The sequence below is a fragment of the Pontibacter arcticus genome, assembly GCF_003284895.1.
Lineage (GTDB): Bacteria > Bacteroidota > Bacteroidia > Cytophagales > Hymenobacteraceae > Pontibacter > Pontibacter arcticus.
This window is the reverse complement of record NZ_QMDV01000004.1, coordinates 290,858-348,528: the sequence shown is the minus strand read 5'-3', so window position 1 is coordinate 348,528 and position 57,671 is coordinate 290,858. Positions and strand designations below refer to the sequence as shown.

At 46.2% G+C, this 57,671-nt stretch carries 45 protein-coding genes (2 of these 45 running past the window's edge); 14 read left to right on the top strand and 31 right to left on the bottom strand.

The window, feature by feature from the left end; genetic code table 11:
• The 4 genes from DP923_RS14275 to DP923_RS14260 form a co-directional block, all read right to left on the bottom strand.
• Positions 1-1,109: the 5' portion of a xanthine dehydrogenase family protein molybdopterin-binding subunit gene (locus DP923_RS14275; protein ID WP_112306534.1), read on the bottom strand. It extends 1,135 nt beyond the left edge of the window; 1,109 of the gene's 2,244 nt are visible here — the first part of the coding sequence; its start codon is at positions 1,107-1,109; its stop codon lies beyond the left edge, outside the window.
• Between the two features lie 12 nt (positions 1,110-1,121).
• The gene (locus tag DP923_RS14270) at positions 1,122-2,105 is read right to left on the bottom strand and encodes an FAD binding domain-containing protein (protein WP_112306533.1); all 984 of its coding nucleotides are present in this window, start codon (positions 2,103-2,105) and stop codon (positions 1,122-1,124) included.
• Positions 2,102-2,755 carry a (2Fe-2S)-binding protein gene (locus tag DP923_RS14265; RefSeq protein WP_112306532.1) on the bottom strand — a complete coding sequence of 218 codons (654 nt, stop codon included), beginning with the start codon at positions 2,753-2,755 and terminating at the stop codon, positions 2,102-2,104. The genes DP923_RS14270 and DP923_RS14265 overlap by 4 nt, the downstream gene beginning before the upstream one ends.
• 495 nt (positions 2,756-3,250) lie before the next feature.
• On the bottom strand, positions 3,251-4,360 hold the full coding sequence (locus DP923_RS14260) for an MBL fold metallo-hydrolase (protein WP_112306724.1): 1,110 nt from the start codon (positions 4,358-4,360) through the stop codon (positions 3,251-3,253).
• Positions 4,361-4,530: 170 nt separating this feature from the next.
• Between DP923_RS14260 and DP923_RS14255 the strand changes: the two genes are divergently transcribed.
• Together DP923_RS14255 and DP923_RS14250 are read left to right on the top strand one after the other, a co-directional pair.
• The gene (locus DP923_RS14255) at positions 4,531-5,658 is read left to right on the top strand and encodes an OmpA family protein (protein ID WP_112306531.1); all 1,128 of its coding nucleotides are present in this window, start codon (positions 4,531-4,533) and stop codon (positions 5,656-5,658) included.
• 245 nt (positions 5,659-5,903) lie between these two features.
• On the top strand, positions 5,904-6,914 hold the full coding sequence (locus tag DP923_RS14250) for an LLM class flavin-dependent oxidoreductase (protein ID WP_112306530.1): 1,011 nt from the start codon (positions 5,904-5,906) through the stop codon (positions 6,912-6,914).
• A gap of 75 nt (positions 6,915-6,989) precedes the next feature.
• Here DP923_RS14250 and DP923_RS14245 read toward each other — a convergent pair whose 3' ends face one another.
• On the bottom strand, positions 6,990-10,163 hold the full coding sequence (locus tag DP923_RS14245; protein WP_112306529.1) for a TonB-dependent receptor: 3,174 nt from the start codon (positions 10,161-10,163) through the stop codon (positions 6,990-6,992).
• A 184-nt stretch (positions 10,164-10,347) separates the two neighbouring features.
• Complete coding sequence (locus DP923_RS14240; protein WP_112306528.1) at positions 10,348-11,355, bottom strand: alkaline phosphatase D family protein; 1,008 nt, start codon at positions 11,353-11,355, stop codon at positions 10,348-10,350.
• Between the two features lie 184 nt (positions 11,356-11,539).
• Between DP923_RS14240 and DP923_RS16735 the strand changes: the two genes are divergently transcribed.
• Positions 11,540-11,680, top strand: a complete 141-nt coding sequence (locus DP923_RS16735) for a hypothetical protein (RefSeq protein WP_165838202.1) — start codon at positions 11,540-11,542, stop codon at positions 11,678-11,680.
• 217 nt (positions 11,681-11,897) lie between these two features.
• Here DP923_RS16735 and DP923_RS14235 read toward each other — a convergent pair whose 3' ends face one another.
• The 8 genes from DP923_RS14235 to DP923_RS14200 form a co-directional block, all read right to left on the bottom strand.
• Positions 11,898-12,089 carry a CsbD family protein gene (locus DP923_RS14235; protein ID WP_112306527.1) on the bottom strand — a complete coding sequence of 64 codons (192 nt, stop codon included), beginning with the start codon at positions 12,087-12,089 and terminating at the stop codon, positions 11,898-11,900.
• Between the two features lie 138 nt (positions 12,090-12,227).
• A complete protein-coding gene (locus DP923_RS14230; protein WP_112306526.1) occupies positions 12,228-12,500 on the bottom strand; it encodes a hypothetical protein in 273 nt (90 codons plus the stop codon).
• A gap of 19 nt (positions 12,501-12,519) precedes the next feature.
• Positions 12,520-13,764: a hypothetical protein gene (locus DP923_RS14225; protein ID WP_112306525.1), complete on the bottom strand. Its 1,245-nt coding sequence runs from the start codon at positions 13,762-13,764 to the stop codon at positions 12,520-12,522.
• A gap of 57 nt (positions 13,765-13,821) precedes the next feature.
• Complete coding sequence (locus DP923_RS14220) at positions 13,822-14,112, bottom strand: hypothetical protein (protein WP_112306524.1); 291 nt, start codon at positions 14,110-14,112, stop codon at positions 13,822-13,824.
• A 65-nt stretch (positions 14,113-14,177) separates the two neighbouring features.
• Positions 14,178-14,510, bottom strand: coding sequence for a hypothetical protein (locus tag DP923_RS14215; protein ID WP_112306523.1), 333 nt, complete (start codon positions 14,508-14,510; stop codon positions 14,178-14,180).
• Between the two features lie 56 nt (positions 14,511-14,566).
• Positions 14,567-14,905, bottom strand: coding sequence for a potassium transporter KefB (locus DP923_RS14210; protein WP_112306522.1), 339 nt, complete (start codon positions 14,903-14,905; stop codon positions 14,567-14,569).
• 78 nt (positions 14,906-14,983) lie between these two features.
• Positions 14,984-15,226: a winged helix-turn-helix domain-containing protein gene (locus DP923_RS14205; RefSeq protein ID WP_239021059.1), complete on the bottom strand. Its 243-nt coding sequence runs from the start codon at positions 15,224-15,226 to the stop codon at positions 14,984-14,986.
• Positions 15,227-15,293: 67 nt separating this feature from the next.
• A complete protein-coding gene (locus tag DP923_RS14200) occupies positions 15,294-15,917 on the bottom strand; it encodes a hypothetical protein (RefSeq protein ID WP_112306520.1) in 624 nt (207 codons plus the stop codon).
• Positions 15,918-16,080: 163 nt separating this feature from the next.
• Here DP923_RS14200 and gloA2 point away from each other — a divergent pair, with 163 nt between their 5' ends.
• A complete protein-coding gene (gloA2, locus tag DP923_RS14195; RefSeq protein WP_112306519.1) occupies positions 16,081-16,470 on the top strand; it encodes an SMU1112c/YaeR family gloxylase I-like metalloprotein in 390 nt (129 codons plus the stop codon).
• Positions 16,471-16,492: 22 nt separating this feature from the next.
• Here gloA2 and DP923_RS14190 read toward each other — a convergent pair whose 3' ends face one another.
• On the bottom strand, positions 16,493-17,398 hold the full coding sequence (locus DP923_RS14190) for an NmrA family NAD(P)-binding protein (protein WP_112306518.1): 906 nt from the start codon (positions 17,396-17,398) through the stop codon (positions 16,493-16,495).
• 160 nt (positions 17,399-17,558) lie between these two features.
• On the opposite strand from DP923_RS14190, the gene DP923_RS14185 reads away from it, so the two are divergent.
• Positions 17,559-18,365, top strand: coding sequence for a pseudouridylate synthase (locus tag DP923_RS14185; protein ID WP_239021045.1), 807 nt, complete (start codon positions 17,559-17,561; stop codon positions 18,363-18,365).
• 36 nt (positions 18,366-18,401) lie between these two features.
• On the opposite strand, the gene DP923_RS14180 is transcribed toward DP923_RS14185, so the two are convergent.
• The 4 genes from DP923_RS14180 to DP923_RS14165 all read right to left on the bottom strand — a co-directional run bounded on the left by DP923_RS14180 (position 18,402) and on the right by DP923_RS14165 (position 22,889).
• Positions 18,402-18,812, bottom strand: coding sequence for a DUF983 domain-containing protein (locus tag DP923_RS14180; protein ID WP_165838201.1), 411 nt, complete (start codon positions 18,810-18,812; stop codon positions 18,402-18,404).
• A 230-nt stretch (positions 18,813-19,042) separates the two neighbouring features.
• Positions 19,043-21,208, bottom strand: coding sequence for a glycoside hydrolase family 97 protein (locus DP923_RS14175; protein WP_112306721.1), 2,166 nt, complete (start codon positions 21,206-21,208; stop codon positions 19,043-19,045).
• A 323-nt stretch (positions 21,209-21,531) separates the two neighbouring features.
• Positions 21,532-22,092: a hypothetical protein gene (locus DP923_RS14170; protein ID WP_112306517.1), complete on the bottom strand. Its 561-nt coding sequence runs from the start codon at positions 22,090-22,092 to the stop codon at positions 21,532-21,534.
• Between the two features lie 71 nt (positions 22,093-22,163).
• Positions 22,164-22,889: a DUF6090 family protein gene (locus tag DP923_RS14165; RefSeq protein ID WP_112306516.1), complete on the bottom strand. Its 726-nt coding sequence runs from the start codon at positions 22,887-22,889 to the stop codon at positions 22,164-22,166.
• A gap of 499 nt (positions 22,890-23,388) precedes the next feature.
• On the opposite strand from DP923_RS14165, the gene DP923_RS14160 reads away from it, so the two are divergent.
• The 4 genes from DP923_RS14160 (at position 23,389) to DP923_RS14145 (ending at position 27,599) form a co-directional block, all read left to right on the top strand.
• Positions 23,389-24,810 (top strand): FAD/NAD(P)-binding protein, encoded by a 1,422-nt coding sequence (locus DP923_RS14160; RefSeq protein ID WP_112306515.1) that lies wholly within the window; start codon positions 23,389-23,391, stop codon positions 24,808-24,810.
• Between the two features lie 127 nt (positions 24,811-24,937).
• Entirely contained in the window at positions 24,938-26,020 is a 1,083-nt protein-coding gene (locus DP923_RS14155; RefSeq protein WP_112306720.1) for an MBL fold metallo-hydrolase, read from the top strand.
• Between the two features lie 10 nt (positions 26,021-26,030).
• Complete coding sequence (locus DP923_RS14150) at positions 26,031-26,609, top strand: TetR/AcrR family transcriptional regulator (RefSeq protein ID WP_112306514.1); 579 nt, start codon at positions 26,031-26,033, stop codon at positions 26,607-26,609.
• Positions 26,610-26,738: 129 nt separating this feature from the next.
• Positions 26,739-27,599 carry a bestrophin family protein gene (locus DP923_RS14145; RefSeq protein ID WP_112306513.1) on the top strand — a complete coding sequence of 287 codons (861 nt, stop codon included), beginning with the start codon at positions 26,739-26,741 and terminating at the stop codon, positions 27,597-27,599.
• An 82-nt stretch (positions 27,600-27,681) separates the two neighbouring features.
• Here DP923_RS14145 and DP923_RS14140 read toward each other — a convergent pair whose 3' ends face one another.
• From DP923_RS14140 to DP923_RS14095, 10 genes are all read right to left on the bottom strand, one after another.
• Positions 27,682-28,884, bottom strand: coding sequence for a sensor histidine kinase (locus tag DP923_RS14140; protein ID WP_112306512.1), 1,203 nt, complete (start codon positions 28,882-28,884; stop codon positions 27,682-27,684).
• Between the two features lie 163 nt (positions 28,885-29,047).
• On the bottom strand, positions 29,048-29,878 hold the full coding sequence (locus DP923_RS14135; RefSeq protein WP_112306511.1) for a CheR family methyltransferase: 831 nt from the start codon (positions 29,876-29,878) through the stop codon (positions 29,048-29,050).
• A complete protein-coding gene (locus DP923_RS14130; RefSeq protein WP_112306510.1) occupies positions 29,868-33,878 on the bottom strand; it encodes a response regulator in 4,011 nt (1,336 codons plus the stop codon). The genes DP923_RS14135 and DP923_RS14130 overlap by 11 nt, the downstream gene beginning before the upstream one ends.
• A 531-nt stretch (positions 33,879-34,409) precedes the next feature.
• The gene (locus DP923_RS14125; protein WP_112306509.1) at positions 34,410-35,432 is read right to left on the bottom strand and encodes a synaptic vesicle VAT-1 family membrane protein; all 1,023 of its coding nucleotides are present in this window, start codon (positions 35,430-35,432) and stop codon (positions 34,410-34,412) included.
• A 27-nt stretch (positions 35,433-35,459) separates the two neighbouring features.
• Positions 35,460-36,629, bottom strand: coding sequence for an aldose epimerase family protein (locus DP923_RS14120; RefSeq protein WP_112306508.1), 1,170 nt, complete (start codon positions 36,627-36,629; stop codon positions 35,460-35,462).
• A 66-nt stretch (positions 36,630-36,695) separates the two neighbouring features.
• Positions 36,696-38,270: an alpha-amylase family glycosyl hydrolase gene (locus tag DP923_RS14115; protein WP_112306719.1), complete on the bottom strand. Its 1,575-nt coding sequence runs from the start codon at positions 38,268-38,270 to the stop codon at positions 36,696-36,698.
• Between the two features lie 118 nt (positions 38,271-38,388).
• Complete coding sequence (locus DP923_RS14110) at positions 38,389-39,471, bottom strand: SusE domain-containing protein (RefSeq protein WP_165838200.1); 1,083 nt, start codon at positions 39,469-39,471, stop codon at positions 38,389-38,391.
• A gap of 69 nt (positions 39,472-39,540) precedes the next feature.
• Positions 39,541-41,148: a RagB/SusD family nutrient uptake outer membrane protein gene (locus tag DP923_RS14105; RefSeq protein ID WP_112306506.1), complete on the bottom strand. Its 1,608-nt coding sequence runs from the start codon at positions 41,146-41,148 to the stop codon at positions 39,541-39,543.
• Positions 41,149-41,166: 18 nt separating this feature from the next.
• Complete coding sequence (locus DP923_RS14100; RefSeq protein WP_112306505.1) at positions 41,167-44,205, bottom strand: SusC/RagA family TonB-linked outer membrane protein; 3,039 nt, start codon at positions 44,203-44,205, stop codon at positions 41,167-41,169.
• Positions 44,206-44,796: 591 nt separating this feature from the next.
• A complete protein-coding gene (locus DP923_RS14095) occupies positions 44,797-47,595 on the bottom strand; it encodes a DUF4961 domain-containing protein (RefSeq protein WP_112306504.1) in 2,799 nt (932 codons plus the stop codon).
• A 432-nt stretch (positions 47,596-48,027) separates the two neighbouring features.
• Between DP923_RS14095 and DP923_RS14085 the strand changes: the two genes are divergently transcribed.
• Entirely contained in the window at positions 48,028-49,455 is a 1,428-nt protein-coding gene (locus tag DP923_RS14085; RefSeq protein WP_112306502.1) for a sugar MFS transporter, read from the top strand.
• A 234-nt stretch (positions 49,456-49,689) separates the two neighbouring features.
• Here DP923_RS14085 and DP923_RS14080 read toward each other — a convergent pair whose 3' ends face one another.
• Together DP923_RS14080 and DP923_RS14075 are read right to left on the bottom strand one after the other, a co-directional pair.
• Positions 49,690-52,416, bottom strand: coding sequence for an alpha-L-rhamnosidase-related protein (locus tag DP923_RS14080; protein WP_112306501.1), 2,727 nt, complete (start codon positions 52,414-52,416; stop codon positions 49,690-49,692).
• 148 nt (positions 52,417-52,564) lie between these two features.
• On the bottom strand, positions 52,565-54,259 hold the full coding sequence (locus tag DP923_RS14075) for a potassium channel family protein (RefSeq protein ID WP_112306500.1): 1,695 nt from the start codon (positions 54,257-54,259) through the stop codon (positions 52,565-52,567).
• 249 nt (positions 54,260-54,508) lie between these two features.
• On the opposite strand from DP923_RS14075, the gene DP923_RS14070 reads away from it, so the two are divergent.
• The 4 genes from DP923_RS14070 to DP923_RS14055 form a co-directional block, all read left to right on the top strand.
• Complete coding sequence (locus tag DP923_RS14070) at positions 54,509-55,024, top strand: hypothetical protein (protein ID WP_125047745.1); 516 nt, start codon at positions 54,509-54,511, stop codon at positions 55,022-55,024.
• A 104-nt stretch (positions 55,025-55,128) separates the two neighbouring features.
• A complete protein-coding gene (gene estT / locus DP923_RS14065; RefSeq protein WP_112306498.1) occupies positions 55,129-55,998 on the top strand; it encodes a macrolide hydrolase EstT in 870 nt (289 codons plus the stop codon).
• 348 nt (positions 55,999-56,346) lie between these two features.
• Positions 56,347-57,210, top strand: coding sequence for a M28 family peptidase (locus DP923_RS14060; protein WP_112306718.1), 864 nt, complete (start codon positions 56,347-56,349; stop codon positions 57,208-57,210).
• Between the two features lie 194 nt (positions 57,211-57,404).
• On the top strand, positions 57,405-57,671 hold the start of the coding sequence (locus tag DP923_RS14055; RefSeq protein ID WP_112306497.1) for a DUF4142 domain-containing protein. The gene runs 282 nt beyond the window's last position; 267 of the gene's 549 nt are visible here — the first part of the coding sequence; it begins with the start codon at positions 57,405-57,407; the stop codon falls past the right edge of the window.

The window sequence follows — 57,671 nt, the reverse complement described above, 5'->3', positions numbered from 1 at the left end:
AGGGCGAAGGCACCTGTTGCTTCACCGGGGCCGCGCATCCAGATCGGCGTACTGACATCCAATGGCAGAATACGGTAGCGGGTGGTTACGTTGGGGCTGGTGTACATCATGCGCGTCTGCTGCAAGGTACTTTCCGTGAACTCCTCGTAAGAAGAAGTCTGCCCGATGGCCTCGTGGGTAATAGCGGTTATTTTCCCGTCGGGTGTGGCACTCATCCCTACTTTCTGCCAGGCGTGCGGACGGTACCCAACCATGGTAAACATCTGCTCGCGGGTGAGCACCAGCTTTACAGGCCGGTTTACCTTCTTCGCAGCCATGATAGCAGCTGTTTCGTGTGGCCAGGTGTGCAAGCCATTGCCAAAGGCACCGCCTACAAAAGTGGCAATCACCTTTACGTTCTCCACGGGTATATCCCAGTCCTTGGCAAAGGCATTCTGTGTGCCTATTACAGCTTGTGTTTTGTCATACACAGTAAGTTTATCATTAGCTTCCCAGTGCGCGACGATAGACTGCAGTTCCATGGGGTTGTGCACCTCCGTAGGGATAACATACTCCTGTTCAATCTTGATATCAGCTGTTTTGTAAGCATCTTTTTTTCCGCGTACATAATCGTTGAGCGGATGCTTGGGGTTGCGCTGGGCTGCGGTGGGCAAGAAAGCTTTGGAAACGTTTTTAGTAAAATCAGTGGCGTGTTTCTCCTCTTCATAGGTAACTTTCACCAGGTGGGCGGCATACATGGCGCGTTCCAGCGTGTCTGCAACTACTACCGCAACTGGCTGTCCGTTAAAGTATACTTTGTCATCATAAAAAGCGCGCAACGGTTGCCCGACTGGTTTTGGTTCTGAAGGGTGCGCGGCCTGTACATAGCCAGGTACTTTAGGAGCATTCTGATGATATAATACAGCCAACACACCAGGGGCGTTTTCAGCTTTCTTGGTGTCCATACTTTTAATGCGGCCTTTGGCGATGATGCTGCCCACCAGTACGGCATGCGTCATGTTGGGTAATTCATACTCTGCGGAATATTTGGCGGCACCCGTTACTTTCTGGCGGCCATCCACCCGGTCCATCGGCTTACCGACACTATCTTGGAAGAAATAATCTTTCATAAAGAGAGGAAATTAAGCGACGCCCGCCGCATTTTTTAAAGCCTGCACGATGGCGTTCGGTCCTAGTTTCAGTTTAAATTTATTGTGCTCAAACGCCTTGGCACCGCGCATGGCAAGATCAGCGGCTTGCCTGAAAGTGGTTTCCGTGGCAGGCTTGCCCGCTAAGAAGTTTTCTGCTTCCGTTAATCGCCAGGGCTTATGTGCTACGCCGCCCATCGCTAATCTGGCTGATCTGATGTTACTTCCATCCAAATCCAGCGCAGCTGCTACCGAAATTAAAGCAAACGCATACGATGCACGATCTCTGATTTTAAGGTAATGTATGTTTTTTGTGTAAGGATTTTCCGGCAGGTCAACGGCTAAAATAAGTTCGCCTTTCTGCAAATTGGTCTCTATGTGCGGCGTATCTCCCGGCAATCTATGGAAATCAGCGAACGGAATTTTCCGGTCACCTTTAGGCCCAGAAACCAGCACAGTTGCATCTAAAGCCGCTAATGCTACACTCATATCGCTCGGATGCACGGCTATACATTTTTCACTATGCCCGAAAATAGCATGCATACGATTATAGCCTTCCAGTGCGCCACAGCCAGTGCCGGGCTCCCGCTTGTTGCAGGGCAGCGCGGTATCATAAAAATAAGGGCAGCGTGTGCGTTGCAGCATGTTGCCGCCTACCGTGGCCATATTTCTAAGCTGCGCTGATGCCCCAGCATTTAACGCCTGAGACAGCAGCGGATGTTTTTCCAGCACCAGCTTGTCTTCGGCCGTTTCGCCGTTTAAGGCTAAAGCTCCGATGCGCACGGCACCATTTTCTTTTTGTATTTTCTTGAGCGGCAGTTTATTAATATCCACCAATTTCTCCGGCGTTACAATGCCACGCTTCATCAGGTCCAGCAGGTTGGTGCCGCCGGCAATAAACATGGCCGTTTGGTCCTTGGTTACCGTGTCGATGGCTGCTTTGCTTTTGGCAGGCTGAACGTATTGGAACTGGTTCATACTTTCTGTCCCCCGTTTTTAACTTCCTTAATGGCATTTACAATGTTAGGATAAGCGCCACACCGGCAGATATTGCCGCTCATATATTCCCTTATTTCGTCATCCGAATCGGCGTGGCCTTCTCTGATACATGCCACCGCACTCATAATCTGGCCGGGCGTACAGTACCCGCACTGAAAACCGTCGTGTTTAATAAAAGCTGCCTGCATTGGGTGGAGTTCATGGCCGTCTGCCAGGCCCTCGATGGTCGTGATCTTTTTACCATCCTGCATAGCTGCCAGAGACAGACAGGATAAAACACGTTGCCCGTCTACGTGCACGGTGCAGGCGCCACATTGGCCGTAGTCGCAGCCTTTTTTAGTGCCTGTTAAGTTCAGTTGTTCGCGTAACAGGTCCAGCAGCGTGGTACGTGGTTCGATGGAGAGCTTACGTTTCTTACCGTTGATGTTCAGCGTCACGTTTACTTTCTCAAAGGCTGATACCAGTTTCTCTTCCAACTTCAGGTCTGCAGCTTTTACAGCCATGTTTGGCATAAATGCAAAAGCAGTTAAAATAGAAGAATATTTAAGAAAATCTCGGCGGGCTTCGTTCGGGCATTGCCCTTTTTCCCCTTGGGAGCAAGTATGAGGAAGGTCTTTTTCTACGGCCATATAGGACTATTACTAAAGATTTAATTTCTAAGTTGAAAATACATAGTTGAACAGGCTACCTACGAACAATCCTGACAAGCCTGTAACGAAGAAGCTGCACCTGAATCCAGCCAAAGTATAACCGAAGCAATTCCTGTAATTTTCTCATTCGCATTGCAGGTCACTTCAAAAGATTGCTACCCGGTTTTAGCGGTGTTACCAGTTAATTGATCTGTCATATACGTGCTTATAACTCCGGAGACTAATACGATGGTGCAAATACCTCTGCGATGTGGAGGCTTTTGCCAGATTCTGGTCTTTAAGCTATACTTCCTTGCAGTGTAGTTTAAACCTTTAACGCCCCAACTGGCGAAGTGTTACTGCCAGCACTTTACCTGTTTAAAAGTATGCCGCATTAAATGCAGTAAGCCTGATACCACTTTTCCTGATACTCTACTAGCAGTTTATAGAGGTGCACCCCAGCCCCGCGTTGCGCCTTTTATACTTCTGAAGTATTTATTGTGGAATCCACCAGCTTGGCGTAGGGGTTTTACCCGGTACTACTTTCTGCCCCATGCTAGGCGTCACAATGCCGATGTTATGCTGCGAGGCCAGATCAGTTACCATTTTAATAGACTCATCCCAGGGGTGTAATGCCAGGTCGAAGGTGGCGTAATGAATAGGAAACAAAAGCTTAGCCCCGATATCCCGGGTAGCTTTGATGACCTGATCCGGGAAAAGGTGAGTGTTTGGCCATCCTTTATTCCAGGCGTCAATCTCCATAAAAGCCAGGTCGAATGGGCCGTACCTGTTTCCTATTTCCTTAAAATGTTCGCCATAACCCGTATCTCCGCTCCAATACAGGTTCTTCTCTTTACCTTTGATAACATAGGAAGCCCACAGCGTTTTATTTCTGTCGTTATAACTTCTTCCCGAATAATGTACTGTTGGGGCAGCAGTTATCTTCAAAGACCCATGGCTTATAGTCTGATGCCAGCTAAGCTCCGTGATCTTATTTCTGGCAACACCCCAACCCGCTAACCTGGCTCCCACGGCAAGCGGCACAATAAACTGAATATTCTTATCCGCTAAATACTGAATGGTCTCGGTTTCCAGGTGGTCATAATGATCATGGGTGATAATGACAACATCGATTGGTGGAAGCTCTTCCCTCTTCAGAGGAGATACACTCATTCTTCGGGCAATTACAGGCAGGGGGCCTGCATTCCCGAACACAGGATCGATTAATATGCGGTATCCGTCAAGCTCAATGATCGCGGTGGAATGGCCTAGCCAATAAGCCGCATAAGAAGAAGGTACTTCCGGGAAATCCTTTTTAGTTAGCACTTGTTTTGGCAGCTTAGATTCCGGGGCATTGGGAGATTTTTTGAAGAACCTCGCGAACCCTGGGTTACCCCCCGTTGTCTGATCAGGATGAGATACGATTTCTTTGGGGCTTACAAACTCATCTTTTCCCGCTGAATAATAGGAATACCTGGCGTATCGCTCCTGACGCTCGTCACCGCCATCTAATTTACCAAGCTGGTTATTTACGTAGCAACCGGTTACACCCAAAACAAGAAGTATTACTACCCCTATAAAGCTTAAACTATATTTCTTTTTCATTCTGAAATTCATACTTGATTTGTGCCAATTAGAAAAAACCGGCCCGTAAAACATACTTGTTTGTTAAAAGCTTCCCATGGTTGCCAGAGATGTTCCGGAGAGACATTAACTCCAAAACACGTAGGAATTCTAGCTTATACTTTACCCTGGTACGTTACGTTGAAAATATAATGAAAACTATCCTGCTATACTTTTTATTCGGTTTATCTATCGGTCAGGTCAAAGCACAGAATCTTGTAGGAAACCCAAGCCTGGAGGAGATTAAAGATTACGTTGCGGGATTCAGGGGCGTGAGTGGCACACCAGACATTGCTGCCAAAGAAGATAAAATCATTCAATATCCCCCTTATTATAATGCTTACCAGTCAGACTCCCCTACACGGTATCTTACTAATATTCAGTTTGGAGATATCTGCTTCTGCCAGTGGTTCAGTTCTGAGTCGAGTGAGCTGATGCAGGCAAAACTAAAAAAGCCGCTTAAAAAGAACACCAGTTATATGGTATCGCTTTATACAATAAGAGCTACTGAACTCGAGCCGCCTATCAGAGAGATAACCGTCACTTTTACCCGAAAGCCTTTACCGGAAAGCAGAAAGGTATATGGAGAACAGGACCACATCTTAACAGGGCAAGGGATTCCTTATTTGCCTCTGACTTCAGCTGCATCACCAAGCCTTGCTTCCCGCGAATCCTGGACAAAAGTAACCGGTGTTTATAAAGCCAAAGGAGGAGAAAAGTACTTGCTTATTGGCAATTTTTCAGGAGCAAACAGACTAGAGCTGGAGGCACTGAACCCGGATAGCGCCCAGGTTACAAAGTATAACAAGCTAAAAGGGACCTACTATTGCTACGACAACATCAGTGTAATTCCTGCAGCCGGAACCGGAAACCAGCCCGAGCCAGCTTTGCCAGCCGCAAAGCCGGTTCTACCCCCCTTCGCCATAGGCAGTACCATTACACTGAAAGATTTAAACTTTAAAACAGGTGAATTTCAGATCTTAGAGGCCGCTTTTCCAACCCTCAACTCGCTGGCAGCATTTCTTAAAACCAAACCGGAAGCCGTTATTGCTATTCAGGGGTATACAGACAATGTTGGTACAGAAGAAGCTAACCTTATCCTATCCCTACAGCGGGCACAGGCCGTGATGGACTATTTGCAGCAAAAAGGAGTAGCTGCTGAAAGAATTACTTCCGAAGGGTTTGGGGAAACGATGCCGAAAGCAGATAATCTAACAATAGAAAACAGGGCAGTTAACAGAAGAGTAGAGATAAAGATTCTTCGAAAAAAGGGTACTTGAACTCAGAGAGGATTTCTGCCCCTGTGCTTGCTGGTAAGTGGTAGCACTTACAGAACTGCTAATTTGTACTATAACTTTTGTGGGATGGCATGGTAAAGTAAACGGCACTGCTACTGCTACTGGCTCCAGTATATGTCATACAAAATAAAAGCAGCACTGTAGTTTAAAAAGTGATAAATGTTTTATCGGGCTAATTAATACTAATCAGCCGTACCTGGAGAACAAAAACGAATAAACTGAATACTATGAAACATACCATTGCATATTCCATTTTAGAGCTTGCTATCGTATCGCAGGGAGAAACCATACAGCAGACACTGCACAACTCATTGGCTCTGGCAAAAGAAGCGGAAGCACATCACTACAAACGGATCTGGTTTGCCGAACATCATAATTCTGACAATATTGGCAGTAGTGCTACCTCCCTGCTCATTGGTTACGTAGCCGAAAATACTAAATCCATCCGGGTAGGCTCAGGTGGTGTGATGCTTCCCAATCATTCGCCTTTGATTGTAGCCGAACAGTTTGGTACACTTGCGCATCTCTACCCAAACCGCATTGATTTAGGACTCGGAAGGGCACCCGGCACCGATCAGCAGACGGCACGTGCTATCCGGTCAGACTTTATGGAGGCAGCACATTCTTTTCCACAGGAAATAGAGAAAATTCAGCAATATTTTTCCGTAACAAACAAAGTTGCCAGCGTAAGGGCCCCTGTTGCAGAAGGCACAGCTGTGCCGCTGTATGTATTGGGATCAACAACAGATAGCGCCCATATCGCTGCTCAAAAGGGATTGCCTTACGCTTTTGCCAGTCATTTTGCATCCACGCATCTACATAACGCCTTACGCATTTATGAGCAGGAGTTTCAACCTTCCGAGTTTTTAGATACACCTTATACCATTGCCGGTGTAAATGTGTTAGTGGCTGATTCAGATGAAGAGGCAGATCAGCTTTTCACTTCCTTAATCAGAATGTTTGTGGGTATATTAACCGGTTCCAGAGCCCCCTTACAGCCACCTACCGAACTGAATGAAGAGTTAAAACAAGTACTGCAACATCCGACGTTACAACAAATGCTCAGGTATTCGTTTGTAGGTAGTAAGCAAACGGTAAAAACACAAATTCAGGAATTTCTGGAAGAAACGGGCGTAAATGAGTTGATAACTGTATCCACGATGTACAACCTTGATGACCGTCTAAAATCTACCAGACTACTGGCCGAAATTATGACGGAAATAAATGAAAACAGGTAAAAGTTAGAAACCACACTGTACCTGGGTACAGTGTGGTTTCTAAAAGTATGACTGGTAATTCGCCAGTGCCGGAAGTTAAAAAGAATACTTGGCTCCTACCTGAATCTGATAAGGAGTTCCGTTTTGTTGCGTAACACCCACGTTTTCGTTTACACGGTAGCTGTACTCTTTTTTAACCTGATCAAAACCAGTTACAAACAACAGGTTTTGGTTACCCAGGTTGTAGTTTACACCCCAGTCTTTGTTGAGCAGGTTGGCAAAGTTAAAGGCATCGATGCTTAGAGTCAGCCCTTGCTCTTTGTACGTTTTAAAGGTTTTGGCCAGGCGCAGGTTAAAGGTTCCGGAAAACGGGTTGCTTCCGCCGTTACGATCTGCTATACTTCCTAAACTTTCCCGGATATAGTCTGCTGCTCTGTTATCGGGGTTTGCCAATACTTTTTCCATCGGAATGCGCACAGACTCCGGCGTGTTCGGATTAGCAGGATCAAACACAAAAGCCAGGTCATTATCCGTACCGGGGCCACCCACAAAGTCGCCGTTAATGTCCGCATCTACCAGCAGCGAGTAACGTGAGCCGCCAAACCCGGTAAATGTTCCGCTAAGTACAAAACCTTTCAGGCTAGGTGTAGAACCGAACACCACTACCTTGTGGCGGAAATGGTTATCGGAGTAATACAGTTCACTTAAATCGCGCGGGTCAGATTTTACAGGACGGAAGGTAGACGTATTGGCCACATTTCCATTGTAAGAAGTATTGTCGCGGGAGTCGTTCCAGGTATAGCTTACATTCAGGTAACCATCGCGCAGGTATCTTATGTCTGCATCAAATATAACGGCAGCCTGCTGAAGCTTTGCGCCATTTGTAAACTCCAGCGTACGGCCGACCGACTGCGTTTTCCTGCCCAGCACGTTGTTGGTTATACCGGAAGCAGTTATGGTACTGGCGGGCACAAATACCCCCCGGTTGTCTTCGTTTGCCAAACGGAAGTATGGCTCGTCTGCCAGGTTGCGGTCGAGGTACACATAATTGTTCCATGCTTTGGAATACAACAAGTTAACACCCAAACGCAGCCAGTTGCCTACAATTTTGTTATAGTTTAAATTGGCTTTAAAGATAGAAGGCATCTGCAGGTCCGGATCGTTCAGGTTAATGGTAGAGACAGTGGATACGCCGGGTATCAGGCCGGGCGCTGTGTTCGGGTCCTGGCGGTAAGCCGGAAAATCCGGACGCGGTACCAGGTTAACACCGTTTGCAGGGCGCGTTACATCTACAGCTGCAACCATTGTGCCGCTGTTCTGTATATTATTGACCTGCGCATAAGTTATCGGGTTGGCAGAGAAAATACCGGCTCCGAACTTCAGCACATCCGTTCTTCTGCCCGCAACATCCCAACTCAGTTGCAGGCGTGGCTGCACGTTGTTCCAGTCGGTTGGATTATTGTCGGTGCGAAGGCCAAGTACCTCTTCTACCACAGGGTTATACTCGCCTGCATTCAGGTAGCTTGTTACATCCCAGCGAAGCCCGAAAGTTGCTTCTACATGCGGCAAAGGTTCGTACTGTACCTGTCCGAAAAGCGAGCCGTTCAGGACCCATTGCTGCACAGATGGCACACCCTGCAGCGGTACTTCGCGTGCGTAACGGGATGGATTCAGATTATCGAAATCCTGGAGACTGTTAAAGATAAAACGCCCGTTTTGCTCATTCGAAATATAAGTATCCAGGTAGGTCAGGGTATTGTCTGTGCCAAAGGTGAAGTTATACTTTCCTTTGGTCAGGTACGTGGTGTTCACCAACTGAATCTGGTCTTCGAGGTTATCTTCCGGCAGGTAACGCTGGCCACCCAACTGCACCTGTGTATTTCCGAGGGTTCCGTTCGGTAATTTTGACCGCACAGTTACAATAGCACGCGGTATGTTGGCAGCAGGCAATTCCTGATTCGGAACATAGTTGCGGGTAGCACGCTGGTACTGTACTTTCAGTTCGTTCAGTAACGAAGGGCGGAACTGCGTCCGGAGGGAGAGCATGGTACTGTTTTCCCTTGATTTGAAATCACCGTATACTTCGTACAGGTTAATTGGCGAATTGTCGTTTACGCTGTTAGGGTTGTTCCAGTCGCTGTAGTTATTGCGGAGCGTTAACTGGTTACGGTTATTTAACTGCCAGTCGAGGCGGGCGAAGAACGTATTTGCCCTGGTTTTTCGTTTAAACTCTCCGGTCTGCGGGTTGTTGCTCAGGCCATACTTTTCGCGCCCGATACTGATCAGGGAATCAAGTGCTCCCTTGCTGATACGCAATGCATTTTCATCGGCGGGTTCCCGTATATCGGCTATAAAGAATGGCATCGCTTCATCCTGCCGGTCTAATGCCGTAAAGAAATGCAGCTTGTCTTTGATGATCGGGCCACCGAGGCTGAATCCATACTGGTTGGTCGTAAAGTTCTGTTCCCGCTTGTTGCCACGGATATCATACGGACTGGAAAGTAAATCGGAACGATAATAATCGAATACCGAGCCGGTAAACTTGTTTGTACCTGATTTTGTAACGGCACTAACCGTACCGCCTCCCTGTCGTCCGTAGGTTACATCGTATACGTTGGTTACTACTTCAAACTCCCGGATCGCTTCCATCGATAGGGAATATGGGCCCCTGGCCAAGTCGCCTGAGGTCAGGTTATTGCGGGAGCTGACACCATCGATCAGGTAGTTGGTAGATGAAGCGCGTTGGCCGCTTATGTTGCCACCGTTTACGGTTGGGGCCAGTGAGGCAAGGTTTGTAAAGTTACGGTCCATGGTCGGTAGTTTTTCAATGTCCTGCGACCGGATAAAGGTGCTGCCCCCTGCCCTGTCGAGGCGGCTGCTAAGCGAATTGGTCGTGATCACCACTTCTTCCAGACCAGTAGCAGCCTGTTTCAGTATAAAATTAACCGCTAGTTGGTCACCTAGGTTCAGGGCAATGTTGTTTTGCACCTGCGCAGCATGCCCGATGTAGGATGCCTTCACTTCATATGGTTTTCCGAGTGGCAGCTGTTTAAAAGAATAGCTTCCTTCCACATTGGTGAGGGTAGCTGTCTGAAATCCGGTAGATTCGTTCCGGACTACTATTGTTACACCCGGCAGGCCGATCCCCTGCTCGTCAGTTACTTTACCTGTAATGGAAGCACCGGTTACCTGAGCCAGCGCGCTTTGCCCTGCAAAAGCCAATACCCATAAGGCAAAGCTAAAAAACATGTAGTAGAGTTGTTTTGTCATGTTATAACGAAGTATAAGTATGGTGCAAAACTACCCTCGCCATATTACCGAACCGGAACGCCAGTATTACCCTTTCATAAAGTATAGGGGCCTTATATTAACAATTTGTAGTGACTGTGGAGAGTATAAAAAAGAGGCTGCCCCAAACGGAGACAGCCTCTTTTTGAAGCATGCTTTTGGTGCGCTATTTTGCCAGCACAATGTTCTCAGTATGGAAAGGCTCCCCATTTTCTCCTTTCAGTTCTAATTCCACTGAAAATGATTTCCCATTTTCCTTAAAGGTGAATACACCGAAATGCTTCTGGTTTACCAAAGGGCCTACACGATAAGGATTAACTTCAGAAGTATTATTAGTAGCCGAATGGGTAAGTCCGCTGGAGGTGATTTCATATACCGGGTAGCTTAAACCTTTTACTTCCATTTTAGAGAACTCCCCAATGTGGCGGTCTCCGCTAATCAGCATAACGCCTTTGGGTTTCGTTTTAGCCAGCAAATTGAACAGGCGGTTGCGGGTATTCGGGAAATTTGCCCATTTCTCATACGGGTGCTGGTCTGGTATAAACTGTATACCTGAACCTATAATATGGGCATCCGCCTTACTGTCCTTTAACTGTTTTTCCAGCCACTTCCATTGCGCCTCTCCCAAAAGATCGCCCTCCATATTTGGTAAATAGGCTTTTGTGCTGTCTTTCTGCAAAGCATCCTGGTGATAGCGTATATCCAGCAGAATAACTTTTACGGTTTTATTTTTGAGCTTGTAATCATAGGCGGCATAAATCCCTTCTTGTTTTCTGCGGGGGCTGTTGGCCGGCTCGTTAAAAAAGTCCAGTGCCAGCGCCTGGCTTTCTTTCCTGTAAGGATACTCTTTGCCTGCATCATTACGGCCATAATCGTGGTCATCCCAGGTGCCGATAACGGGTACGCTGGAGGCTAACTTTTTATACCCTTCCTGGTTTGCCTGTACATCATACTTTGCTTTTAAAACTGCCATATCATCCGTATCCCCGTAGATGTTATCTCCTAACCAAATCCACAGGTTAGGTTGCTCTTTGGCAATTACATCCCACATAGGTTGCGGCAGGTTCTGCCTGTTACACGATCCGAAGGCCATCACAAATTCGGCTTGTTTCTGAGCAACAGCTGCATCAAGCGTAAACATGACCACTAACGAACTAAGCAAATACTTTATCATTTTATCTCTGTTTGTTTGATGCAAAAGTCTGCAATTAAAGCAAGAAGCTTGTTAAGCTGTGATGAAGTTCATGTTATCATTACGTAATGGAGTTGGGATTAACAGATGCCATATAAAATGATAAATAAGCGTATATTGAGTACGCTTTTGCTGATCAGTCAGAAAATATATTGAACTAAAGATTATGAGTACCAGAGCAGAAAACCAACAAAAGAAGCAACGCCAAAAAGAATTCAAGGAAAAGAAAGAAAACCAGGAGCGCCTTAAAGCTGCTGCAAAAAATGCAAAACGTGCTAACGCCAGAGATGATAAAAAGGAGGGGTAAGCTAACTGGCAACGTATAAATTACAGCCTTGCTTCGGTGCAGCGAAGTGTTGTTCGTGCTTAAAAAACAGCATTTGAGTGGGCACGCTCTCCCGGATGTGGAATAGTGCCAGCTATACTTCCAAAAAAAATCTCGAAGTGCGGTGCTCGCTCTTAAATAGAAAAACCCTGAATCAGGTTCAGGGCTTTTCTATTAATTTGTCTGATAGAGCGGATTATTATAAGCTATCTATCCATTCTTTAACTTCATGCTTCGCCTTGCCCAGCTTCTGCTGCAACTTGCCTAACCATTCGTCTTCTTTTCCCTCATCATATGTCAGATCATCATCTGTTAACTGCCCGTACCCCTGTTTCATTTTGCCTTTCATCTCATTCCAGTTTCCGCGTGCTCTGTATTCTGTCTCGTTCATAGTCTTTTTAGTTAGTTTTCAAGGTACTCAACGGGCCGGTGCTTAAAAGGTTCCTGCTCAGGATCAGAGGCCTTATCGCTTGCGAATGGCCAACTACAAAAGCATTACACTTATACAGTCTTATCAGTTAGATACAGCCTACATTTTATCGATCATATCGCCTAGATCGCTTACGCCTAGTGTAAACATAATCAGCACAATGCCCAGGATAATTTTCAGTAAACCCGGGATATGGAAGCCCCACTTTTGCATGAGCAGCGCATTGGTTTGGGGCAAGTATAGCACGGCAAGCAGCATATAAGCGATGCCGGGAACAGGATGAATTAAAAACAGATTCAGGAGGCCGACTACCACTAAAATTATGGCGAAGATACCGCTAAGTATAGTTGTACCAGTTAAGGTCTTGTTCATAATAAGTATATTTTAGGGATTAGTTAAAGCTAAAAAACAGCGGAAACAAGAAGACCACAATTATTGCCCAGATAGTATAAACCGGCAGAAAAACAGCGATCGCTCTCCCAATGCTCGCAACATCAGATTTGCTGGTAAGGGATCTGAAAAGTGAAAAAGAGATCAGGAGCAGGTTTAGCAGCATCAGCATATTACTTCCCAAAACGGCCAGTCTGTTAGGCGTGATGCCCCACTCCGCAATCCTGAAAACAATAGCCGACAGCGCAATCCCATTTACAAGTATAGTTACCGCAGCCAAAAGGAAAAGTATCCAGGTAGCAGTCGTGCTGCCCGTACTTTTAGCGTTTTCTGCTACCGAAAAGAAAATAATGGCCATCACCCCGATCAAAAGTAAATTAAAGATGATCAGGAATTCGCGGTCGTTGTATGGGTTTTTGCCTGCATAGAAAATAGCAACCAGGTAAATAACCAGCATAACCAATACCAGCGGGCTAAAGATTTTGGCGATAACCGGCGATACTTTATAGACGAGCTGCGGGTTAGTGTGGGTTAAGTACGTACCAACTATGGGTGCAGCAGCCAACCCGAAAATACCAACATACCCAAAGTATAAATCCTCGATCTGAAAGCCGATAAGGGAAAATAACCCGATAGTAAGCCCGGTCATAATGCCACCCGAAATAAGGATAAGCGTGGTCATCACGATCAGGTCGCCGTTGTAGCGCAGGTAATCCAGGCGTTTTGTATAATCCCGAAGGTTGTTTCCGGCAAAAGCCGCTCCTACTAAAGCCCAAAGCAACAAAGGCAGGTGGATGCAGGCCAGCAGCAAGGTATCGCTTGTCGTAGAAGCAGGCAGCAAATTGATGTAGAAAAGCGAGAGAAGCATCACCCCGAAAATCACAAAAAGCATTTTTGCATCTACTTTGTTTTTCCAGGCAAAGTAAGCAGCTAATATCGGCAGAAAGATAAATCCTATATTTCGCGGATAAAAGAACTCTTCATCAACACCAAATATAACCGGAATTTTGGCGATAAAACCTGCTACCAGCGATGCCAGAATCACCAGCACTAACTCTCTGGTGGTACCCCAGTTAATGTCGTCGCTTTCGTAGTTAAGCCGCTCGTTCCAGAAATCAGCGAGGGCGTTGCCCTTCACTTCGGGGTACAGTACACCGAACTCCCGTTTAAAGGGACCTTTGTTGCTTCGGTACAACTTTTCCAGCTCACCGGGATTATTAAGCTGCATGCGTATCTCTTCTTTCATGGCTGATTTTATACTTTGTGGTGGCTACCTTTTAGTTTCTGACAGCGCAAATCATACTTAGCTTCCGGCAAAAGGAGACCCCAAAATACCAACTGCCAGCTCCGCCCAGATCAGGAAAAGCGCTACCACCAGTAGAGCCAGCAAACCGATGCGGTAATCTTTGTTTTTTACCGTCCGGATCACAAATTCGCATAGCAGCCCGGTGCTCAGCAGTAAAGTACCCATCACGGCAAAATCGAATAAATCCCAATCTACTTCGCTGGTAAACTGCATGGCTACCAACGGAATAAGAAGTATACCCAACACGCCAAGTATAATACCGAAAAGTCTTCTGTTCTGTGTCATCATAAGTTTAAATTTTAATGGTTTATACTTTAGTTAATTGATTGATTTTAAATTAATGGTTAATCGTTTTATTTCAGATCCAGCAGCATTAGTTCTATCTTATCGAACAGCTCCCCTACTCCCATGGCCGCCCAGATGATGAACATGCCCAGCAGAATCTTCACTAACCACATGCGGGTAATGCGTAAGCCGATTATGTTATCCAGTATGTCGTTTACAGGCAGGAAATAAACCAGCGAAAGCAGCACGATAAAAACTCCGAAAGCCGGGTCGTTGCCCCAAAAAGTGTTTACTACACCGATGGCAAAAAACAGGGTTCCGAAAAGCCAGCTGATGATGTTTAAAGCCCGTGTGCCTTCGTTTGCAGGCAGCTCATTTTCCAGATTCTGATGGGTGTTCATAGCTTTATACTTTAAAATGGTTAGGTTAAGATTTTTGAATTGAGAAAGTTACGTTGTTAATCCCACATGGTACCGTGCAAGCCCAGCACAGTGCCCAGCCACAAGACCACCAAAAACACAAGCAGGCTGAGTGCATAAGCTATTACCGTTCGCCAGCCGCCCTGGAAACGCAGATGATCCATGTTAAAGAAAAAAAGCCCTCCGAGCGCACCGGCAGCCGGAACAACAAGCAGTGGTTTTACCATCCAGTAAGCTGGCCATTCGGGCTCAGGCTCGCCGGCACCAACCAGGAAAAAAGTAATTAGTATAAAGCCGATTACTGCGCCCTGTAGCATGCGCTTGCCCACGGATGCCGGATGGATAGTTTGGTTTTGATCGTTATTTTTCTGTTCCATATTAGATGTGTTCAAAGTATGAACTTATACTTTAAAGTACTTTGTATTTCAAAGTATAAAAATAAAAAAATTTAGCTGCTATTTCCGGTTGTTTAAAATCAGTTGCTCCAGTGCGTTTAAATGTTCGTTAAAAGCTTCTCGGCCTGTTTTAGTAGCTTGGTACGTGGTGTTCGGCTTGCGCCCTACAAACTGCTTTTCTACAAGTAAGTAAGCGGCCTCTTCGAGTGCGCGCAGGTGGCTGGCCAGGTTGCCGTCTGTTAGTTGCAGCGTATCTTTCAGCGTACTGAAATCCACACGGTCCTCTACCATCAAAACCGACATGATGCCAAGCCGCGCCTTGCTTTCGAAGGCTTTGTTTATATTTTCAAAATAATCTTTCACAGGTCTGCTAGCGTTCGTATTTAAAGTACACCAGCGTACCATACACGATGTGCAACACGCCAAAACCCAGTGTCCAGGCGAGTAAACCATAGCCCACAAAAAAGCTGGCCACCAAACCCAACGCAATCTCCAGAATGCCCAGGTAGCGGATATCGCTTAGAGTATACTTACTGGCATTCAGCAGCGCGCAACCATAAAAGATCAGCATAACCGGTGCCACCAGGTATAACAGCTCATGGTAAATAAGCACGCCGCAAAAAATGCCGCCTGCTGCCAACGGTATAAATAAATTTACCAGCATGCGCTCCGTTTTGCTGTCCCATACCCGGTGGTTTGATTTGCGGGCATTGCGGGCTGTAAAATAGGTAGCAGAGCAAAGCGCCAGTATAAATACCAGGCCCGCCACTGCCAGTATAAACATTACAGCTTCGCGCGTCAGGGCAATTGCTGCGTTCTCTGTATAAGCGATGTTATTTGAAACCAGGTACCATTTCACCACGGCTGCCCCTATCAGCGCCGAAACACCGGCTGCAATTCCGGAAAGTCCGCTAAGCGAAATAAACCGGGAAGAGCGATCCATGATGTTCCGGATCTCGTGTAGCGTTTCTAATTGGTCCTGTTGGTGGTTCATAATAAAGTACTTTGTGTTTCAAAGTTAATTAAGCTTTACGGATAATCAAGTTTTAAGTATAAAATATTTTTTATGAATTTTAAGTAAAGTATGGAAAGTACAGGTTTGCGTGAAAAACGTACCTTAATAATCTATTTTATGATGATCGAATTAACTGCCAGCTATGCTTATCCTTAAACGAATACACCACATTGCCATCATTTGCTCTGATTACAAGAAGTCGAAGGAATTTTATACTTCCATACTTGGACTGACGGTTTTAAGAGAAGTGTACAGAGACGAAAGGCAATCCTATAAACTGGACCTGGCCCTAAACGGCGAGTATGTGCTGGAGCTTTTTTCGTTTCCATCGCCGCCGGCGCGGCCATCCAGACCGGAAGCAGCCGGGCTCCGGCATTTAGCTTTTGCCGTTATAGACATAGCCGAAACCGTGCAGCAACTTCAGGAAAAAGGCATAGCTGCAGAACCTATCCGGACCGATGAATTTACCGGCAAGCGCTTTACCTTTATCAGCGATCCGGATAATTTACCCATCGAGTTTTACGAAGTATAGATCTGCAGAAATTTATACTCTTTTACTGCGCTGCAATAACCTCGTGCACTTTAGTAAAAGTAATTTCAGGGTAACGGTTATTATCTAACGGTTCGAGCTTGGGTAGGCCACTAAACATATTGCGCATGTATTGCATGCCCTGCCACGCCGGGAAAACTTCTTTTTTCTGAGGAAATAAAGTACGCGTTACCTTTATGATGGCATCCAGCCTGCCCAAACCTCCTGCCCGAAGCAAGGTATATTTCTCTCCAGTAGCTTGCCGGGCTGCTTCCGCTAAACCGTATGCATTCAGTACGTCGCCGGCAATGCGCAGGTAACGTGGTGTGGTTGGGTCCAAAGCTGCGGCTGCTGTAAAAATGGCCGTATCGCTGATCGTGGTAAAGTCCATCAGCTGCTCAGCGTTCTCCCAGTAAATAACCCGTTTTAGCTGCGGAATTATAACCGGGGCCTCCCCTTTCAGCAGGTCCGTAAACATGCCATTTAAGATGGAGGTTGCCGCGATAGGTACCCGGTCCAGCCGTTCGCCAAATTCTTTGCGCAGGTCCAGGTTGCGGTTGGTGCCGTAAGGAAGCCTGGTAAAATCAATTGAGAAATCAGACGGAATAAACCTGGGTACGCCGGCCTGCACAGTTGCTTCGAGCAACATAGTCTGCGCATCTACAATCACATCACGCAAACCCGACAGCGCGGATACTACGCAGCCAGCACCCCGAAGCGCATTAGTAAGTTGCCGTTGGTTGATATAATCGGTCTCCATAATTTCTGCACCCTGCGTCCTTAATTTTTCCACTTTCTGAGGGTCTGTTTCCGGACGAACCAATGCTTTCACTTTAGCCCCGCGGGCGATTAACTCAACGGCAATGCGGTTTCCCAGATCGCCGGTTGCTCCGGCCAGTACAATTATATTTTCAGAAGGAAGTTGAGACATGGTACAGGTATAAGTTGTGTACTCTGTAACTATATCTGCACCGGATTGTTCTGGAAATCTTTCAGAAAGAAGCACTTCAGTTAAGTGGTAAGCAGCCAGATACCGAAGTTTCTTTTTAATTTTGCCTGCTACCCAGCTTTATACTTTTAGATTTACTTTTTTGCTACACCCTATACTTCCGGAAAGCGCCTGTTTTATTCCGTTTACTTCGCTGCCTGCCGCTTATACGTTGCCCCGGAAATTTACGTACCCGTTCCGTTACCAACCGCACCCGCTCAGTTTACTGGCTGTGGCTGAGTTGCAAAAATATCTTAAGACAGATTTGGCCTGGGAGCATAACTTCGGGCTTAATGCCACTGAAACCGGAAAAATTATCGGGAAGATGTTTGGGGTTTTGGTGGTACAGAACGCGCAAAACGAATTGGGTTACCTGGCGGCTTTTTCAGGTAAAATAGCGGGTAGTTTCCATCATGCGCATTTTGTGCCACCGGTATTCGATAGTTTAGAAGAAGGGAGTTTCCTGAACTTGGGCATGCAGGCATTGACAGAACTGGGCAAAAAAATAAAAGCACTGGAAGAGCAGAAAACCGAAGAAAACAGCAGCCAGCTCTCTGAGTTATACCAAACCCGAAAAGAGGCTTCAGTGGCTTTGCAGGGAAAACTTTTCGATCAGTTTTATTTTCTGAACCAGATGGGCGAGACAAAAAGCATCCGTCATATTTTTCAGAAGCAAACCAACAATAACCCGCCAGCCGGAGCCGGCGAATGCGCAGCCCCTAAGCTATTGCAGTACGCATTTCAGCACAACCTAAAGCCTGTTGCGCTGGCCGAATTCTGGTGGGGCCAATCGCCTAAAACAGCTACCTGGAAACATGGCCACTTTTACCCTGCTTGCCGCGAAAAATGCGAACCGATCCTGGGGCATATGCTGGAAGGGATGCAGGTTGATGCTGCCCCAGTTAGTTGAAAATTATACTTTAAAGTATAAATCCTGCTTTTATATTTAGTGTGAGCTGCCGTGGTTCTTATGCGGTATTTCGCTGCACGGGCCTTCGTAATGAATAAAAATGTTGATCCAGATGGCCCTGGAAAGCCGGAAAATAATAGGCAGAAAACCAATTACGACTACAGCTACCACGCCCATCACCATCGCAATAGTCACGTCTTCTACGAACTGGTAAAGTATAAAAATAGCTGCCAGGAAAATGGCCACGTTAAAACCGAAACTTACATACATGGCTCCATAGTAATAGCCTGGTTCCGGCTCAAAAGCCTGTCCGCAGCAAGGGCAACTCTCGTGCATGTCGGCAAATTTGGTGCTGTACAGGGTACCTTCCGGAAACATATTTCCTTCGCGGCAGCGCGGGCATTTTACGGCAGCTATACTATATAAAAGTGAGTTGTTTGTGCTCATTTCATTATCGCTTTTATTTACGCAGCAAAGATACCGGATTATACGCTCTTGCTTACGTAAACCGCTATACTTTTCAGTCCAAATAATAGGAAACAGCATTTTATACTTGCTGAAAAACGGCCCGTGTAAGATTACTATAAAACCTACGTGAGATAATCAGAAGCATACACACAAAAAAAGCGCGGCCCTTCTATAGAGCCGCGCTTTCTGAGTGATATGTTTTACGTTAATTACAGTTTTTTCAGGCCTTTGGTCTCCTGCGCGTTTCCTTCTTTTATACTTACCGCAACGCCACCACCTGGTGCCAAGGGCTGCTTCAGTACACTTTTAGAATTAACCAATACCTTACGGATCGTGTATTTCTGCGGATTTTTGTTCCAGCTGGCATCACTGGCATCGGCATAAATGGTCGCGATGTAGTTTTTAACTTTTGGCAGATAATCAAAACGAACGGTTGCTGTGCGGGCATTCTCATCGGTAATACCACCAACGTACCACTCGTTTTTGCCTTTCGCTTTACGTGCAATCGTTACATAATCGCCGGGCTCAGCTTCCTGCACCCAGGTATCGTCCCAATCCAGGGCTACGTCTTTTATAAACTGGAAAGCATCCGGGAAACGCTCGTAGTTCTCCGGCAGGTCGGCGGCCATTTGCAACGGGCTGTACATGGTTACATAGTATGCCAGTTGCTTTACCAAAGTCGTGTTCACGCGCTGGGTATTGTCTTTGTTGTAGTAAGACAGATCTGTCTGGAAAATGCCTGGCGTGTAGTCCATCGGGCCACCCATCAAACGCGTAAACGGAAGTATAGTGGCGTGGTCTGGTGCCAGGCCGCCCATGGCTTCAAACTCAGTTCCGCGCGCAGATTCCTGTGCAAACCAGTTCGGATAAGTACGGTGCAAACCGGTTGGCCTTACGGCTTCGTGGCTGTTCACTCTGATCTTGTACTCGGCTGCTTTCTCGGCTACTCTGATGTAGTGGTTCACCATCCACTGGCTGTCGTGGTGCTCGCCTCTTGGGATGATCTTGCCTACATAACCTGTCTTCACAGAGTTATACCCATGATCCTGCATAAACTTAAAAGCATCGTCCAGGCGGCGCTCGTAGTTGGTAGCGGAAGCTGATGTTTCGTGGTGCATCATGATCTTCACGCCTTTATCGGCTGCATACTTTTGCAGGGCTTTTACATCAAAATCAGGGTAAGGCGTCACGAAATCGAATACTTCCTCTTTCCAGTTGCCAAACCAGTCTTCCCATCCAATGTTCCAGCCTTCTACCAGTACCGCATCAAAGCCATGCTTGGCAGCAAAATCAATGTGTTTTTTTACGTTTTCGTTTGTAGCGCCATGGCGTCCGTTGGGAGTCAGTTTTGTGAAGTCGTCGGTTAACTTAACATTGGTTTCGGTGCCATAAGCCCAGCTGCTTTTGCCGGCTACAAAGTATTCCCACCACACACCAATATACTTCACCGGCTTAATCCAAGACACGTCTTTATACTTGGTCGGCTCGTTCAGGTTAAGAATAAGCTTCGATTCCAGAATATCAGCAGCGTTATCGCTTACCACAATAGTTCTCCAGGGCGTGTTAAACTCAGTCTGTATGTAGCCTTTGTTGCCCATCGCATCCGGCGTCAGGTGCGCACTGAACTTAAACGTTTTCGGGTCCACATTCAGGTTCATGGCCGGGTAATCGATCAGCGCCGCTTCGTGTATGTTGATGTACAGGCCATCCGAAGATTTCATCATCGAAGGTGTCTGCACAGCCAGCGTTTTAATCGGCCACTGTGCGTGCACATCGATGGTAGCCTTTTGCATCAGGCCCGGTATCTCAGAAATTTTAGAGGTTGTATAGGCGTATTCGTTTGTGTCATAGTCGCCTGGGATCCACCATATTTTGTGGTCGCCAACAAGGTTAAATTCTGTATTTTCTTCTTTGATAACGAAGTAGTTCAGCTCTTTCTGCTCCGGAAACTCATAACGAAAACCGAGGCCATCGTTAAACAAACGGAAACGGATACGGATCTGGCGGTCTTTCTGCTCTTTCTGGGTTAGCGTTACCAGCAGCTCGTTGTAGTTGTTGCGGATGGATTTCTGTTCGCCGTAGATCGGCTCCCAGCTATTGTTTACAGAAGCCTGATCGGTTTTGGTAACGGTAAAACCTTCTGCCATGGCCGGGCTGTCTTTCAGTTCAAAGCCAAGTTTGCTTTGCTTTACAACCGGCTTCTTTTTGTAGGTTAATTCATAGGTGGGCACGCCGTTCTTTTCGAGGGCAAACTTCATGGTAAAGTTTTTATCCGGCGAAGTAATTACCTGCGCATTTACCAGGAACGAGAAGGTAAACAAAAATAAAAACAGGGAAAACCGTTGCAGCAAACCTGCTGTAGTGTTCTTTTTCATGATCGGGATAGGCATTGTATACTTTTTGGTCATCAGTTGTCGGGGCTTAAGTGGTTACGTATAAACTAACTGGCATAACAAGCCGGCAAAATACATTAATTATCGCAGTTTTCCTGAAAGCAAAGCCTTATACTGGTTTTAACGCAATTAAGATTCGATTAAAAGTACAGCCATGCAGCTCTGAGGTGAGCCTTTGGAAAAACCCTAAATAAAGCGACAGCAGAAGTGCCGCCATTAAAAAGTCCTTCCCCTGAAAAACAGAAGAAGGACCTTTTATGAAATCAATTAAAAGTATACTTGCCGGATGTATACTTTGCTCAATTTTATTTCCGGACAGATGCCAGCAACATTACTTTTGCACCCATGTAAAGTATGGCCGTCCGGATTAACTTGTAGGCCACAAAGGACGCCAAACAAAGTACTGAACCGATAAGCGTTGGCAAGACCGCTCCGAAAGTATAGCTCATTCCCAATACAAAACCCAGCAAACAACCGGCCCGGTACACAGGCACAAAAAATGCAACAGCCAATAACCCCATAAGCATGTAACTGCAGTATTCAGGGTAGCCAAGTGTGAAAAACGCAGAAAGTATAATTCCGAAGGCTAAGGCACCTGCAAAACCGTATACTTCCCGCTTCAAGATTTTTGATGGATCGGTTTGGCTAAATGCACGCTTATGCATGCGGTAAAGTAAAACCCAGGTAAGCACCGGTAGCAAAACAGCACCCCAGCCGTTCGATATTTCCGGCAGGTTTTCGTTGGCTAACAAATGATGGCTTGGTACTCCTCCATGGAAATAATCCCAGGCCAGCAACGCCCAGATCAGGACTGCAACTGCCGCAGTAAAGTATAACCTGATGCGGAAGAACTCTTTCTGACTCATAGTGCCGAATGGTTAGTTGTTTGGTACTCCTGAACGCTTTATGATCGGTTAACTTTATTTGAAAACGACTTCTATTCCTTAAGTTGCTTTTCTATCAGGGCCAGCACTTTTGTGTTTTTCTCGATAACCTTGCTGTATTGGTTTTTCACCTCTCCAAACGCTCCTATTTGCCTTAGATGGTTTTGTATGAGCGGTTCGTGCAGTACATCTTCCAGGTTATCATTGTTATTTCTATCTACTACCAGGAAGGTGTTCATACTTGCTTCCAGCTTCTCCTTTTTATAAGAATTTATACTTTCGTTCAGCATCAGCAACCACGGAATATCTTCCTGGTAAAGCTCCAGTATCGCATTCAGCAGTTCTTTGTTCTCGATGATGCCGATCTTACCAGACGCTTTAAGCCCTTCAAACCTGCTGTTGTTCGGGTTAAACTGCGTACTGTTATGCAGTACCCAGCGATATTGCAGGAGGCTGTCGGCTTGCAGAGGCGCGCCGTAGGCTACGTTATAAAAATAGTTAAAGCCTTTATGCACCTGGTTATAAGTTTTAATATCCGATTCTAACTCTGTCAGGTCTTTTTGCAGATCAACTTTCAGGCCGGTCAGAAACTCTTTTTCTTCCTGCTTCACGTGGTTATGCTCGCTCCAGTTATGCAACCACAACGAGAGCGTAATGGCAAATACAATAATGCCTATTTCGAGGATAATTTCTTTAAACTTGTGTTTCCAGCCGGTATTCTTATCACCCATAATTTTAAAAACTGCTTTGGTATGCTTTACAACTTCTAACTCTGCCATTAGTCCATTTTTAAGCCTACAAGATAATAATAACTATATGATATTTATAATATAGTTATTAGATTAGTTTAAACATAACCTTAATATTTAATACTAACTGCTTTCTGATTTTTATACTTATATTATATTGATGCGGCAGTTTAGCGTTTAAACAAATAAATTACTGCTGCCCTTGCTGCGTGTTTTCACTAGCAAGCTACAGTTGGTGAAAGTATAGTTGTCGGTGAAAACACCAACAACGGCAGGTTCAGGTACTATAATTAAAAACGCTAAACAGCTTCGATACAAGCACACTTGCAACCACAGGCCGTATGGGTTGTTCCAAAGTATAAAATTCTGATCTGCAGCTTAACTAACTATACTTTAAAGTCTTAACTATACTTTGCAACTAGCGTATTATCTGATATTTGAAGATTCTGTTGCTTTTACTACCTGCTGATGCAAGCCTTGCCTGAATGCTTTGCAGCTTAATTGTTTCCAACACATAAGTTAATTATTTATGGCTATTGCAATTATCGGTGGAGGCCTGAGCGGCACCTTAACAGCTATCCAGTTACTGCTGACTGCTCAAAATGAAACAACGATCTACCTGATAGAGCAGGACAGGTATAAAATGAACCGGGGCGTTGCGTACGCCAGCCAATTGCCTTTTCAGCCGCTGAACGTGCCGGCAGCTGTCATGAGCCTTTCCCCGGACAAACCCGACGACTTTTATACCTGGCTCACCGCTAACCAGCAGCACTACAAAAACTATTTACAAAACACCGTTAGCCCAACTGACTTTATACCCCGCTTTATTTTCGGAGATTACCTGAAAGACCGTTTGCTGCAGGCCGAAGCCCAGGCTCCGGCAAGTATAAAATTTATAAAGGTATACGATGAGGTAGTAGCCGTAAAAAAAGAAGAGCAGGCATTCAGTTTATACTTTAAAGATACCGCTGCGCCTTTGCCGGCAAACAAAGTAGTGCTGGCCTTAGGCAATTTTGCACCGGCCCAACTTCCCATCCCTACCAGTTCTTTTTACCACAGCAAGTTATACTTTGCATCGCCGTGGTCTGCCAAGGTGCTGGATAATATGCCCACCAACGCTGACATTTTATTGATCGGCTCCAGCCTGACGATGGTGGATCTGGTAGGTAGTTTGCAGGCAAAAAATCATCAGGGGAACGTTTATGTGGTATCGCGCCATGGTTTACTGCCGCAGCCTTTTGATGTGCAGGCTATGCCATATCCAGCCGTAAACATACCTGAACATGCGCTTTCATCAGCTTTAACGTTGTTCCGGTTTATCAGAAATGAAATAAAAACAGCAACACAACTGGGCTATAACTGGAGAAGTGTGCTGGACGCGTTGCGCGATGAAATTCCGGTTATCTGGTCGGCGATGCCTTTACCGGAAAAGATGAAATTTATGCGCCACATCCGGCCTTACTGGGAAACGCACCGCCACCGCATGCCAGCCAGTTCGGCCGAATTATTATCAGAATTACAGCAACAGGGCAAGCTGGAAGTAATAGCCGCAACTGTCCTGGATATGCAGCAAACTGCAACCAAAACCTGTGTTACTATTAAAAGAAGAAAGCATAATGCACCAGAAACCATACTTGTAGACCGTGTTATAAACTGTACAGGCCCGGTCAGCGATTTTGAAAAAGTACAGTTACCACTCGTGCAGCAATTAGGACATGATGGCTTTTTAAAACCTGATGCGCTTCGCCTGGGTTTAGTAACGACTGCGGATGGCACCTTGGTTGGGGCTAATAATTTACCTGTGGAAGGCTTATACACCCTCGGCCCGCCCCGGAAAGGCACGCTCTACGAATCCAGCGCTTTGCGCGAAATACGGCTGCAGGCTAAAGAACTGGCACATCAACTGCTGCAGCAAAACAACTCTTACGAAAAGGAAGCGCTGCTCCACTAATTCATACTTTCTGCCTTTCTAAAGTATAACTAAGGCCTGAACTTGTTTGGCAGGAAAGCAGTTTATACTTTTACTGACTGATTAGTCATTACAGTAGTATTAATATATGAAGTTTCTGAAAAAATTTATGTTGATATCTTTTTCTATTGCAGCCGTTTTAACCTTGGTCAGCTTCCTGTTTTTACAGCAGGATGTGTTCGGTAAAACGCCTGCAGGCACGCGGCTGGAGCGCATTCACAACTCTCCTAACTACAGGGATGGCTCCTTCCGGAATATATCCGAAACACCGGTACAAGCCGAAGACGCTTCTTTCCTGGGTATGCTCTATGATTTCTTCAATAAATCAGCTAACACCCGGCCAGCCAACCCAATCCCGACTGTAAAATCTGATCTGAAAGCCGCGGCAACCAACGAAACCAGCATTTATTGGTTCGGGCACTCTTCTTATCTGATTAAAGCGCAGCAGTATACGATTCTGGTTGATCCGGTTTTGAGTGGGTACGCCTCCCCTGTTTCGTTTATGGTGAAAGCCTTTGATGGGACGGATGCCTATACAACTGCTGATCTGCCGGAAATTGATATGCTGGTGATTTCCCATGACCATTACGACCACCTCGACCACAAAACCATTGTAGAACTGAAAGATAAAGTAAAGCATTTTTATGTGCCGTTGGGCGTTGGCGGGCATTTAGAAAACTGGGGAATCGAAGCTTCCAACATAACAGAATTGGACTGGTGGGAATCGGCTACGTTTAAAGAACTTACCCTAACCGCCACGCCAGCCAGGCACTTTTCCGGCCGAGGTTTATCGCGTGGTAAAACACTGTGGGCTTCTTATGTGTTGGAAACTCCTGCCAGCAAAGTATACATCGGCGGCGACTCCGGGTACGATACGCACTTCAAGGAAATCGGCGAGAAGTTTGGCAACATCGACATCGCTATTCTGGAAACCGGGCAGTACAACAAAAGCTGGCCTTATATCCACATGATGCCCGAACAAACCGTACAAGCCGCCATCGATCTGCATGCAGATGTACTTTTTCCGATGCACCTCGGAAAATTTGCGCTGGCCCTGCACGCTTGGGATGAACCCCTGCAACGCGTTACAAAAAGCGCCACTGAAAAGCAGGTAAAAATCACCACACCGCTTATCGGCGAGCCGGTAATATTAGGCAAAAGCTACCCAACCAGCCAGTGGTGGACACTTTAACCCGGCAATTATGTCTGAAAAAAGAGAACGTATCATCGACGCAGCGCTCCGGTTATTCTGCCAGAACGGTTTTCAGCATACGTCCACTGCAGCTATTTCGAAAGAGGCTGGAGTGGCTACCGGTACCTTGTTTTTATACTTTAAAAGCAAAGATGAGCTGATCAATTCGCTTTACATCGAAGCCAAAAACGACTTTGCCGCTTACCTGAAACAAAGCCTGGCCACAGCTGGCAACATCGAAGAACAACTCAGGCTATGCTGGCAACAGGCTACTGCCTGGGCCCTTGCACATCCGTTTCATTTTCGCTTTTTCTCGATGTTCAGCAACTCCCCTTTCATCACGCGCCTCAGCAAAGACGAAGCAGCCTCGTCGTTTCATTTTTTGCAGGACCTGGTTGAAAAAGGCATCCGCGAAAAAGAATTCATCCCGATAGAACCTACCTTTTTTATCTCACTTTTTAATGGCCAGTTGCAGGCAACGCTCACCTATATCACGCAGCACACAAGGCTACCCAACCAGCAGGGAGTTATAAACCAGGCTTTTACGCTCTTCATAAAAAGTATGAAACCGATTTCGGATAAAGTATAGTTTTGGTAAAGTATAACATATGCTCCTGGGGGATGTATAGCAAGGCTTATCTTTATTTTATACTGCACGTTATACTTACGCTGCATACTTTTTACCTTTACTTTTTTAAGTCGCGCTGCCTATTAAACTATGATCAATTACAACCCTAAAGACTGGTTTATTTTTATTTTCAGATTCAGCAAAGCAGATACGTTCAGAAGGTTGCTTCCGCTGATGATCGCGGTCAGTATCTACGCTGGCCTTATTGCTTATTTCGAGCTCAATTATTTAAATGCGGGCCAGGCTGAGTACATCCGGCATGTTGGGCTGATGCATGGCGTACTAGGTTTTGTAATTTCGTTGCTGCTTGTTTTCCGGACCAACACCGCCTACGACCGCTGGTGGGAAGGCCGTAAAATATGGGGCGGCATCACCAACAGCTCGCGCAACCTGGCCATTAAACTACAGGCCATCACCATCGACCCCGACGACAGGAGATTTTTCAGGTTGATGGTTCCGAACTATTGTTTTGCTTTAAAAAATATGCTCCGCGAGAACGAGGATTTCAGTGAGCTCGACCCCGTACTCGACTTGAAAAAGGAGCGCCATTTGCCCAACCAACTCGCTGCCGCCCTTTACACCAGGCTGAATTATATGCAGGCCGAAGGCCGTTGCAATACCGCGCAGATGCTGGTGCTGAGCGAAGAAATTAAAGCCCTGACAGAATATTGCGGCGCCTGCGAGCGCATCAAAAACACGCCTATTCCTTTTACTTACAGCGTCTTTATCAAGAAGTTTATTTTCTTTTATGTGATGACGCTGCCTTTTGGCTGGGTGTTCAGTATGGGCTATTTTATCATACCGGTGGTGGTGCTTATACTTTACGCACTGGCCAGCCTGGAGCTGATCGCGGAAGAAATTGAAAATCCTTTCGGAACCGATGCCAACGACCTGCCCATCGACCAGATCTGCCACAACATCCGCAAACACATCGACGAACTACTGAGCTAAACCGGCCATAAACAAAGCCTCCCAAAGTATAAATCTTAGTTTATACTTTGGGAGGCTTTGTTTATGATAAAGTATGATGCTGTTATTTCAGGTGAACTTTAAAAACGGAGCCTACATTTAACTCGCTATCAAATTCTATTTTGCCGTCGCAGTTTTCTACGATGCGCTTTACAATAGCCAGGCCCAGCCCGGTGCCGTCTACGTGGGTGTGCAGGCGCTTAAACATCCCGAAAACCTTTTCCTGGTCTTGCTTCCGGAGGCCCAGCCCGTTATCCTGCACCGCTAAAACTGTGCATCCATCCGCCATCGATGTAGAGATGACTATATGCGGTTTACGATCCGGGTGGCTATACTTAAGCGAGTTCGAGATCAGGTTATATAGTATGCTGCGCAGGTTTTTCCGGGAAAATAAAATCTCAGGCGCTCCCGAAAAATCATCTATAATAGTCGCATCATACTCTTCAATCAGGTTTCTGATATTGAGCTTCACATCTTCCAGCAACTCTTTAAAGTTGATCTGGTCTTTGCCCGCAGCGTAGTCGTATTGTATCTTGGCGATGTCCGTTAAATCGGAAATGGTATCTTTAAAACGGCCCACCGAATTGGTGATCATCCCGATTATATGCGTTGCCTCTTTCAGGTCCGGGGTATTTTCCTGTAGGGTTTCGTTTAACGCCGTAATCAGGCCTTCGATGTTGTTGATGGGCGCTTTTAGGTCGTGGGATGCCGTGTACACAAAGGTATCCAGGTCTTTGTTAACGCGGGTAAGTTCTTTGGTACGTTCCTCTACCCGTTGTTCTAACTGCTGGTTGGCTTCCAGGGTAAGTTTGTATACTTTCTCCAGTTCTTTTTTCTGAAGGTAAAACTTAACGAAGGCCGCTACTTTTGCTTTGGTGATGTACGGGTGCAGGGGCTTGAACAGGAAATCGACAGCACCGGCCTCAAAGCCTTCAATCACGTGGGCGTCCTGCTCGTTTATAGCCGTCACAAACACTATCGGAATATCTCTTGTCTTGGAAATATCGCGCAGGTAACGGGCTACTTCATACCCGTTCATGCCGGGCATCTGCACATCCAGCAAAATAAGGGCAAGTTCTTCCTGTAGCGCAATTCTCAGGGCTTCTTCACCGGAGTTAGCAAACAGGTACGTAATATTTTCATCATCCGTCGAAAGCAGACTTTCCAGGCTGATCAGGTTTTCGGCCTTATCATCTACCAGCAGAATTTTTACCGGATGAAGCTCAGAAGCAGGCGCAAAAGATTTACATTGTTCGTCAGTAATCATGTAAGGAAAGTAAAATGGCTTTTATCTGCTCTAAATTCGTTACACTTGTTTAATTGGCTTAATCAGAAAATAGCTGAGCTATGCTTGTAAAGTACAGGTTGCCCAAAGATATGATTTTAAACCGAACTCTTGTTTCAGACTATACTTTAATACGATTTACCGGCTAGTTTATTTTGCGGTAAATGCGTTGTTCCTTATCCACGAAGTTATAAAGCCTGCTGAAAGGAGACATACTAAGCGATTCTTTTTTGCCTAGTCCCAGATACCCCAGACTTACCAGGCTCTGATCAAATAAAGCATACACACGTTCCTGTAACTCCCTGTTAAAATAGATCAGCACGTTGCGGCACAGGATCAAATGAAACTCATTAAAAGACGAATCGGTGGCCAGGTTATGCGGATAAAACACCACATTTTTGAGCAGCGATGCATGGAATTTTACATTGCCGTAATTGCTGCTGTAATAACTCGAAAACTCCTGTTTGCCCCCTGCTGCGTAGTAAGCCGCCGTATACGTTGGCATTTGCGCAGCCGGGTAAATACCTTCTTTGGCCTGTTTGAGCACTTTCTGGTTGATATCGGTGGCGTAAATCTTGGTTCTGTTCAGCAGGCCTTCTTCTTCCAGCAAAATAGCCAGCGAGATCAGTTCTTCGCCGGTAGAGCAGCCCGCATCCCATATCTTAATAAAAGGGTACGTCGAAAGTATGGGCAGCACATTGGTCCGCAACGACAGAAAAAATTCCGGATCGCGGAACATCTCTGTCACGTTCACAGTCACTTCCTGCAGAAAATTCTCAAAAAAGTAGCTGTCCTGAAACAGGTTGGTGCGCAGCTCTGCTATACTTGCCAGCTCTTTATTTGTTAAAAAACGTTTGATACGCCGGTATACCGAAGCACGTGCATAACCCGAGAAATCGTAGCCATAGGTGGCATGTATCTCTTTGATCAGCGTTTCTGCTTCCTGCTCAAAAAGGAGATCCTTCTTAAGCTTCATATAACCATACCCGCATTAAGGTTAGCAGTTTATCTGTATCTACGGGCTTCGTAATATAATCCGAGGCACCTGCAGCCAGGCATTTTTCCTTGTCTTCTTTCATAGCTTTAGCAGTTAGCGCAATTATAGGCAACTGACTAAAACGCATCTTGCTCCTGATTTGTTTTGTGGCTTCTATGCCATCCATTTCCGGCATCATCACATCCATCAGCACCATATCTATCCCTTTTTCGGTTTCCAGTTTGCGCAGGGCTTCTTCGCCGTTGCTGGCAGTTATTACTTCCATGCCGTGCAGCTCCAGTAAGCTGCTGAGCGAGTAAATGTTACGCACATCATCATCGGCTACCAGCACTTTTTTGCCTTGCAATACTTCTTCGGGTACGTGCAGCTTCATCCGGAACGCGTTGCCCTGCGGCAGCTTCTGGTTTACTTTGTGCAGGAACAATTGTACTTCATCCAGCAGGCGCAGGTAAGAGTATTCGTTTTTAATGATGATGGTGTTGGTAAACTCTTTCAGGCTGGTTTCTTCTTCTTCGCTCAGGTCTTTGCCCGAGTAAATAATGATCGGAATATCAGAAAGGCCTTCGCTCGAACGGATCTTTTTCATCCAGTCGTAGCCTTTCATGCCCGGCAGGTTCAGGTCAAGTATGATACAGTCAACTTTATGTTTGGCCAGCACCTGCTCTGCTTCTTCCGCCGAGAAGGCAGACGTTGATTTCAGGTTATGGGCCAGCAGCAGTTCTGCCACAGCCCTGTTTTCCACCTCATTATCTTCCACAATCAGGATATTCTCGAGCGGCGCTTCCGTTGTTTCCGAGAAGGTTAAAAACGCTTTGTTCAGCATTTCGAGCGTAACCGGTTTGGGCATGTATTCTTCGTTGTCGCTTGCCCCCTGAATTACCTCCTTATCATAAGCCGACATAACGTGCACGTTGGTGGCACGCAGTACTTTGTCTTTTCTTATTTCCTGCAGCACATCCCAGCCCATCATATCCGGCAACTGAATATCAAGGAGCATGGCGTTGGGCTTATGCTGGTGCGCCAGTTCCAAACCGGTTTTACCTGTGTAGGCCTGGTATACTTTAAAGCCTTTCGCGGTTGCAAAATCAGCCAGAATATCGTTAAAGCCTTTGTCGTCTTCCACAATCAGAATCGAAACTTCGGCATTATTCCCGGGCTTCATCTCTGAGATAAGTTGCTGCATGGAGTCCGCTTTATGCTGCGAAGCCACCATGGATGGTTGCGCCAGATTAGGCTTTGCAGGTTGGTTGGAGGCTACACGCGGCAGGTAAACCGTAAACGTGCTGCCTTTGCCCGGTTCGCTTTCCAGCATCAGTTCGCCGCCAAGTATAGCTGCCAGCTCACGGCTGATGGTAAGGCCCAGACCTGTTCCGCCATACTTGCGCGTGGTGGATGTATCGGCTTGCTGGAACGCTTCGAACACCAGGTGCTGCTTATCTGCCGGAATACCAATGCCGGTATCGCGCACCGAAAATGCGATGATATCGGTCTGCTCACGCAAATGTGCGGATGCAAAGTTTGGTTTAGTGGTAACCGGGTAAACAGACAATTCTACTTCGCCGCCATCGCTGGTAAATTTAAGTGCATTGCCAATAAAGTTTTTCAGGATCTGCTCCAGCCTGAACCTGTCTGTGATGATGGTATCGAAGGATGCAGGAATATGGCGCTCGCTGTAACGGATATTCTTCTTAGTGGCTACTTCCCTGAAAATAGGCTCCAACGTAATCGAATCAAGCTTTACTTCATCGGTTTCCAACCGGATCATACCCGATTCTATTTTAGACAGATCCAGTATCTCGTTGATGAGCTTGAGCAGGTCGTTGCCGGATTTGTGGATGATCTGGGCGTGGTCACGCTGTTTGGTAGAAAGCGTATTTTCAGCGTTATCGGCCAGCAACCTCGAAAGTATAAGGATGCTGTTAAGTGGCGTACGCAACTCATGGCTCATGTTAGACAGGAAATCGCTTTTATACTTGCTCACGGTCTCTACCTGCTGTATCTTCAGTTCGATGGCTTCGCGGGCGTCTTCAATTGCCTTGTTTTTATTACGCAGCGCTTCGTACTGTTCTTCCAGCAGCTGTGCTTTCTCTTCCAGCTCGGTATTCTTTTCCTGCAGTTCTTCCTGGTTTACGCGCAGCTCTTCTTCGGATGCCCTTAACTCGGAGTTTACCTGGCGCAGCTCTTCCTGCTGTGTTTCCAGTTCTTCGGCCAGGTTCTGTGTTTCGTAAAGCAGCTCCTGGGTTTGCACATGCGATTTCAATGTATAGATCACCACCGAGATCCGGTCGGAAACTGAATTGAAAAACCGTTGCTGCACTTCATTATACGGCTTGCGTGTACTCAGCTCCAACGCCCCGATGATAGTGTCGGCAAAGTATAACGGAATGATGATGATGGAAGCTGGCGCTATATCGGCCAGGCCCGTTTTGATACGCAGGTACTCATCTGCCACTGCCTCCAATACCTGTATTTTATTATCGCTGACAGCCTGCCCTACCTTGCCTGTACCCAAAGCAAAATGCGGCAACTGTTCTAACGGTTGCTGCACCCCAAAGGCAGCAGCTGGCTCTAGTTTACCAATGTTGTTATGTAAGTATAAAATGCCGGCTTCTGCTCCTGCATAATCACACACAAAGGAGACGATCTTAGTTGTTATACTTTCCAGCGAGTTCTCTCCTCCCACCTGGTTGTTCAGCTCCGAAATGCCGGTTAGTACCCAGTTGCGCTCTTCCGATTCGGTGGTAAAGGTCTGGAGGTTTTCCTTCATACTTTTGATGGAATAGCTCAGGATATCTTCGTCGCTTTGCGGCACAACTTCTACCTCGTAACTGCCTTCGCCGATGGCGCGGGCAACATTGGAAAGTAAAATATTTTTCTCCAGCACACCTCTGAAGGACTCGGCCACGCTCCCAATCTCGTCGGTGCTATCGATATCGATTACCACGTCGGTGGCACCCAGTTTAATGCGGTCGGCAGCTGTTTTTAAGGCAGACAGTGATGTGGCAATAATGCTGATGATGTAGAAGGAAAGCAGTGCCGTTAACCCGATTAAAAGAAACGTAATAACCATCAGAATGAGCAGGTTCTGCTTTTTCTGGTTGCTCTCTGCCTGTACTCTACTTTTAATATCCTTTACCAGATTCCGTTCGGTCTTACGGAAATCTTCTATACCTTTTGTGAATAGATTAAAGGTGGTGGCGGGGTTAAAAGTAGGAAGTTCAATGTTCGGATCTTTCCGGATCTGGTCTATAATATCGGTAACTTGCCGGTAGTTTTCCGATGAGATAGTGGCCTGCATTTCGCTAACGCTCTGCTGGTCGGCAAATTGATAATAACCCTGCAAGGCACGTTCCAGCGACATGATCTGGTTACTGATGGCCGCATAATCACGAACTGTAAAACTGTTATCCTGCAACACCAGCATTAGTAAACTCCGGATGCGGCCTAGCTGTATTTTTGCTTCAGCGAGGTTTTTAAAACTAACCAGTTGCCTGGCAATGGCCGGGTTGGTAATACCCGTTGCATTCGATTCTATTTTATCCAGCAGGCTAAAAACAAGCATGGTAGAATATTCTCTGAACTCCTGTACATTCAGGCTTTTATTATCCAGGTTGCTGCGGTGCTTTTTTAATTCGTTGAGGGCAGCCAGTTCGGGCAGCGACCTGCCAGAGCTAAGCAGAAAAGCTTTCAGGTCATTTTCAGCGGCATCGGTTAAGTTACGTTGCGTTACTGCTTCCAGAATATACTGCCTGTTACCTGCCGCCGCGGCCAGAATGCGCGCTCGTTCCCGCTGAAACGAATGCAGCAGTTCCGATATCTTTTCAGATTCTTCCAGCTGAATTACTTCTTGTTTCAGTAACTCATTTCCCTGCAGCTCAACTCTTATTGTTGAAAAAACAAAATAAATAAGTGGCAGCAGCAACAACGACAGCAGCAGGATCAGCTTATCTCTGATCTTTAAATTCTTGATTATGTTCATTAACTTAAATGGGGAAGCATGTAAAATTGTTACCAGTTTGCAAATTAGGAAAATCAACTTAAAAATTTAGCTGATTCTGGGTTAAGTGCAGGATGGGTTCAGGTTTTACAGGCCAGGATACGAGGGAAACTAGCAGGTAAAGTATAAATCAGGCATTTTAAATAAATACTTCGCTAAAAGAGATACCGGTAACCGATTCATACTGAAGGTGCTGGATGTTTTCAGCAGAAAAAACTTAAATGTAGTTGTTGATGAAAACCCAAGAAAGGGCAGATAGAAAAGTTTAAATTTTAATTTTTTAAAAATTTATCAGCTGCACAACATACTCATTATCAGTATTTAACATAAATAACCTAGACTTTTGTTAATTTATTTTCAACTATTTTACAGAAAGAGATAACCTTTTAAAATCAATCACCGTAAAAAGACACGGCTAAAAGTTGAAAAGTTTTCTAATAAACTGATCATTACAAAAAAGGCTCCTCTACCTGAGGAGCTTTTTTTGTTTTCTATACTTTCCGGTTTCTTTCTTTACACATTCACAACTACCTTCCCAATCGTTTTGCCCCGCTGAAACAAATGGATCGCTTCGTGCATCTGATCAAAAGAAAAAACGTGGCCGATGTGCTGTGGTTTTAGCGCAAGTGCCTGCAATTCGGCGAGGAACTGGTGCATCATATCGGTTTGCTCGTAGAGGTAAATCAAATTAAAACCCATCAGTGATTTGTTTTCGGTGGGCAGGCGCAAGGGATCAATTTTGGGTCTGCGCAGGAACTGCCACACCAGGCGCGGGTAATTGGGTTTTGCACTGTGGCTACTGAAACTTGCGCTACCATACACCACCATCCGGCCCATAGGTGCCATTGTTTCCCATCCTTGTTTCAGAATTTTGCCGCCGATACACTCCATGATAAGCTGCAACGGCCGCTCGCCAAGTATGGCTTTCAGGTTACTTTTGAAGTTGCTATCACGCACCAGCACCGCATCATACTTTTCATCGTGCAGCAGAAAATCTACTTTAGCGGCATTGCCCACCGTACCAATGGTAAAAGCGCCATATTGCTTACAGATCCGGTTTGCCAGAATGCCTACGCCGCCGGCTGCGCTGTGTATCAGCACGGTGCTGTTTTGCTGCAGGTTGCCCAGTTCCGTAAGGGCATAATACGCCGTTAGCCCCTGTACCAGAAAGCCGGCGCCCTCTTCAAAGCTCCACGCATCGGGCAACGGAATAATGTAGCGTTGCGGCAGGTTGATATGCGAAACGTACCCGCCAAATTTGGTAACGCCCATAATCCTGTCGCCGGGCTTGTGGCTTTCCACTTCGCTGCCAACTGCCAAAACCTCACCCGAAAATTCCAGCCCCGGAATAAAAGAGCCGGCGGGTGTGGCGCTGTAAAGGCCCTGCATCGCAAAAATATCTGCAAAATTAAGCCCGATCGCTTTTACGCGCACGCATACTTCGTCTGGCCCCGGCTGCGGCAGCTCTTCGGTCTGCAGTTTCAGATCATTAATAGAGCCGGCTTTGGGCATGCGGTATACCTGGCGTTCGATCATATTTATACTTTGTAACTGGTTTTATACTTATCTACGCACCGCGAATTTATAAATGGTTGTTTCGCGGTACGTGTCGCCGGGCTTTAAAAGTGTACTCGGAAAATTGGGCTTGTTCGGCGAATCCGGGAAGTGCTGCGCTTCGAGGCAGAGGCCGGCATAACGGTTATACGGGCGGTTATCCTTGCCCTTCAGGCTGCCATCCAGGTGGTAAGCAGTGTACAATTGCAGGCCGGGCTGGGTGGTGTGTACTTCCATTACGCGGCCGGTGGTAGGTTCGTAAACCGTGGCGGCATGTACCAGGTCTTCGCCGCCGTTATTGATCACATAGTTCAGGTCGTAGCCGTATCCCTGTAGATTGTCGATGCGCGTGCCAATTGGCTCGGGCGTTGTAAAATCCAGTGGCGTGCCGTGTACAGGTGCCAGCTCTCCGGTCGGGATCAGGTCTTTATCCGGTACGGTATACTTTTCGGCGTTTATCTGAACGATGTTGTTGAGGATATTTTTTTCCTGCCCGGCACTCAAGTCAAAGTAACTGTGGTTGGTCAGGTTTACGGGCGTGGCTTTGTCGGTGGTGGCGGTATAGTCTATCCGTAATCCGTTATCCGGTGTTAAAGTATAGGTTACCACTGCTGTCAGATTTCCGGGGTAGCCTTCCTCCTGATCTTTGCTTACGTAGGTTAACCTGATGGCATTCTGGTCCGGTAAGGTTTCTGCCTGCCAAACTACCCTGTCGAAGCCGATGTTGCCGCCATGCAGGTGGTGGTCGCCGTTATTTGTTGCCAGTTTATATTCCTGGTCCTCAACCGTAAACCTGCCCTTAGCAATGCGGTTGGCATAACGCCCGATAATGCCGCCGATATGCGGATCGTTTGGTATGTACCCCTTCACATTGTTAAAACCCAGCACCACATCGCCCATCCGGTCATTTTTATCCGGCGTGATAACAGAGGTAACGATAGCCCCGAAATTCGTAATTTTAACCACTACGCCTGTGCCATTAGTTAAGGTATAGAGGCTTACCTCCTGCCCGTCGGGTGTAGTTCCGAAAGGCTCTTTGGTGATCTCGGTGGCTGGCTGAATATTTTCGGTTGTCGCGTTTGTCTCCGTGATAACTTCCGGGTTGTTACAACCTGCCAGGTTCATACTTCCTGCAAGCGTAAGCAGCATGAGCGAATTTTTAGTAGCGAATTTTATCATATAAGCTGGATAGGTAGCGTTTTTTAAGTCTGTTTTATAACATAAATTTTCTGCGGAATTTATACTTTATTTCGCAAGTATCAGCGTACTGAAAGCAGGTAGCAGCACCTGATTACCGCTGTGTTCCGGGTTGTTTAACGTATAAAGCACCTTTTTATACTTAGAATGAGCTGCAGGCAGGGCAACACTGGCTGCTTGTGCTGATACATTATGCAACACCAGCACCGACTCATTTCCATGAGACCTCAGAAAAGCACTGATGCTTTTGTCCGGTACCGAAACCGGCGTGATATCTCCGTGCGTCAGGGCGCTGCTGTTATTTCTTAAACTGATCAGAGTTTTGTAATGGTTCAGGATAGAGTTCTGATCTGCTGCCTGCATGGCTACTGGTACCACCGTCTGGTCGGTGCTGTTTACAGGTTGCATCCAGGTTGTGCGGCAATCATCGTTGCCGGCAACATCCCACAAAAACGGTTCTCTGATTTGCTCGTCTGGTTTTTTGCCCGTCATACCGATCTCCTCGCCGTAATAAATGTACGGTGAGCCGGGTAACGTGAACAGCAAGGCTGCGGCTGTTTTCGCTTTGTTTACATCGCTGTTTACTTCGCTCATGATGCGGTTCTGATCGTGGTTGCTCAGGATGGTGGCATCTATAAAAGCGGGGTTAACTTTCTTGTAGGTTTCCAGAATCTGCGCATGTTTGATGGCAAGCGAATCGCCGGTACCATTTTTCAGGGCTCTCAGAAAAGCCCAGCTCATCTCAAAATTAAACAAGGCGGGCAAACCTTTGGTGTAGGGCGCTACAAGATCGGCTTCGGCCCATACTTCGCCTACCAAGTATACATCGGGCTTTACTTTCTGCATTTCGCTTAAAAATTCTTCCCAGAACTGGTGGTTGTCTTCAGGGCGGTCGTCCGGGAAAATATGGCGGGCCGCATCCAGCCTGAACCCATCCACGCCTACTTCCTGCAACCAGTAACGGCCAATTTTGTAAGCTTCCTGGCGCACAACGGGGTTATCAAAATTAAGATCGGGCATGCCTCCCCAGAAGTAGCCAAAATACTTATAATCGCTGCCTGGTACAGGGTGCCAATGGTTTACATTGTACGAATCTGCCCCGGTCGTTTTGCCTTCGCCTTTTGTTTTAGGATCGTCTTTGTGTGCCCAAACGTAGTAATCGCGGTACGGGCTTTTTTCGTCTGCAGCAGCTGCTTTAAACCACGGGTGGCTGTTTCCGGAATGGTTCAGCACCAGGTCGATCACTACTTTTATACCGCGTTTATGGGCTTGTTGCACAAATTCTTTAAAATCTGCCATGGTGCCGTAATCCGGGTGGATGCCGTAATAATCGGTTACATCATACTTGTGGTAAGTCGGCGACGGGCTTATCGGCATCAGCCAGACAGCTTCCACGCCCAGCTCATCCAGGTAATCCAGTTTAGAGGTCATCCCTTTTATATCGCCGATGCCATCGTTATCCGAATCGCAGAAAGACTGTACAAAAATTTCGTAGGTTACGCCGCGCGGCCATTCGCTTGCTTTGGCTTCGGGATGGGTAGTGGTGGCGGTAGGCGCGCTGCAGCCTGCTGTTAAGGCAAGCGCGATGAGGGGTACTAAGGATTTGATGCTATTTTTTTTCATGCAAAGTTCTTTACCAGCTCTAGAGCTATTCAGGAAAGGTAATTTAAAAAATAAACCCGGCAACTTTCCAATTGCCGGGTTTATTTTAGGAATGATCTGTGTTAACTAAGCTGGCTTATTATTTCTTAACGAAGATATAATTATTAGTCAGATCGTTGAACACGATTAAGTAGGAACCTGCCGCAACCTGGAAGTTTTCGCCACCTGTTTTGTTAAACAACTTCTGCTCTTCGCCAATTGGCGCACCCCAGTTGGTACCCCAGTCGCCGGCCACTCTGAATTTCATTTGTACATCCTCTTTAAATGTATACTCAATGCTCCAGTAGTGCGGGTTAAAGTCTGATCTGGTCATCAATACGTCTGAGCCCCATTCGGTAAATGTTCCGATCATACCGATAGACGGGTAAGTAGCCTTGGCACTTGCATCAAAATCAGTTATCGTGTAAGTGTTATTGCGGAGGTCAACTGTTACGGTTTTGTACCCTTCCGTCGCAATCTGAATAGATGCCGGATCAGGATCGCTCTCAGTTTCACGGAAAATAAGTGTATTGTTCTGGCCGCCATACATAGGTGCCCAGCTTCCGCGTTTGCCTAAGAATTTAAAGTAGTCTGCTTTAAACTTACCTGTATAAGTAAACTTAAACAGATCGTTCGGATCGCGAAGCATGGCAATAGCTTTGCTATTATCCCAACCTGCATCTGTAGCGCCACCAACCATATAAAGTGTTTTATAAGGAGGTTCTGTTAAATAAGGCGTAATGTTAAGAATGCTTACATTAGAATAAACCGGTGCAACCAGATCCGAAACAGATGCTTTTACACGCACTTCCACTTCGTTCTCACGGAAAGCCGTTACAGGCATTCTGTTGATCAGCGTGTTAAATTCGCTTACAGTAAACTCCTTTTTTAATACCCCGCTACCCATGGCAGTTTCCAAAGGCGCTGCAAAGTTATTCCCTTTCATATCCAGCTGAAGGGTATAAGTTACGGCAGCCTGGTAAGCAAAATCAGAGGCTGTCCAATTAAGTGCGATGGCCTTGTTCTCCGCCTTATCTTCGGTTAAAACAAGGTTGCTCGCATCCATTGATAGTGCAGGTGCTGTGCCTGCTTTCACAACTACCATGTCTTCGTCCTTTTCGCAGGAGAACAGGAAAAGCGACATGAAACAAAGTATAAATAATCGGTTGTATATAGTTTTCATACAAATATCCTTTAAAATGAAAGTATAAGTATGAGAGCAGTTTATACTTACTGCCCTCATACTTCCTTCTTATTGATTATAACCTGTATTCTGCTTCAGGTTAGGGTTGGCTGTAACATCAGTTGTAGGCAATGGATAAAGTATCCGGAACGCTTCAACTGCTCTGCCATCTTTTACCGCCCCTTTCCATGGCCACAGGTAGCTTCCTTCCACAAACTGCTTGTAGCGGATCAGGTCGGTGCGGCGGTGTGCTTCCCACTTCAGTTCGCGTGCTCTTTCATCCAGGATAAACTGTAATGTTAACTGCGATTGTGTGATGTTGCCGGCCGTTCCGTCGAATGCTCTGGTACGCAATTGGTTTACATAGCCTAACGCCTCTCCTACTGTTCCGCCAGCACCGCCACGCAGTACCGCTTCCGCATACATTAAATAAGCATCAGCTAACCGGAACATTGGGTAATCGGTGTCCGGGTGGTTACCGGTTGGGTCTGAGCCAGCCTGGCCTTGTGCGTTCACGTTTTTATACTTCGTGATCGGGTAACCGTCTGTAAACGTGAACAGATCGTTAATTTCAAGAGACTGTCCGCTTGTCCAGAACATAGCACGCTCGTCTGTATTGCCGGAAACATCCAGGAACAGGTTAACGATGTTTTTGGTAGTGCGCAAACCAGCCCAGCCACCATTTATACCAAATGCTGCAGATGGCATGTTGCCTCCCACCGGCGCATGCACCAGGTAGGTCATCCCACCCCAGGTATTGGTACGCAGGCCATCAAACGTGATCGGGAATATGATCTCTTTTGACTTGTAGTTATCTGTCAGGAACAGGTGCTCGTACTCAGGCTCCAACGTGTAACCAGCATCGATCACTTTTTTAGCATACGTAACGGCATCCGTGTTACGGGCTGTACCAGTATATACTTCAGCATTCAGGTATAACTTGCCCAGCAGCAGCCAGGCAGCAGCCTGGTTGGCACGGCCATAGTTTGTCAGGTTTCCGGGCGCAGCTGGCATCAGTTCGTTCTGTACGGCCAGCAGTTCAGACTCCACATAAGAGAACAACTCCTGGCGGGTAGCCTGTTTCGGAAAGAAAGAACCTACTGCATCTTCCTCTGTTACAAACGGTACGTTGCCATACAGATCCAGGGCATGCCAGTAACTCAGCGCACGCAGGAAACGGGCTTCGGCACGGTAGAATTTCGCTTCAGCCAGGTTGGCATCTGTAATACCACGCTCGCTTAGTTTGGCATCTGTTGTTTCGCGGATAAACTCGTTTGTAAGCGCAACCTGGTAGTAAATACGGTTGTAAAGGTCGCGCAGGAATTCGTTTGCCGGTGTCCAGTCCATGTCATGCAGGTCACGCAGGGTGCCATCGTTCCAGGCGATTACGGCCTCATCTGTGGAAAGCTCCTGTGCCTGCCAGTACTGGCGCAGGTAGTTGGATGCACCTTCATCGCCACCTTTAATATCTGGTCTTCCGACCGGGCCCTGCTGACCAGTTACGGCATAGCCTGCATATAACTTGGCAAGTATCTGCTTATAGTTTGCAAAATCTTTGTACACGTTGGCCGATACCACATCGTACTTCGGCTCAACATCCAGGGTATGGTCGCAAGAGGCTGCTACCAGCGTTACAGCACTTGCCAGGACTATATTTCTTATGAATCTCTTATTCATGTTTCTGTTCCGTAAATATTAAAGTTCGATGTTCAGGCCAAATGTATAGATGCGTGGTCTTGGGTAGAAGTTGTTATCAATACCACCTGCAATCTCCGGATCAAGCCCGTTATACTTCGTGATCACAAAGGCGTTCTGTATACCGGCGTTCAAACGTATTCTAACTTTGTCTTCCGCCATGCTGCCAAAAGCATAGCTCACGTTTATGTTTTCCATGCGCAGGAACGAAGCATTCTCCATGTAGTAATCAGAGAATAGCTGGTAGTTGCGGAAGTTGGTATCCAGTACGTTTGGAGATACGTTGGTCAGGTAATTAGCGAAGCCGAATGCCTGGTAAGCACCGTTATTGGAGTATACGTTGTTATACATATAGTTACCAATGTTACCGCGCATCACGAAGTTGAAGTTAAAGTTACCGTACGTGAAGTCAGAGTTAAAGCCCAAGTATACTCTTGGCTCTGCGTTTTTGTAACGGTACTTATCAGCTTCTGATATAAAGCCGTCTCCGTTCAGGTCAGCATACAGGCCTTCGATCGGCTTGTTATTCTCGTCGTACACCTGCTTGTATACATAAAATGCATCCGGTGCATAGCCAACCGTTCTGATCTGAATGTTATTACCTGTACCGCCTGAAATACCTCCATTAGGATAACCAATAAAGTTTTCATCTTCTATCTTGCTTAGTTTCGTGATCCTGCGTTTTGTATAGGTTCCGTTTACGCCTACGCTCCAGTTAATTTTATCTGTAGAGATGGCCGTGTAGTTCAGAGCGGCTTCAAAACCGTTCGTTTCCATGGTACCCACGTTCGTAACAAGCTGATTTGTTAGGTTTGTACCAGCCGGGAACACTACTTCAGCAAGCAAGTCTTCTGTTTCCTTGAAATAATAATCCAGTGTACCGTTCAGCTTCCCGTTGAAGAATCCAAAGTCAAGACCAGCGTTATATGTTTTTGTTTCTTCCCACTTGATACCGGCGTCATAGCCTTCCGGACGGAATGTAGTATAAAATAATGGGTTACCTTGTGCATCAAAGCCTAACTGGTATTGTGCCGTGTTATCACCTAAAGTATAACGGGCCAAATATGGGAACACGTCATCAAGTATGTCCTGCTGGCCTGTTAAGCCATAACCTAACCGAAGTTTCAGATCAGAAACGACAGACGAGCTGTTAAGGAAATTTTCTTCGCTGATTCTCCAGGCAAATGCCGCCGCCGGGAACGTTCCCCATCTGTTTTCTTCAGCCCATCTGGAAGACCCGTCGCGACGAATGGTAGCCGTGAACAGGTAGCGATCCATCATGGAATAGTTGATTCTTCCGAAGAACGACATCAGGTTATAAGGTATATCGCTAGGCCTGTTTGCTACAAAAAGCTGTTCGCCCCTGGCGTTAAAGATTGGGAACTGCGGGTTCTCCGTTCCAAATTCCTGATAACCATAACCGGCTGTTGCGTCAATTCTGCTTTGCATAAAGCCCAGCTCTTTTACATAGTTCAGGTAAAAGTCGGTTAGCGTGTTCTTTTTCTCCTGTGCGAACTGCGTCACACGACCGCCTTCTACAAAGTTTGGCGCAAAAGTGGCTGGAAAACGAACAGAACCTTCACTCTTGGTATAATCATACCCTAAGTTCAGGTTGGCTCTCAGCTCTGGAAGGAAATGGAATTTATAATCGAACTGGATGTTACCGATGCTTCTTTTCACATCACCGATATCGTTGCGCTGCTCCAGTAAGCTTAGCGGGTTGCGCGTAGCAAGTGTATTAAAAGCGCCTGCCGCATCTGTCCACTGGAAATAACCCCCGAATTTGTTATTAGCATAAACCGGCTGGGTAGGATCGAATGCTACAGCAGCTCCAACAGCGCCTTTATCAGCAAAGCGGCTGTCGGTTAAAGCCCCTTTCAGATTCAGGTTTATTTTGAGGTGGTCGTTCAGGAAAGAAGGACTCAGGCTGATGGAACCGGAAGAACGCTCAAACTTAGAAGTTTTCAGGATACCTTCCTGGCTCAGATGGCCCACTGAAATACGGAATGGCACAAATTTTATAGCACCGCTAAAGCTCAGGTTGTTGTCAGCAGTAAGTGCCGTCTGGAAAATCTCGTTCTGCCAGTTGGTATCGGCAGAGCCCAGCAAGGCAGCCTGTGTTGCTGTACCTTGCTCTGTTACCAGCTGCCGGAATTCGCTTGCAGATAATACATCAACTTTATCGGTTACCTTGGCAACCGAATGCTGCGTACTGAAATTAACGTTCAGTTTATCGCCTACCCTTCCTTTTTTAGTAGTAATAATGATAACGCCGTTGGATGCACGCGAACCGTAAATAGCTGTGGCAGACGCATCTTTCAGTACGTTAAAAGATTCGATATCATTTGGATTGATAAAGTTAAGCGGGTTACCAGCACCGGCAACAGCACTGTTCTCGATCGGCACGCCATCAATCACGATCAATGGATCGTTGCTGGCGTTAAGCGAAGCACCCCCACGGATACGGATACGGCTTCCGGAACCAGGATCGCCACCGTTTGAAGTGATCTGCACACCAGCTACTTTACCCTGGATCAATTGTTCTGGCGTGGTGTTCTGGCCTTTCACAAAATCCTCGGAAGAAACAGATGTTACAGAGCCGGTTACATCACTTTTTCTTTGGGTACCGTAACCAACAATTACTACTTCCTGCAGCGCTTTTGTATCGGTTGCCAACGTTACGTTTACCGATGTTCTGTTACCGATAGCAATTTCCTGGGTAGTATAACCAATAAATGAAAATGAAAGTATGCCACCACTTTCCGGTACAGAAAGCGAATACTCGCCGTTAGCGTTGGTGGATGTACCTGTTGTAGTCCCTTTTAATACGACAGTTACGCCTGGTAACCCGATCCCGGTGTTGTCGGTTACGCGGCCGGTTACGGTTACATTAGCCTGTACGGCAGCTTCAGCTACAAATGCAGGTGCATAGGTTGGGCTGGCAGGGCTGTTGCCATACGCCGACCCGGACATATACAGGCAGCAGAGCGTCACAGTTAAGCTAAAAGTACTTAGCCGTTTTGTAGACTTTTTTTGCATAGGTTTGGTGTTAAGTCTTAAGTTGAATGCTAATTGGTTACTAAAATTTGAGAGGCAGATCCTGCTCCAAAGAAAGGAATGAAACGGTTGTTACTAGTTGCATCCGGAAAAGTGCGTTTTAAGGTGGATTTACCATAGTCGGACCAAATCTACTTATAAATAGGAATACTTCATCAGAAATTTGTATGCATGCAGCCGGTTTCTAACTGATAGATCAAAATTAATATGACAGCTTAAGGAATTGAGCAAGCAGTGTTTATTTTAATACATGCCGTAATACGAATATATACGTACAATGATTGTTATAAATCATAAAAAATAAACTTTAAATGCTAAATTTTTAATTCCATAATTCTATCAGGCTTAGTATCAGTTCCTGAAGGCTGGCGACAACATTCATCCGATTATTTAATTAAAGGTAAAAGATCAGTCGTTTAGATTAAGTTTTGTGTCAGCTGTTGTTATAACAGGAACTGTTATAATATATTTTTTTTGTCTCAACTACATTTTACCTCCTGAATCGACTGGCATAACTAAAAGAATCAGATCATACATTGGCAGCTAGCATCTCCTTTAAATCCGGCATCCGTCTTAATTAACTTTCATCAGCTTACGGGTTGTTTGCTTTGTACCAGCCCGGAACTGCAACAAGTAAGTACCTGCTTTTATACTTTGCAGATCAAGGGTTTGCTTAAACAACTGCTGGCTTTTGATGTGCTTCGAGGTACGAAGCATGCGCCCAGACAGATCTGTTACTTGTATTGTCACTTCGCCACGGTAATCATCAGTTAACTCTACCTGCACTTTGCCTGCAGATGGGTTCGGATACACAACGATCGCATTTCCCGCTATTTCCTCGTCAGCTGCTAAAACTACGTTTTGCCACGGCAGTAAGCCCGCTTCGGGTGTTGGCAGTTTTACAGAAGTATAAAGCCTGAACTCGCCGGGCTGCAGCATGATAATTTCTGCAGGGTTGGTTACCGAAACTTCCTGGCCGGTAAAGTAATCGTACCACTTGCCAACCCTCGGAAAGTTAGCCTGTGGCGCCTGTACCTGCACATCAAAATTCCCGATCAGAAACACCATCACCTCGTCCTTGTTCAGGGTGATGCGTTTTACAGTAGAGTTTACAGCTAATGAATAATCTGTTGTCTGGAAGACAGGTTGCGTCAGTTTCAGCTTGATCAGCTCGGCGTACACTTTGTAGAGTTTCTGGCGTTCCGGATCTTTCTGGTATTCCCAACGGATTGGTTTTGCCGCTACCCGGTCAATGTGATCGATCGATACATCGTAACCCAGCTCCCCAAACTGCCAGATCATTTTAGGACCGGGCACAGTAAAGAAAAAGGCAGCTGCCAGTTTTGCGCGATTCAAGGCGGTGGTCAGGTTTTTGGTATCATATCCGGCACCGGAACGGCCGTTCTTAAGTACATCAAACAGCTGGCGTTCTTCGTCGTGGCTTTCCATGTAGCCAACTACATTCGGGTTCTGCCAGGCGCGCTGTTTGTAAGATAGCCATTCAAAATTAGCCGTATTTCCTTTGGCTGCGTTGCGGTAATCGTGGTTAGAATTTCCCCAGAATAGCATGCCGTAATCGGCCAGCTCTTTTTCCTCTTTATTATCTGCGAAATGTTCCAGAATAACATAGGCGGTCGGGTCGTAGCTGCGGATGGTGTCGTAAATGCGTTTCCAGGTTTGCACGCGGCCCGCATCGTAAGCGCTCCAGGCAGTTACATCGGCCCCAGTGTTTTTCTGTGTAAAGCCTTTCGACAAATCGTAGCGATAACCATCAAACTTATACTCTTCGAGCCAGTAACGCGATACCCGGTCTACAAACGCTTTCGTGTCCGGGCTTTCGTGGTTAAAATCGAAAAACACGTTAAACGGGTGGGTGGCGTTCTGGTTGAAGTATGGATTATTGGCTGCCGGCTTATCGCCATCCCAGTACATTTTCACATACGGAAATTCGTAATCGGCCTGGTTCAGCACCATGTCCAGTATAACTGCCATACCATGTTCGTGACAGGTATCGATAAAAGTTTTCAGATCATTTGCGGTGCCATAGGCTTTGTCCGGCGCAAAATAAAAGATCGGGTTATAGCCCCACGAATCGTTTCCGGAAAACTCTGTAATAGGCATCAGCTCTATGGCATTTACGCCCAGGCGCTTCAGGTAAGTCAAGGTATCGGTCAGGGTTTTGTAATTGCGGGTAGCCACAAAATCGCGGAGCAGTAACTCGTACACCACCATGTTTTTCGGGTCGGGGCGTTTAAAGTCGGTTACTTTCCAGTTGTAAGCTGTCTGGTTTGTTTGCAGCACCGATACAATGCCTTTCGCACCGGCCGGGTACGGTTTCAGGTTCGGATAATTAGCTGCGGTCAGAAATTTGTCGTTGTTCGGGTCGAGGATCTTTTCGGTGTACGGATCTGCCACCGCCAGTGAGCCATCCACTAGATACTGGTAAGCCACCTCCTGCCCTGCCGGTACGGTTAACGAGAGCCAGTAACGGTTGCCATCGGGTGTGCGGTTCATAAGGTATTGCGGAGAAGCAGTCCAGTTATTGAACTCCCCAATCGCATACACAAAGCTTTTTTGCGGTGCATATAATGACAAAATTACTTCAGTAGCGCTAGTGTAGTTTATGCCATCTTTGATGTTGGCAGGTAGCGCGGCCACTGCCGGCTGCGGCTTCACGGTAAAATAAAACGTATCGTTGGCAGCTTCGGAAGCAGTTTTGGCTTCTACGATGATGGTTTTCTGAACGCCTGTTTCCGACCCTGCATTTAACGTATAAACCAGTGTTTCTTTATCCTGCTCTGATTTAAGGATGGTAGCACCAGACCGAAGGTTCAAATTCGCTTTATCGGATGCTACAGCTTTAACCGGAATGCTTGCATTGGCATCTACATAAAAATATTGGGCAACAGGCGTTTCGAAGGATACATTGAGTTTATCCGGGTAGATGGTCACAAATAAATCTTCCGTCTGTGCTTTGCCATCGCCGCTTTTCAGCAACACGCCTAACCGTTTAATTTCCTTGTCGGCGGGTACGTTGAAATACTGGCGCGGTACAAATTTTATCTGCCATTTATTATTGCCCAGGTGCGTCATTTTACCAGCCGGAAAAGGCTTCGAGAAATCAGTCTGGCCGGTGGGCTGAAACTGAAAGGCATCGCCGTTCTCAGTGGTACCTGCTCCAGACCATAAATATACATCGTCGGTTTTGCCAAGCAGGGCTTTAGCCCGGGAATCTTTTGCCTGGCTAACATCAAAGATCAGCGTTATTTCTTTGTCAGTGGATGGGAAAGCCGGCTGGGTGGTAACAACCTGCCCTGCCGCCTGCATACAAACCATGAAAAATAAAAAGAGAGAGAAGTAGAGTTTTCGCATGCAGGTATAGTATAGTATGTTAAATCAGATACAAGTTAATCTTAAAATCTGTATCACAGTTAATTGCCACTTGTTGCGAACAGCTTAAAATGAACAGTACATTGGTTTCCGGAAAGGTCCTTTCAAATTTAAAGCTGCCTGGGTAATTGTAGAATGCTTTTTTTGAGTAATCCTTTTCTGATAAGTTGCGTACTACGTTTGCTTGTGGGTTTACGTTGCTATATTCTAAACTATTCTGCATTTAAAATGCATCGAACCGTATTATTAAATTTTTATCTTAAATTGAGCACAGCAAATCTGCATGTACAGATTTATACTTCCCGGCTGATGCTTCCCTGATCTCTGACTAAAATACGTTTACGAACATACCTGCAACCACCGGATTCCAAATTTAAACTATAACTTATCGCGCTTAAAATTTACCCGAACCAGATGGCACAAATTTCACCTTCTACCAAGTCTTCGTCAGCTGACACGCAATACGACACCACCCAGAACTACACGGGGCCATTGGTTACCGTTACGCTTCTTTTCTTTATGTGGGGTTTCATTACGTGCCTCAACGATATCTTAATCCCGAAACTGCAACAGGTATTTACCCTGCAGCACTGGCAGGCCATGCTTATACAGTCGGCATTTTTCGGGGCCTACTTCTTTATCTCGCTTTTATACTTTGTTTTCTCCGTTACCAAAGGCGACCCGATCATGAAGATCGGATATAAGAACGGTATCATTGTAGGCCTGGTAGTGGCCGCTACCGGTTGTGGGTTGTTTTTTCCGGCTGCCAGTTTAGAGAGCTACGGCTTTTTTCTGGGGGCTTTGTTTGTACTGGCTTCTGGCATCACCATTCTGCAAATTGCCGCTAACCCATATGTTACCATACTTGGTTCCCCCGAAAGCGCTGCAAGCCGCCTGAACTTAACGCAGGCCCTTAACTCGTTGGGTACAACAGTGGCTCCTTTGCTGGGCGGCTGGCTTATTTTTGAAGGCGCCGACCAACTGGCCAACAACGCAGATTCTGTTAAATTGCCCTATATTGGTCTGGCTTTGGCCCTGTTACTGATCGCAGTTTTCATCAAGGTTTCGCGTTTGCCACAGGTGCAGGGCGAAGCTAAGATCGCAGCCAGTTCAGGTGCGCTGCAGTACCGCCACCTGGTGCTGGGCATTATCTGTATTTTTATGTATGTGGGTGGCGAAGTGGCTATTGGCAGTACGCTGATCAACTTCTTTAAACTACCTGAAATTGGCGGCCTCACCGAATCTGAGGGTAAGCATTACCTTTCGTTTTACTGGGGAGGTGCTATGATCGGCCGTTTCTTTGGTGCTATCGCCTTATCGCATGGCAAAAGTAAAAGCTTTAAATACGGCGTTATTGGCTTAATTACAGCCGTTGCGTTTATTACCATCTTCAGTATCTATGGCCTGGATCAGGCATTGATCGCCCTTGGCCTGATCGCGCTTAACTTTGTTGTGCTGCTGGTGGCTGGTTTCGTTCCGAACAGAACACTGGGTTATTTCGCGGCCAGTGTTATCGCGTTGCTGCTTATTACGTGCTTTGCCGAAGGCGCTGTTGCTATGTGGGCGGTTATCGGTATCGGTCTTTTCAACTCTATCATGTTCCCGACAATCTTTACGCTGGCCATCCGTGGGTTGGGCGTGCATACCAGCCAGGGCTCTTCGCTTTTGGTGATGGCGATTGTTGGTGGCGCTATTATTCCGCCGCTGCAAGGCTACGTTGCTGACGTGAGCGGTAATCTGCAGCTGTCGTTTCTGGTGCCGTTGTTCTGCTACCTGTACATTGTTTACTATGGCTTCTTCGGATCTAAAGTAGAAAAAACAGACCCGACTGCGCTAGCATAACTCAAGTATAAATTCATAAAAAAAGCCCCTGCAGCGTGTTGTTGCAGGGGCTTTTTTATAGGGTAATCTGATAATTCATACTTTGTAAAGTATGGATTCCTTTTTTTATACTTTATACTTCTGCCGTTCGGCCGTTGTTGGTGTTTTCACCGACAACTGTACGTTAGCCTCTTGAGGCTTGCTGGTGAAAACACGCAGCAAGGGCAGCTTCTATCTATTCTGAATTATAGTTCTTTAGTTGATCTTAATCACCCGCAAATAATCGAGCATGGCTTGGTTCACGTCGCCGTTCATGTTCTCGTTATGCGGCTCGAAAGATAAGGTCAGTTCGTGTTTTCCTTTGGTAAGTTCTACCTGAACTGCGTTTGTAAAACCCCAGTTGCTCCACTCGTCAGAACCACGTTGCGGCAATACGATTGTACCTAAAAAGGTATTTCCTTTCTTTAGCGAACGGATGGCAGCTTTGTTGCTGGTGTTGATAGGGCCGTTGCCATTCGCATACCTGAAATCAAGCGCGTAAATTCCAGCTTCCGGCACTGTGATGCTGATTTTTACCTGCGTGTTTTTCTGTTTGCTGATCTCCACAAAACCTGTTCCTGTAAAATCGCGGTACGGAAGGCTGGCTTTTGGAGCAAATTTTTCAAGCTGAAGTACCTGCTTATACTTCTCTGCTACTACCATCACAGGCTCGCTTCCAAGCGAGGTCACGCCATTTTCGTCTTCAGCCAACACCATGTACTCAGCATACTTGGCAGGTATTGCGGCTATACTTGTGTTTTGGGTTTTCTCCTGTAATTGTCCGTTTTTAAGAACCTGGTAAGCCACGGCACCTTTAACAGTCGACCAGCTTAGTTTACCCGCGTTGTAAGTTACTTTAGGCGTTTCCGGGGTAGTATAATTGGCAATATTATTTGTTTCGGTGTCGGTTTGGTTGTTAGCCAACTCGATTATGATAGTATGATTGCCAGCCAGATTACCGGGGATAACAGCGCTTGCCAGCGGTTTGCCATCTAGTGTTATACTTTTGATCTGGTTGCCATAACCACTCATCTCAAAGTTAAGAATAGCATTGCGGTAGGTATAATTAGAAAGCGTGCGGTTTCCGGCGAAGGCTTTCGGTACAAATGGTTTTAATACCAGCTGCTCGGCCTCATGATTCATCCCGAAAAATACTTTATACACCAGACTCAGGTTACCGGCCAGGCTCCAGAGCATGTTGCTGGAGTTTACCTGTGTGCCGGCATAATCGCCGTTATCGGCCACAAAATTTTCTTTATTGGTTAGGAACAGCGCGGCAGGCCGGTAAATGGCGCTGATGCTTTCGGTCAGAGATTTTTCGTTACCGGCTTTGTAAGCGGCCAGTGCCCAATACGACTGCACAAACGGCCAGATGCCATTGTTGTGGTATGGCGGAATGCCCGGAATGGTCGGAAAAATGTTGGGAATACCGAATTCTGTAACCGGGGTTTTAGCAACGATGGTTTTGCTGCGGCTTTCGTCGGCTACATCAAAAAGTATAGTCAGGGCCTCACCCAATGCTTCCGCTGAAGGCGATAATACGTTGTAGTTGCGGCCATACAGGTATTGCCCGTAGTACCCTTTTTCAGGTTGCCACAGGTGCTTGTTCATACCCGCTTTTATACTTTCGGCCATACTTTTATAGCTTGCAACAGCGTCAGTATCACCTAAAAGTTCAGCCATCTCAGCTGCTACCAGGTGCGCTTTAAAATGAACAGCGTTGGTACCCAGGTTCTCGGATTCGTAAATATCGGCAGGCTGCATCCAGCGCGGGTAACTTTGCTCGCGCCAGTCCAGGAAAGAAGATTCGCCGCGCACCATGCCCGTTTTCGGGTTAAAGGCATTTTTACGGTCATCTGCCAGCGAGTTTTTAATGATGGCATACGTATCGCGCAGCCATACTTTATCGCCGGTGGCTTTGTATACTTCCCAGGCCGCTACGGCCCACACCATGCGGTCGGTGGAGACCGGGTAAGCGCCGCCAGTGCCGGTATCCTGCACTATGCGACCATTTTTCACTTTGCGCAGCAGGCTATACTTCGATACCTGGGGCTGCAGCTGGGCCATCGAAAGGATAATGCTGTAACTGATGTCGCGGGTCCAGACGCCGGCCCACTCCTGCCCTGTCCGGAAAGTACTGTCGGGCTCCACGGCCTTGATCATTTCTTCGATGGCGAGGTTATACAAGGCATCGCTCACCGGAAAATCAGAAGTATAGATTGGGAAAGCCGCTGCCTCGCGCGACATGCTCCATTGCTGGGCTGTCATTTTTTCGTCGCGGTTCTCGTTCATCAGCAGCGTTATTTCATAAATACCGTCGCCATCTTTATCGAGCAGTTCGGCTTCTTTTTTGCCGCCGAGGTTGTCAAAATCCCAGCTCAGCGGATCGGTGCCGCCCGCAATGTAAACGCCCTTAAAATCTTCCTTGTAAATTTTATCGCCGGTAGGCGAAGTATAAAACCCGTCTTTCTTAAACGCTTCGAAAACAGGCCGCATATCCAGCCGGATTTTCATTTGCGTATTGGGTGCCAGGTATACATCAGCGGGTACTTCAGCATCGTCTTTCAACTGCTTGCCAAACGTAATAACAGGCGTCTGGCACACGCCATTGTCAGCGATACAGTTAAACAGATGGTCGGTGCCGGGCTGCATTTCGTTGTCGCGGCCGTTGATGGCAAACTTAAAAACCACCTTTGGCGTGAGCGTGGCGTTAACCGGACTCTGGTAATCGGAAGTGATCTGAGTGGGTGAAAGGATACGCGCGGTATATTCGCCCTGCACAACACTATCCGGGTAAATACTGAAATTCTCGGAAGTATAAAGTGCTTGTTTTTGTGTCATTTCTGAAGAAGCTGCCGCATTACCGGCCGGTTTTGGTGCCTGGCAGGCACCAGCTAAAACTAATATGCAAAACATGCCTGATCTGAGCAAAGTATGTTTCATGGAGATTCGGGTGGTTTTTAGAACAGACGTAAGATGTGCCTGCGCTGTGAAGTATAAAAAGCCAAATTTAGACAAATTATTTGTTTCGCATTTTTGTGGTTGGTTTGCAACTGGCAAGCAAGTCTGCTTTTATACCTGATCTTGATTTTTAGTGCACGCCATACTTTGCAAAAAATTTGTTCTCGGCATCTACCGTCCCGATCAGGATAATTTCTGCCTCTGCCGGAATAACCATACTTGGAACAGGGTTAATAATCAATGATCCGTCGTGGCGGATAGCGATAATGGTGCAGCCTGTTTCCTGCCTTACGGAAGAATGTGCAATGGTGCGCCCGGCCAGCTGCTTCGGAACCTTTACTTTAACTAGATCCAGCCCTTCGGCTACCATCATAATATCGCTGCGCTTCAGCAGGTTAAAAATGGTATTTGCGCCCATTGATGCATACGACATCACAAAATCAGCGCCTGCCCGGTGCAGGGTAGCCAGGTTGCGCTCAAGCGTAGAACGCGTAATAACCTGGATGTCAGGGCGCAGGCGGCGGCAGTAAATGGTCAGGTACACATTCAGGTCATCGTCGTGCGTAGTGATGATGACACAGGAAGCTTCATCGATACCGGCTTTTTTCAGAACTTCGAGTTCGGCAGCATCGCCCGAGATATACTTGGCATCCTTGTGCTTGACACGTTCCGGCATTTTTTCTACAATCCTGTAATCCAGGTTGCGGGCCATAAGTGCTCTGCCGGTAGCTCTGCCCACGCGCCCGCCCCCAATAATGATAACGGGTGTGGTTATTTCCTGCTTACAACCATACAGTTGGTTATACTTTTCAATCTGCACATCAGAGCCGGCCAGTACCAGTACGGTGGTATCGGAAATGCACGTTTCAGGTTGGGCGGCCTTAAACTTGCCTCTTTCCCAAACACCTACCACACTCAGGCCCACCTGTTCGCGCAACCTGGTTTCCTTTAACATAAGCCCCACCAGTGGCGACCCGGCTACGGCCGCTTCTGCAATCTGCAACTCTCCGAACCGGCCAATTACATGTGAGCTGGCATCGCCTACATTGGCCCTCCTCGACAGGAACATCCCCATTATTTCGCCGAGGCGCAGTACGTGGTTGCTGCCTGCCAACTTTAAAATATCTTCAGAAGCTTCCTGACTGCAAGTGGCAATGATGGGCACCTCTGCACTGATATCCCGGACGGTGAAAGCCACGTTTGTATTGATAACATCCGTGGAAGTGGTCGCTACCAAAGCAGCCTGTTTTACCTGTACCCGTTCGTACGTTTCCGGATCATCCAGGTCCCCGAGCATTACGTTTACGCCTAGCTCATGCAGTCGCAACCCTTCGGCCAGATCTGGCACCAATACCACATAAGGATATTTAAACCGATTCAGTTTTTTGATCAGTGCTTCTGTTACGGGGCCATAATGTGTCAGTACAACGTGCCCGTGGGTTGCGGTGTCCAAAGAGCGGGGTACGCGCGCATGTTCCTGGGCTTTCATCCAGGGTGAATAAAAGAAGTTGATAAAAGTGAATGGGAACAGGATCAGGAGCAATACCATTCCGGACAGCAGCACGACTATGGAAAAGAAGCGGCCGGCATCGCTGTGGAACGTTATATCGCCAAAACCAAGCGTGGACATTACAGTAAGCGTCCAGTAAAAACCTGTAACCCAGGAGTGTTGCTGCCCCTCGCGGAGCATGAGCAGGTGAAAGATAAGGGTAAAGGCAAGTACCAGGAGCAGTAACACACCCAGGAACTTACCAAGAAGCTTGAGGTTACGCCGGTCGGGTTTGTTACGCAGAAAAATAATAAGCTGAGTAGGCAGAAATTTCATAAGTATAGCCTTGTACGGAGGAATAGGGCGTACTGATATTTTATACTTTGCTATATATATGCTATGTATTCGGGAGGTAGGGAGGAATAATATTAGTGGATAAAACTTACGTGTTTTTATCCTTTTCCTTACATTAGATGGATTATATCCCAGGAGATGTGGGCTATCCGATGAACGCATTTTACTTACATATATAGTGCAGATAAGCGTATGTTCTCGTTTATCTGGTAGTTGGCGCATATGCAAGAAATGAAAACAAAAATTAAGGATATAAACCAAGGTGACGTTTTAACTTTCAAAGCAAGCGACGAAAGATTCAAAGTGCTCTTGTGTACGAGCACCCATAAGGAAATAAGCCCTAAGAATTTCACGTTTGCTGCATTGACGATTGACGAGCAAGAAAAGCCAACAATAGAAACTATAATCGATAGCGACTTTTTCGGTATTGGAAACACAAAGAATGACTACTTCAAATATTCAGACGAGGAACTAGAAAGAATGTGGTCAATCCATCCTGAATTAAAACCATATTTCCTAGGTTCTTACGGACTGATAATATGGAGAAAAGACTTAATGAAGTTTCAGGATAACTTTGAAATAATTGGAAGCCTGAAAATAGTTGATAACCTTGATAAAAACGGAAATGGAAGTATGAACGCAAGTGACTGGGACTATTTAACAGACTTCTTCAATGGAAAATATATTTCAATTCTTATGGGCAGGGGACAGAAATTATTTAAAGTGAAGTCAATTATAAAAACATAAAAAAGCACAATGCGCCAACCCTGTATATACTACATGCTTCGGCTAAAGCCTCGCAAGTGGCATATACTAACACCGTTGGCAGTTGTAAACAGGAAAAAACAGAAATGAAAGAGCAAGTAATTAGAGCAAATGGCATTGAACTGTACACAGAAAGTGTTGGCAATGAAAATAACCCTGCTATTTTATTAATTGCAGGAGCGACTGTTTCAATGCTCTTTTGGGACGCTGAATTTTGTGAGCGGTTAGCGGAAAAAGGATTATTTGTAATTCGCTATGACAACAGAGATGTCGGGAAATCAACTTTTTACGAGCCAGGCTTAACACCTTACGATATTGTTGATTTAACTGATGATGCCATTTTAATTTTGGATGGTTACAATATTGACAAAGCTCATTTTGTTGGTTTATCCTTAGGCGGACTAATTTCTCAAATTGCTTCAATAAAGTATCCTGGCAGAGTTAAATCATTAACACTTATATCGACGGGGCCCTGGGGAGACTCTGACCCTACTATTCCAGAAATGGATACACGTATCTTAGATTTACAAAGTAAATCAGGTACAGTGGATTGGACGCAGGAAGATAGTGTTGTAAATTATTTAATTCAAAGTGCTGAGTTAATGTGTGGCGCAAAAAAATTCGACAAACAAAGAAGTGAAAAGCTAATAATTGCGGAGTTCAACAGAGCCAACAACTACCTAAGTATGTTTAATCATGCCGCCTTAGGAGGAGGTGAAGCTTATTGGAATAAATTAAATGAAATTAACCAACCAACGCTGATCATACACGGAACAGATGACAAAATATGGCATTATAAAAATGCAGGTGTTCTACTTGAAAAGATCAAAGGCTCAAAATTAATTACCCTGGAAGGCACAGGGCACGAATTACGTTTTGATGATTGGGATTTGATAATTGACAGTATAGAAGAACATATAAACAATCAAAACGACCTCAACACACAGGTTAGTTAATTTCCGGTTAAGTGCATATTTGATATGTGCAGCTCGTCTCTAAAGTTATTGCCAGCATCCTGCCCGAAATCTTATTTGGTATAAGCAGTCTTTCAAAGTTTTAGATGCACTCTTTTTCAGGCTAACATACGTCCAACGTATGTTTTTTGCTTCTGGGTTAGATTGCCTTTTTTATACCTGGCGTGCTTACTTACTAAGATGTAAAAATTCCGTAAAGTACTTGTACCGGGTAGCACGGGCAGCTTACAAAAAAGTATAAGCGCTCAGCAGCGCTATACTTCCTGTTTTATACTTTAGCAAGTATACCTTAGCTGCCGGCAACTTTTGTTACACCAAACTTTACTTCCTTTGAAAGCAAATACGAAACGCCTGTACAGCGATGTCGGGTTCCTGACAAGTATAAACCCGCCCCGAAACTACAGGAACCTGGCCTCGCTGGAAAAAGCAGCAGACTACATTAAAACCGAGTTCGAAAAAGCAGGCGCCCCAACCGAATTGCAACATTGGGAAGCAGAAGGCAAAACCTATAAAAACGTGATCGCGACGTATAATGCCGGCAAACCAAAGCGTTTGGTTGTAGGTGCCCATTATGATGTGTGCGGAAACCAGCCCGGCGCCGACGATAATGCCAGCGCTGTGGCCGGCCTCCTCGAACTTGCCCGTATGGTGTTTGCACAGCAGCCCGTTCTAAATTATCAGATCGACTTTGTAGCGTATTGCCTGGAAGAGCCTCCTTTCTTTGCAACCGGTTTAATGGGCAGCTATATACATGCAAAATCTCTGCATGATAGCGGAGCTGATGTTATCGGGATGATCTGCCTTGAAATGATCGGTTATTTTTCCGATGCGCCCGAATCCCAGCCTTTTCCATCGCCTGAGCTGGCCAGTTTATACCCGCATACCGCCAATTTTATTATCGTGGTTGGCATCGAGCGGTATAAGGCTTTTAATGCAAAAGTTCATACCCTGCTGGCTGCTGCCGCCAACCTCGATGTGCAGGCCATTAACTTCCCGACTACGGATAGCCTGGCAGGCATGTCAGACCAGCGCAGCTACTGGAAATTCGGATATAACGCCCTCATGATCAACGACACAGCTTTTATCCGGAACCCGCATTACCACCAGCAAACTGATACAATTGACACCCTCGATTTTGCTAAAATGACCGAAGTTGTAGACGGAACTTATAACGCCATTATCCAAATTTATTAATCTAACTATCTTAATATTAGCTTATTAAAATACTATCTAAATCACTAAACGGTATTAACTCACTAAGCGTGTCGCACGTATCAACTAAGCGCCAGTAACTAAACGGTGCAATTTTAAGGTGATGGATCGGGCTTTTTTCAGCGCTGCTTCACCTCATATTTTATACATACTTATATATTTTACCTAAACAACCTATGAAAACAAACGCGTTAAAAAACTGGAAACTTGCTGCACTCTTTTTTGCAACATTTGCTGTAACATCCTGCGACGATGATGATGATGAAATAGACCTGGGCCGCATGTCGGCAACTGAATTTGTGCAGCGGGCAGCAGCCAGTGATGTATTTGAAATTACAACCGGTAACATGGCCAACGATAAATCGGAAAACCCGGCTGTAAAAACTTTTGGTCTAGAGCTAGTTACAGACCATACCGCATCAAGCAATGAACTGATGAACATA

What these genes read in the sequence shown, in the direction of transcription:
- DP923_RS14270 (WP_112306533.1), bottom strand. Translation starts at nt 2,105, where the DNA reads ATGAACCAGTTCCAATACGTTCAGCCTGCCAAAAGCAAAGCAGCCATC.
- DP923_RS14265 (WP_112306532.1), bottom strand. Translation starts at nt 2,755, where the DNA reads ATGGCCGTAGAAAAAGACCTTCCTCATACTTGCTCCCAAGGGGAAAAA.
- DP923_RS14260 (WP_112306724.1), bottom strand. Translation starts at nt 4,360, where the DNA reads ATGAAAAAGAAATATAGTTTAAGCTTTATAGGGGTAGTAATACTTCTT.
- DP923_RS14255 (WP_112306531.1), top strand. Translation starts at nt 4,531, where the DNA reads ATGAAAACTATCCTGCTATACTTTTTATTCGGTTTATCTATCGGTCAG.
- DP923_RS14250 (WP_112306530.1), top strand. Translation starts at nt 5,904, where the DNA reads ATGAAACATACCATTGCATATTCCATTTTAGAGCTTGCTATCGTATCG.
- DP923_RS14245 (WP_112306529.1), bottom strand. Translation starts at nt 10,163, where the DNA reads ATGACAAAACAACTCTACTACATGTTTTTTAGCTTTGCCTTATGGGTA.
- DP923_RS14240 (WP_112306528.1), bottom strand. Translation starts at nt 11,355, where the DNA reads ATGATAAAGTATTTGCTTAGTTCGTTAGTGGTCATGTTTACGCTTGAT.
- DP923_RS16735 (WP_165838202.1), top strand. Translation starts at nt 11,540, where the DNA reads ATGAGTACCAGAGCAGAAAACCAACAAAAGAAGCAACGCCAAAAAGAA.
- DP923_RS14235 (WP_112306527.1), bottom strand. Translation starts at nt 12,089, where the DNA reads ATGAACGAGACAGAATACAGAGCACGCGGAAACTGGAATGAGATGAAA.
- DP923_RS14230 (WP_112306526.1), bottom strand. Translation starts at nt 12,500, where the DNA reads ATGAACAAGACCTTAACTGGTACAACTATACTTAGCGGTATCTTCGCC.
- DP923_RS14225 (WP_112306525.1), bottom strand. Translation starts at nt 13,764, where the DNA reads ATGAAAGAAGAGATACGCATGCAGCTTAATAATCCCGGTGAGCTGGAA.
- DP923_RS14220 (WP_112306524.1), bottom strand. Translation starts at nt 14,112, where the DNA reads ATGATGACACAGAACAGAAGACTTTTCGGTATTATACTTGGCGTGTTG.
- DP923_RS14215 (WP_112306523.1), bottom strand. Translation starts at nt 14,510, where the DNA reads ATGAACACCCATCAGAATCTGGAAAATGAGCTGCCTGCAAACGAAGGC.
- DP923_RS14210 (WP_112306522.1), bottom strand. Translation starts at nt 14,905, where the DNA reads ATGGAACAGAAAAATAACGATCAAAACCAAACTATCCATCCGGCATCC.
- DP923_RS14205 (WP_239021059.1), bottom strand. Translation starts at nt 15,226, where the DNA reads ATGTCGGTTTTGATGGTAGAGGACCGTGTGGATTTCAGTACGCTGAAA.
- DP923_RS14200 (WP_112306520.1), bottom strand. Translation starts at nt 15,917, where the DNA reads ATGAACCACCAACAGGACCAATTAGAAACGCTACACGAGATCCGGAAC.
- gloA2 (WP_112306519.1), top strand. Translation starts at nt 16,081, where the DNA reads ATGCTTATCCTTAAACGAATACACCACATTGCCATCATTTGCTCTGAT.
- DP923_RS14190 (WP_112306518.1), bottom strand. Translation starts at nt 17,398, where the DNA reads ATGTCTCAACTTCCTTCTGAAAATATAATTGTACTGGCCGGAGCAACC.
- DP923_RS14180 (WP_165838201.1), bottom strand. Translation starts at nt 18,812, where the DNA reads ATGAGCACAAACAACTCACTTTTATATAGTATAGCTGCCGTAAAATGC.
- DP923_RS14175 (WP_112306721.1), bottom strand. Translation starts at nt 21,208, where the DNA reads ATGAAAAAGAACACTACAGCAGGTTTGCTGCAACGGTTTTCCCTGTTT.
- DP923_RS14170 (WP_112306517.1), bottom strand. Translation starts at nt 22,092, where the DNA reads ATGAGTCAGAAAGAGTTCTTCCGCATCAGGTTATACTTTACTGCGGCA.
- DP923_RS14165 (WP_112306516.1), bottom strand. Translation starts at nt 22,889, where the DNA reads ATGGCAGAGTTAGAAGTTGTAAAGCATACCAAAGCAGTTTTTAAAATT.
- DP923_RS14160 (WP_112306515.1), top strand. Translation starts at nt 23,389, where the DNA reads ATGGCTATTGCAATTATCGGTGGAGGCCTGAGCGGCACCTTAACAGCT.
- DP923_RS14155 (WP_112306720.1), top strand. Translation starts at nt 24,938, where the DNA reads ATGTTGATATCTTTTTCTATTGCAGCCGTTTTAACCTTGGTCAGCTTC.
- DP923_RS14150 (WP_112306514.1), top strand. Translation starts at nt 26,031, where the DNA reads ATGTCTGAAAAAAGAGAACGTATCATCGACGCAGCGCTCCGGTTATTC.
- DP923_RS14145 (WP_112306513.1), top strand. Translation starts at nt 26,739, where the DNA reads ATGATCAATTACAACCCTAAAGACTGGTTTATTTTTATTTTCAGATTC.
- DP923_RS14140 (WP_112306512.1), bottom strand. Translation starts at nt 28,884, where the DNA reads ATGATTACTGACGAACAATGTAAATCTTTTGCGCCTGCTTCTGAGCTT.
- DP923_RS14135 (WP_112306511.1), bottom strand. Translation starts at nt 29,878, where the DNA reads ATGAAGCTTAAGAAGGATCTCCTTTTTGAGCAGGAAGCAGAAACGCTG.
- DP923_RS14130 (WP_112306510.1), bottom strand. Translation starts at nt 33,878, where the DNA reads ATGAACATAATCAAGAATTTAAAGATCAGAGATAAGCTGATCCTGCTG.
- DP923_RS14125 (WP_112306509.1), bottom strand. Translation starts at nt 35,432, where the DNA reads ATGATCGAACGCCAGGTATACCGCATGCCCAAAGCCGGCTCTATTAAT.
- DP923_RS14120 (WP_112306508.1), bottom strand. Translation starts at nt 36,629, where the DNA reads ATGATAAAATTCGCTACTAAAAATTCGCTCATGCTGCTTACGCTTGCA.
- DP923_RS14115 (WP_112306719.1), bottom strand. Translation starts at nt 38,270, where the DNA reads ATGAAAAAAAATAGCATCAAATCCTTAGTACCCCTCATCGCGCTTGCC.
- DP923_RS14110 (WP_165838200.1), bottom strand. Translation starts at nt 39,471, where the DNA reads ATGAAAACTATATACAACCGATTATTTATACTTTGTTTCATGTCGCTT.
- DP923_RS14105 (WP_112306506.1), bottom strand. Translation starts at nt 41,148, where the DNA reads ATGAATAAGAGATTCATAAGAAATATAGTCCTGGCAAGTGCTGTAACG.
- DP923_RS14100 (WP_112306505.1), bottom strand. Translation starts at nt 44,205, where the DNA reads ATGCAAAAAAAGTCTACAAAACGGCTAAGTACTTTTAGCTTAACTGTG.
- DP923_RS14095 (WP_112306504.1), bottom strand. Translation starts at nt 47,595, where the DNA reads ATGCGAAAACTCTACTTCTCTCTCTTTTTATTTTTCATGGTTTGTATG.
- DP923_RS14085 (WP_112306502.1), top strand. Translation starts at nt 48,028, where the DNA reads ATGGCACAAATTTCACCTTCTACCAAGTCTTCGTCAGCTGACACGCAA.
- DP923_RS14080 (WP_112306501.1), bottom strand. Translation starts at nt 52,416, where the DNA reads ATGAAACATACTTTGCTCAGATCAGGCATGTTTTGCATATTAGTTTTA.
- DP923_RS14075 (WP_112306500.1), bottom strand. Translation starts at nt 54,259, where the DNA reads ATGAAATTTCTGCCTACTCAGCTTATTATTTTTCTGCGTAACAAACCC.
- DP923_RS14070 (WP_125047745.1), top strand. Translation starts at nt 54,509, where the DNA reads ATGAAAACAAAAATTAAGGATATAAACCAAGGTGACGTTTTAACTTTC.
- estT (WP_112306498.1), top strand. Translation starts at nt 55,129, where the DNA reads ATGAAAGAGCAAGTAATTAGAGCAAATGGCATTGAACTGTACACAGAA.